The organism is Micromonospora sp. WMMC250 (genome assembly GCF_027460215.1).
In the GTDB taxonomy this organism is placed as follows: domain Bacteria; phylum Actinomycetota; class Actinomycetes; order Mycobacteriales; family Micromonosporaceae; genus Micromonospora; species Micromonospora taraxaci.
This window is the reverse complement of sequence record NZ_JAPZBJ010000002.1, coordinates 807,402-862,527: the sequence shown is the minus strand read 5'-3', so window position 1 is coordinate 862,527 and position 55,126 is coordinate 807,402. Positions and strand designations below refer to the sequence as shown.

57 protein-coding genes (2 of these 57 only partly in view) are annotated in these 55,126 nt (G+C 71.5%); 23 read left to right on the top strand and 34 right to left on the bottom strand.

All coding sequences use genetic code 11. From position 1 onward, the window contains the following. From O3438_RS03335 to O3438_RS03325, 3 genes are all read right to left on the bottom strand, one after another. Window positions 1-523: the 5' portion of a peptidylprolyl isomerase gene (locus O3438_RS03335; protein ID WP_269678518.1), read on the bottom strand. 329 nt of this gene lie to the left of the window's left edge; the window shows 523 of its 852 coding nt (coding positions 1-523); the start codon lies at window positions 521-523; its stop codon lies beyond the left edge, outside the window. Between the two features lie 70 nt (window positions 524-593). Continuing rightward, window positions 594-1,802: a D-alanyl-D-alanine carboxypeptidase family protein gene (locus O3438_RS03330; RefSeq protein WP_269678517.1), complete on the bottom strand. Its 1,209-nt coding sequence runs from the start codon at window positions 1,800-1,802 to the stop codon at window positions 594-596. Between the two features lie 10 nt (window positions 1,803-1,812). Beyond that, window positions 1,813-2,568, bottom strand: coding sequence for a MerR family transcriptional regulator (locus O3438_RS03325; protein WP_269678516.1), 756 nt, complete (start codon window positions 2,566-2,568; stop codon window positions 1,813-1,815). A gap of 166 nt (window positions 2,569-2,734) precedes the next feature. Between O3438_RS03325 and O3438_RS03320 the strand changes: the two genes are divergently transcribed. Then, entirely contained in the window at window positions 2,735-5,017 is a 2,283-nt protein-coding gene (locus O3438_RS03320; RefSeq protein ID WP_269678515.1) for an excinuclease ABC subunit UvrA, read from the top strand. Between the two features lie 55 nt (window positions 5,018-5,072). On the opposite strand, the gene O3438_RS03315 is transcribed toward O3438_RS03320, so the two are convergent. Then, entirely contained in the window at window positions 5,073-5,492 is a 420-nt protein-coding gene (locus O3438_RS03315; RefSeq protein ID WP_269678514.1) for a protein-tyrosine phosphatase family protein, read from the bottom strand. A 466-nt stretch (window positions 5,493-5,958) separates the two neighbouring features. On the opposite strand from O3438_RS03315, the gene O3438_RS03310 reads away from it, so the two are divergent. Together O3438_RS03310 and O3438_RS03305 are read left to right on the top strand one after the other, a co-directional pair. Then, window positions 5,959-7,203 carry an IS256 family transposase gene (locus tag O3438_RS03310; RefSeq protein ID WP_269678513.1) on the top strand — a complete coding sequence of 415 codons (1,245 nt, stop codon included), beginning with the start codon at window positions 5,959-5,961 and terminating at the stop codon, window positions 7,201-7,203. A gap of 468 nt (window positions 7,204-7,671) precedes the next feature. Continuing rightward, on the top strand, window positions 7,672-8,823 hold the full coding sequence (locus O3438_RS03305; RefSeq protein ID WP_269678512.1) for a DDE-type integrase/transposase/recombinase: 1,152 nt from the start codon (window positions 7,672-7,674) through the stop codon (window positions 8,821-8,823). 361 nt (window positions 8,824-9,184) lie between these two features. On the opposite strand, the gene O3438_RS03300 is transcribed toward O3438_RS03305, so the two are convergent. The 4 genes from O3438_RS03300 to O3438_RS03285 all read right to left on the bottom strand — a co-directional run bounded on the left by O3438_RS03300 (window position 9,185) and on the right by O3438_RS03285 (window position 13,078). Further along, entirely contained in the window at window positions 9,185-9,748 is a 564-nt protein-coding gene (locus tag O3438_RS03300; RefSeq protein ID WP_269678511.1) for a hypothetical protein, read from the bottom strand. Between the two features lie 662 nt (window positions 9,749-10,410). Continuing rightward, window positions 10,411-11,055 carry a response regulator transcription factor gene (locus O3438_RS03295; protein WP_269678510.1) on the bottom strand — a complete coding sequence of 215 codons (645 nt, stop codon included), beginning with the start codon at window positions 11,053-11,055 and terminating at the stop codon, window positions 10,411-10,413. After that, a complete protein-coding gene (locus O3438_RS03290; protein ID WP_269678509.1) occupies window positions 11,046-12,203 on the bottom strand; it encodes a sensor histidine kinase in 1,158 nt (385 codons plus the stop codon). The genes O3438_RS03295 and O3438_RS03290 overlap by 10 nt, the downstream gene beginning before the upstream one ends. A 92-nt stretch (window positions 12,204-12,295) precedes the next feature. Further along, complete coding sequence (locus O3438_RS03285; RefSeq protein WP_269678508.1) at window positions 12,296-13,078, bottom strand: DedA family protein; 783 nt, start codon at window positions 13,076-13,078, stop codon at window positions 12,296-12,298. Window positions 13,079-13,160: 82 nt separating this feature from the next. On the opposite strand from O3438_RS03285, the gene O3438_RS03280 reads away from it, so the two are divergent. Continuing rightward, complete coding sequence (locus O3438_RS03280) at window positions 13,161-13,877, top strand: carbon-nitrogen hydrolase family protein (RefSeq protein WP_269683553.1); 717 nt, start codon at window positions 13,161-13,163, stop codon at window positions 13,875-13,877. A gap of 3 nt (window positions 13,878-13,880) precedes the next feature. On the opposite strand, the gene O3438_RS03275 is transcribed toward O3438_RS03280, so the two are convergent. Further along, complete coding sequence (locus tag O3438_RS03275; RefSeq protein WP_269678507.1) at window positions 13,881-14,276, bottom strand: VOC family protein; 396 nt, start codon at window positions 14,274-14,276, stop codon at window positions 13,881-13,883. Then, window positions 14,273-15,028: an arsenate reductase/protein-tyrosine-phosphatase family protein gene (locus O3438_RS03270; RefSeq protein WP_269678506.1), complete on the bottom strand. Its 756-nt coding sequence runs from the start codon at window positions 15,026-15,028 to the stop codon at window positions 14,273-14,275. Before O3438_RS03270 ends, O3438_RS03275 begins: the two co-directional genes overlap by 4 nt. Before the next feature lie 107 nt (window positions 15,029-15,135). Here O3438_RS03270 and O3438_RS03265 point away from each other — a divergent pair, with 107 nt between their 5' ends. Continuing rightward, window positions 15,136-15,642, top strand: a complete 507-nt coding sequence (locus tag O3438_RS03265) for a DinB family protein (protein WP_269678505.1) — start codon at window positions 15,136-15,138, stop codon at window positions 15,640-15,642. A 10-nt stretch (window positions 15,643-15,652) separates the two neighbouring features. On the opposite strand, the gene O3438_RS03260 is transcribed toward O3438_RS03265, so the two are convergent. From O3438_RS03260 to O3438_RS03230, 7 genes are all read right to left on the bottom strand, one after another. Beyond that, window positions 15,653-16,528, bottom strand: a complete 876-nt coding sequence (locus tag O3438_RS03260; protein ID WP_269678504.1) for an alpha/beta fold hydrolase — start codon at window positions 16,526-16,528, stop codon at window positions 15,653-15,655. Between the two features lie 89 nt (window positions 16,529-16,617). Beyond that, window positions 16,618-17,259, bottom strand: a complete 642-nt coding sequence (locus tag O3438_RS03255) for a histidine phosphatase family protein (protein ID WP_088989902.1) — start codon at window positions 17,257-17,259, stop codon at window positions 16,618-16,620. Window positions 17,260-17,292: 33 nt separating this feature from the next. After that, window positions 17,293-18,747, bottom strand: coding sequence for a serine/threonine-protein kinase (locus O3438_RS03250; protein ID WP_269678503.1), 1,455 nt, complete (start codon window positions 18,745-18,747; stop codon window positions 17,293-17,295). 97 nt (window positions 18,748-18,844) lie between these two features. Continuing rightward, the gene (locus O3438_RS03245; RefSeq protein ID WP_269678502.1) at window positions 18,845-19,048 is read right to left on the bottom strand and encodes a hypothetical protein; all 204 of its coding nucleotides are present in this window, start codon (window positions 19,046-19,048) and stop codon (window positions 18,845-18,847) included. Window positions 19,049-19,050: 2 nt separating this feature from the next. Beyond that, on the bottom strand, window positions 19,051-20,094 hold the full coding sequence (locus O3438_RS03240; RefSeq protein ID WP_269678501.1) for a LacI family DNA-binding transcriptional regulator: 1,044 nt from the start codon (window positions 20,092-20,094) through the stop codon (window positions 19,051-19,053). A gap of 121 nt (window positions 20,095-20,215) precedes the next feature. Beyond that, the gene (locus O3438_RS03235; RefSeq protein ID WP_442929699.1) at window positions 20,216-21,097 is read right to left on the bottom strand and encodes a helix-turn-helix domain-containing protein; all 882 of its coding nucleotides are present in this window, start codon (window positions 21,095-21,097) and stop codon (window positions 20,216-20,218) included. Between the two features lie 146 nt (window positions 21,098-21,243). After that, the gene (locus O3438_RS03230) at window positions 21,244-21,483 is read right to left on the bottom strand and encodes a DUF397 domain-containing protein (RefSeq protein WP_074309213.1); all 240 of its coding nucleotides are present in this window, start codon (window positions 21,481-21,483) and stop codon (window positions 21,244-21,246) included. 263 nt (window positions 21,484-21,746) lie between these two features. On the opposite strand from O3438_RS03230, the gene O3438_RS03225 reads away from it, so the two are divergent. Beyond that, on the top strand, window positions 21,747-22,388 hold the full coding sequence (locus O3438_RS03225) for a GGDEF domain-containing protein (RefSeq protein ID WP_088991721.1): 642 nt from the start codon (window positions 21,747-21,749) through the stop codon (window positions 22,386-22,388). A gap of 4 nt (window positions 22,389-22,392) precedes the next feature. Here O3438_RS03225 and rox read toward each other — a convergent pair whose 3' ends face one another. Further along, window positions 22,393-23,823, bottom strand: a complete 1,431-nt coding sequence (gene rox / locus O3438_RS03220) for a rifampin monooxygenase (protein ID WP_269678499.1) — start codon at window positions 23,821-23,823, stop codon at window positions 22,393-22,395. A gap of 164 nt (window positions 23,824-23,987) precedes the next feature. Then, window positions 23,988-24,995, bottom strand: coding sequence for a phosphotransferase enzyme family protein (locus tag O3438_RS03215; protein ID WP_269678498.1), 1,008 nt, complete (start codon window positions 24,993-24,995; stop codon window positions 23,988-23,990). A gap of 119 nt (window positions 24,996-25,114) precedes the next feature. Here O3438_RS03215 and O3438_RS03210 point away from each other — a divergent pair, with 119 nt between their 5' ends. Continuing rightward, window positions 25,115-25,765 carry a flavodoxin family protein gene (locus tag O3438_RS03210; protein WP_269678497.1) on the top strand — a complete coding sequence of 217 codons (651 nt, stop codon included), beginning with the start codon at window positions 25,115-25,117 and terminating at the stop codon, window positions 25,763-25,765. 263 nt (window positions 25,766-26,028) lie between these two features. Here O3438_RS03210 and O3438_RS03205 read toward each other — a convergent pair whose 3' ends face one another. Beyond that, window positions 26,029-26,520 carry a type II toxin-antitoxin system PemK/MazF family toxin gene (locus tag O3438_RS03205; RefSeq protein ID WP_088989909.1) on the bottom strand — a complete coding sequence of 164 codons (492 nt, stop codon included), beginning with the start codon at window positions 26,518-26,520 and terminating at the stop codon, window positions 26,029-26,031. Window positions 26,521-26,570: 50 nt separating this feature from the next. Here O3438_RS03205 and O3438_RS03200 point away from each other — a divergent pair, with 50 nt between their 5' ends. Next, the gene (locus tag O3438_RS03200) at window positions 26,571-27,086 is read left to right on the top strand and encodes an NUDIX hydrolase (RefSeq protein WP_269678496.1); all 516 of its coding nucleotides are present in this window, start codon (window positions 26,571-26,573) and stop codon (window positions 27,084-27,086) included. Between the two features lie 26 nt (window positions 27,087-27,112). Next, window positions 27,113-28,354: a hypothetical protein gene (locus tag O3438_RS03195; protein WP_269678495.1), complete on the top strand. Its 1,242-nt coding sequence runs from the start codon at window positions 27,113-27,115 to the stop codon at window positions 28,352-28,354. Here O3438_RS03195 and O3438_RS03190 read toward each other — a convergent pair whose 3' ends face one another. Then, window positions 28,355-29,119, bottom strand: coding sequence for an SDR family oxidoreductase (locus O3438_RS03190; protein ID WP_269678494.1), 765 nt, complete (start codon window positions 29,117-29,119; stop codon window positions 28,355-28,357). A 71-nt stretch (window positions 29,120-29,190) separates the two neighbouring features. Here O3438_RS03190 and O3438_RS03185 point away from each other — a divergent pair, with 71 nt between their 5' ends. After that, on the top strand, window positions 29,191-29,829 hold the full coding sequence (locus tag O3438_RS03185) for a TetR/AcrR family transcriptional regulator (protein ID WP_269678493.1): 639 nt from the start codon (window positions 29,191-29,193) through the stop codon (window positions 29,827-29,829). A gap of 102 nt (window positions 29,830-29,931) precedes the next feature. Here O3438_RS03185 and O3438_RS03180 read toward each other — a convergent pair whose 3' ends face one another. From O3438_RS03180 to O3438_RS03155, 6 genes are all read right to left on the bottom strand, one after another. Next, the gene (locus tag O3438_RS03180; protein WP_269678492.1) at window positions 29,932-31,134 is read right to left on the bottom strand and encodes an FUSC family protein; all 1,203 of its coding nucleotides are present in this window, start codon (window positions 31,132-31,134) and stop codon (window positions 29,932-29,934) included. A 177-nt stretch (window positions 31,135-31,311) separates the two neighbouring features. Continuing rightward, window positions 31,312-31,905, bottom strand: coding sequence for a DUF2267 domain-containing protein (locus O3438_RS03175; RefSeq protein WP_269678491.1), 594 nt, complete (start codon window positions 31,903-31,905; stop codon window positions 31,312-31,314). A 42-nt stretch (window positions 31,906-31,947) separates the two neighbouring features. Then, complete coding sequence (locus O3438_RS03170) at window positions 31,948-32,346, bottom strand: NUDIX hydrolase (protein WP_269678490.1); 399 nt, start codon at window positions 32,344-32,346, stop codon at window positions 31,948-31,950. Between the two features lie 55 nt (window positions 32,347-32,401). Further along, entirely contained in the window at window positions 32,402-33,757 is a 1,356-nt protein-coding gene (locus tag O3438_RS03165; RefSeq protein ID WP_442929554.1) for an MGH1-like glycoside hydrolase domain-containing protein, read from the bottom strand. Next, a complete protein-coding gene (locus O3438_RS03160) occupies window positions 33,754-34,575 on the bottom strand; it encodes a sugar phosphate isomerase/epimerase family protein (RefSeq protein ID WP_269678489.1) in 822 nt (273 codons plus the stop codon). The genes O3438_RS03165 and O3438_RS03160 overlap by 4 nt, the downstream gene beginning before the upstream one ends. Continuing rightward, window positions 34,576-35,613 carry a zinc-dependent alcohol dehydrogenase gene (locus tag O3438_RS03155; RefSeq protein WP_269678488.1) on the bottom strand — a complete coding sequence of 346 codons (1,038 nt, stop codon included), beginning with the start codon at window positions 35,611-35,613 and terminating at the stop codon, window positions 34,576-34,578. It abuts the gene before it with no gap. A gap of 115 nt (window positions 35,614-35,728) precedes the next feature. Here O3438_RS03155 and O3438_RS03150 point away from each other — a divergent pair, with 115 nt between their 5' ends. From O3438_RS03150 to O3438_RS03135, 4 genes are read left to right on the top strand one after another with little or no spacing between them, the layout of a single operon-like run. Beyond that, complete coding sequence (locus O3438_RS03150; protein WP_269678487.1) at window positions 35,729-37,123, top strand: ABC transporter substrate-binding protein; 1,395 nt, start codon at window positions 35,729-35,731, stop codon at window positions 37,121-37,123. Next, on the top strand, window positions 37,120-38,076 hold the full coding sequence (locus tag O3438_RS03145; RefSeq protein ID WP_269678486.1) for a carbohydrate ABC transporter permease: 957 nt from the start codon (window positions 37,120-37,122) through the stop codon (window positions 38,074-38,076). The genes O3438_RS03150 and O3438_RS03145 overlap by 4 nt, the downstream gene beginning before the upstream one ends. Further along, on the top strand, window positions 38,076-38,942 hold the full coding sequence (locus tag O3438_RS03140) for a carbohydrate ABC transporter permease (protein WP_269678485.1): 867 nt from the start codon (window positions 38,076-38,078) through the stop codon (window positions 38,940-38,942). The genes O3438_RS03145 and O3438_RS03140 overlap by 1 nt, the downstream gene beginning before the upstream one ends. A gap of 54 nt (window positions 38,943-38,996) precedes the next feature. Further along, window positions 38,997-39,602, top strand: a complete 606-nt coding sequence (locus O3438_RS03135) for a class I SAM-dependent methyltransferase (RefSeq protein ID WP_269678484.1) — start codon at window positions 38,997-38,999, stop codon at window positions 39,600-39,602. 126 nt (window positions 39,603-39,728) lie between these two features. Here the strand turns inward: O3438_RS03135 and eccB are convergent, their stop codons facing one another. Beyond that, a complete protein-coding gene (eccB, locus tag O3438_RS03130; protein WP_269678483.1) occupies window positions 39,729-41,105 on the bottom strand; it encodes a type VII secretion protein EccB in 1,377 nt (458 codons plus the stop codon). A gap of 130 nt (window positions 41,106-41,235) precedes the next feature. On the opposite strand from eccB, the gene O3438_RS03125 reads away from it, so the two are divergent. Together O3438_RS03125 and O3438_RS03120 are read left to right on the top strand one after the other, a co-directional pair. Next, entirely contained in the window at window positions 41,236-41,955 is a 720-nt protein-coding gene (locus O3438_RS03125) for a spermidine synthase (RefSeq protein WP_269678482.1), read from the top strand. Window positions 41,956-42,071: 116 nt separating this feature from the next. Continuing rightward, window positions 42,072-42,248, top strand: a complete 177-nt coding sequence (locus tag O3438_RS03120; protein WP_167524848.1) for a hypothetical protein — start codon at window positions 42,072-42,074, stop codon at window positions 42,246-42,248. A 4-nt stretch (window positions 42,249-42,252) separates the two neighbouring features. On the opposite strand, the gene O3438_RS03115 is transcribed toward O3438_RS03120, so the two are convergent. After that, on the bottom strand, window positions 42,253-44,055 hold the full coding sequence (locus tag O3438_RS03115) for an acyl-CoA dehydrogenase (protein ID WP_269678481.1): 1,803 nt from the start codon (window positions 44,053-44,055) through the stop codon (window positions 42,253-42,255). 153 nt (window positions 44,056-44,208) lie between these two features. Here O3438_RS03115 and O3438_RS03110 point away from each other — a divergent pair, with 153 nt between their 5' ends. The 4 genes from O3438_RS03110 to O3438_RS03095 all read left to right on the top strand — a co-directional run bounded on the left by O3438_RS03110 (window position 44,209) and on the right by O3438_RS03095 (window position 46,941). Beyond that, window positions 44,209-44,625: an MmcQ/YjbR family DNA-binding protein gene (locus O3438_RS03110; RefSeq protein ID WP_269678480.1), complete on the top strand. Its 417-nt coding sequence runs from the start codon at window positions 44,209-44,211 to the stop codon at window positions 44,623-44,625. Window positions 44,626-44,757: 132 nt separating this feature from the next. Further along, a complete protein-coding gene (locus O3438_RS03105) occupies window positions 44,758-45,795 on the top strand; it encodes an L-dopachrome tautomerase-related protein (RefSeq protein ID WP_269678479.1) in 1,038 nt (345 codons plus the stop codon). Window positions 45,796-45,823: 28 nt separating this feature from the next. Further along, complete coding sequence (locus O3438_RS03100) at window positions 45,824-46,204, top strand: VOC family protein (protein WP_269678478.1); 381 nt, start codon at window positions 45,824-45,826, stop codon at window positions 46,202-46,204. 41 nt (window positions 46,205-46,245) lie between these two features. Beyond that, on the top strand, window positions 46,246-46,941 hold the full coding sequence (locus tag O3438_RS03095) for an alpha/beta fold hydrolase (protein ID WP_269678477.1): 696 nt from the start codon (window positions 46,246-46,248) through the stop codon (window positions 46,939-46,941). A gap of 47 nt (window positions 46,942-46,988) precedes the next feature. Here O3438_RS03095 and O3438_RS03090 read toward each other — a convergent pair whose 3' ends face one another. The 3 genes from O3438_RS03090 to O3438_RS03080 form a co-directional block, all read right to left on the bottom strand. Further along, a complete protein-coding gene (locus tag O3438_RS03090; protein WP_269678476.1) occupies window positions 46,989-48,254 on the bottom strand; it encodes an MFS transporter in 1,266 nt (421 codons plus the stop codon). Continuing rightward, window positions 48,251-48,844 (bottom strand): ArsR/SmtB family transcription factor, encoded by a 594-nt coding sequence (locus O3438_RS03085; protein ID WP_269678475.1) that lies wholly within the window; start codon window positions 48,842-48,844, stop codon window positions 48,251-48,253. The genes O3438_RS03090 and O3438_RS03085 overlap by 4 nt, the downstream gene beginning before the upstream one ends. A gap of 64 nt (window positions 48,845-48,908) precedes the next feature. Then, entirely contained in the window at window positions 48,909-50,588 is a 1,680-nt protein-coding gene (locus tag O3438_RS03080) for an LLM class flavin-dependent oxidoreductase (protein WP_269678474.1), read from the bottom strand. Window positions 50,589-50,702: 114 nt separating this feature from the next. Between O3438_RS03080 and O3438_RS03075 the strand changes: the two genes are divergently transcribed. Beyond that, window positions 50,703-51,278, top strand: a complete 576-nt coding sequence (locus tag O3438_RS03075; protein WP_269678473.1) for a MarR family winged helix-turn-helix transcriptional regulator — start codon at window positions 50,703-50,705, stop codon at window positions 51,276-51,278. 65 nt (window positions 51,279-51,343) lie between these two features. Here the strand turns inward: O3438_RS03075 and O3438_RS03070 are convergent, their stop codons facing one another. After that, complete coding sequence (locus O3438_RS03070; protein ID WP_269678472.1) at window positions 51,344-52,855, bottom strand: phosphoesterase; 1,512 nt, start codon at window positions 52,853-52,855, stop codon at window positions 51,344-51,346. Window positions 52,856-52,980: 125 nt separating this feature from the next. Next, entirely contained in the window at window positions 52,981-53,640 is a 660-nt protein-coding gene (locus O3438_RS03065; RefSeq protein ID WP_269678471.1) for a hypothetical protein, read from the bottom strand. 432 nt (window positions 53,641-54,072) lie between these two features. Here O3438_RS03065 and O3438_RS03060 point away from each other — a divergent pair, with 432 nt between their 5' ends. Continuing rightward, window positions 54,073-55,035, top strand: a complete 963-nt coding sequence (locus tag O3438_RS03060) for a helix-turn-helix transcriptional regulator (RefSeq protein ID WP_269678470.1) — start codon at window positions 54,073-54,075, stop codon at window positions 55,033-55,035. Between the two features lie 47 nt (window positions 55,036-55,082). Beyond that, window positions 55,083-55,126, top strand: the start of a protein-coding gene (locus O3438_RS03055) for a DUF6624 domain-containing protein (protein ID WP_269678469.1). 610 nt of this gene lie beyond the right edge of the window; only the first 44 of its 654 coding nucleotides appear in the window; it begins with the start codon at window positions 55,083-55,085; its stop codon lies off the right edge, out of view.

The window sequence follows — 55,126 nt, the reverse complement described above, 5'->3', positions numbered from 1 at the left end:
ATCCCGGGCCGCCCTCGCCGGTGCCCGACGGGTCGCCGCACTGCAACACGCTCAGCGTCGGGTACGCCGTGAGCCGGTGGCACGACGTGCGGTCGTAGAAACGCTTGCCGACCAGGTGCAGGAAGCTCTGCACGGTGCACGGCGCGGCGGCCCGGTCCAGGGTCAGCCCGATCGGCCCGTGGTTGGTCGCGAGGGTCACCCGGACCGTGCCCCGGGACGGGGTGCGTCGCGGGTCGGGCGGCAGCGGCACCGGTCGGGCTGCGGGCTCGTCCGGCGTCTCGGTGTACGCGCACGGGCCGTGCGTGGTGCGCGGCGGTCGAGCGGCGGCGTCGATGCGTTGTGCAGCGGACGCGGCCGACGCGCCGGACGCGTTCGCCGCGTCTGCCGACGGGCCGGGCGCGGCGACAGCGGCGGCGGACGCGCCGACGACCAGCGCTCCGGCGAGCACGGTCACCCCCGCGAGGCGGGTCAGGGCGCGGCGGGGTGCCGCCACGCGGGGGCGCGGTGGGAGTTCACTCGACACAGGGATCCTCCTGGACTCGTGGTGCCACAAAGACCGGAGTCTATGGAGGGCAGCGCCGGATGTCGATTCGTCAGGGCAGCCGACGGCGACGCCGCCACAGCAGCCCGCCCATCAACGCCAGCACGCCCGCCCCGCTGACAGCGGTCACCGACCACAGCCATCCCGAGCCGCTGTGGCCCGGCCCGCTGGCCGCCGCCGGCCGGGGCGCACCGGGCGCCGCCAGCGCCGACGGTGCCGCCGACGGCGTAGCGGTCAGCTCACCCGGCTCGACCAGCCGGCCGACCGAGGCGTCCCGGGGCACTGTGAACCCCCAGTCGAGCAGGGCGGCACCCTGCTCCCAGCCACGCTTCGGCGCCGACTCGGCGCCGAGCAGGGTCACCACCAGCCGCCGCCCTCCCCGTTCCGCCGCCCCCACGTAGGTGTGCCGGGCCAGATCGGTGAACCCGGTCTTGCCGCCGAGCGCACCCGGGTACCGGTAGATGAGCTGGTTCTCGTTCTGGATGTCGAAACCCTTGGTGCGTTGCGCCGGCTGGGCCGGAATCGACGTCTGCTCGGTCAACGCGTACCGGCGGAACGTCGGCTGGGCGAAGCAGGCGCGGGCGATCAACGCCAGGTCGTACGCGCTGGTGAACTGGCCCGCCCCGTCGAGGCCGGACGGGGTGACGGCGTGCGTCTGGAGCGCGCCGAGGTGGTGCGCGTGCTCGTTCATGGCGCGTACGCCGGCGGCGCTGTCCGCGCCGCCACCGAGACGTGCGAGGGCGTTGGCGGCCTCGTTGCCGGAGTTGAGCAGCAACCCGAGCCAGATGGTCTCGATGGTGTACCGGCCTCCCGCGACCAGGCCCACGGCCGAGGATCCGGGTTCGATGTCCATGTCCTCGTCGGTGACGGTGACCGTCTCCTTCGGGTCCAGCCGGGGCAGCATGGTGGCCGCCAGCAGGAGCTTCTGCACGCTGGCGGGTGTGCCGTACTCGTGGGGCCCGCAACCGCCGAGCACCTGGCCGCTGTCCAGGTCGGCGACCAGCCACGACGTGGCGCTGACCCCCGGTGGCGCGGGAGCGCCGGCCGGCACCACCAGGCCGGCGGTGTTCAGCCCGACGCCGCCGACGACCCGCTGCGCGGGCACGGCGGGCGGGGGCGAGGGCCGGGGTGGACGGGACATCGCCGGCACCGGCACCCGGGGGCATCGCACAGTGGGCACGGCGGAGGCTCCCGCCGCGTCGACCGGCGCGGGAGCGAGCAGGAGGGCGGACGTCGTGGCCGCCAGCAGCGCAGCTCTCATGTGCCCGACCCTAGTCACGACGATCGCTTCGCGGGATGGGATGCGGGTCAACCCGAGCGGTCAGGTAGTCGTGCAAGGCGACGCTGCCGCGCAGCCTGCGCAGGCTGCGGGCGTGCAACTCCTGCTCACGCCGGGCCAGCTCGGCACGGACCCGCTGCGGGCTGCCGGTGGTCCGCAGTTCACCCAGCACCGCCTCGATGATCTCGAACGGGTACGCGCCCCGGCGGAGCAGCGCGATGACCTGCGCGGCGCGTAGCTCCGTCTCGTCGTACACCCGGTAGTTGGTGCCCGGGGCGCGTCCCGGCCGCAGCAGCCCGCGGTCCTCCCACAGCCGAAGCTGCGAGGTCCGGACCCCGACCACTGCGGCGACCTCGCCGATGCGGACGTCGCGGCGCGGCGCGGGCCGGGCCTGCGACGGGCTGGCCAACACGGTCTCGAAGGCACCGAGCACCCGGCGGATCTCCGCGCGTTCCCGGTCCAGCTCGGCATGCCCGCCGTCGAGCGCCGCCAGGGCCGCCGGCAGGTCACCCGAGTGCACCGCCGCCATGATCTCCCGGGTACGGATCCAGCCGTGCCCCTCGGCCAGTCGGCGCGCCACGGTGAGCGCCCGCGCGTGCGCGGTCGTGAAGATCCGGTATCCGCTGGCGGTGCGGCCCACCGGCGGCAGCACCCCCTGCTCGACGTAGTTGCGCACCTGCTGCACCGAGATCCCGACGGTGGCGGCGAGGTCGACGGCGCGCAGCCGTTCGACGGGTCCGGAGGTCACGACGGCAACCGTACCGGTTACCACGTGATTTGAGACTTTCCGGAGCAGTTCGCGGCGGCCTGCTCGGCAGGCTCGGCAAAAGTCTCTACGTGGGGATGAATGAGACAATGGAAGCCGTCAGCACCGGCGGGGCAGGAGTCCCGCCACGAATCCGTGAAGGGTCCGCATGTCGCAGCCAGCATGGTCCGCCGCCGACAGCCACGACATGATCGAGGTACGCGGAGCGCGGGAGAACAACCTCGCCAGCGTCTCGGTCGACATCCCCAAGCGCCGGTTGACGGTCTTCACCGGCGTCTCCGGCTCCGGCAAGTCGTCGCTGGTCTTCGGCACCATCGCCGCCGAGTCCCAGCGCATGATCAACGAGACCTACAGTGCGTTCCTCCAGTCGTTCATGCCGAACCTCAACCGGCCGGACGTCGACTCGCTGCGCAACCTCAGCGCGGCCATCGTCGTCGACCAGGAACGGATGGGCGTCAACTCCCGCTCCACCGTCGGCACCGCCACCGACGCGTACGCGATGCTGCGGATCCTGTTCAGTCGGCTCGGTCAACCGTCGGTGGGTGGCGCCGGGGCGTTCAGCTTCAACCTGCCCGAGGGCATGTGCCTCACCTGCGAAGGGCTCGGCCGGGTCTCCGACCTCGACGTCAACGAACTGGTCGACGTCGAACGCTCCCTCAACGACGGCGCGATCACCGCCCCCAACTTCGCCGTCGGCTCCTGGTACTGGCAGACCATCGTCGGCTCCGGCCTGTTCGACCCCGACGTCAAACTCCAGGACTTCACCCCGCAGCAGTGGGAGGACTTCCTCCACAAGCCGGCCACGAAGATCAAGGTGGGTAGCAACACCTGGACGTACGAAGGTCTGGCGGTCAAGGTCAAGCGGCTCCTCCTGGCCAAGGACCGCGAGTCGATGCAACCGCACATCCGCGCCTTCGTCGACCGGGCGGTCACCTTCACCAGCTGCGGCGACTGCGGCGGCACCCGACTCAACGCGGCAGCCCTGTCGTCGCGCATCGCCGGGCGGAACATCGCCGAGTGCTCGGCCATGCAGATCAGCGACCTGGCCGCGTTCGTCCGGGGCGTCGACGACCCGGGAGCGGCGCCGCTCGTCGCCAACCTGCGGGATCTGTTGGAGTCCCTGGTCGAGATCGGGCTGGGCTACCTCAGCCTGGACCGCGAGTCGGCGACCCTCTCCGGCGGCGAGGCGCAACGGGTGAAGATGGTCCGGCACCTCGGCTCCAGCCTCTCCGACGTCACGTACGTCTTCGACGAGCCCACCGTCGGCCTGCACCCGCACGACATCGCCCGGATGAACGACCTGCTGCTGCGGTTGCGCGACAAGGGCAACACGGTGCTGGTGGTCGAGCACAAACCGGAGACCATCGCGATCGCCGACCACGTGGTCGACCTCGGCCCCGGGGCCGGCACCGACGGCGGGCGGATCTGCTTCACCGGCGACGTCGCCGCGCTACGCCGCTCCGACACCCTGACCGGCCGGCACCTGGACCACCGGGTCACGCTGCGCGCCGACGTACGCCGACCCACCGGGCACCTTCCCATCCGCCAGGCCGACCTGCACAACCTGCGCGACGTGGACGTGGACATCCCGCTCGGTGTGCTCACCGTGGTCACCGGCGTAGCCGGCTCCGGCAAGAGCTCGCTCATCCACGGGTCGCTGCGCGGCCGTCAGGGCGTCGTGATCGTGGACCAGTCCCCGATCCGCGGCTCCCGGCGCAGCAACCCGGCCACCTACAGCGGGTTGCTCGACCCGATCCGCACCGCGTTCGCCAAGGCCAACGGGGTCAAGGCCGCCCTGTTCAGCGCCAACTCCGAGGGCGCCTGCCCGGCCTGCAAGGGGATCGGGCTGATCTACACCGACCTGGCGATGATGGCCGGCGTGGCGAGCGTCTGCGAACGGTGCGAGGGCCGACGCTTCACCGACGAGGTGCTCACGTACACGCTGCGCGGCAAGAACATCAGCGAGGTGCTGGCCATGTCGGTCACCGAGGCGCACGCGTTCTTCCCGCACCCCATCCTCAACCGGCTGGTCGACGTCGGGCTGGGCTACCTCAGCCTCGGTCAGCCGTTGACCACCCTGTCCGGCGGCGAGCGTCAACGGCTCAAGCTCGCCATCCACCTGGCCGAGAAGACCACCACGTACGTCCTGGACGAGCCCACCACCGGCCTACACCTGGCCGACGTGGACCAACTCCTGGCCCTGCTCGACCGGATGGTCGACGCCGGCAACACGGTGATCGTCATCGAGCACCACCAGGCGGTCATGGCGCACGCGGACTGGATCGTCGACCTCGGCCCGGGCGCCGGACACGACGGCGGCCAGATCGTCTTCACCGGCACACCCGCCGACCTGGTCGCCCACGGCGACACCCTCACGGCCACCCACCTCCGCGAGTACGTCACCGCGTCCGCAGCGGTCGACAGGGGGTGACGCCCGCGGTTCGGGGCTTGGCGCGCGGCCGGCCAGGGCGTGTGGAGGTTGCGGCTCAGGCGACGCGGCGTAGCCAACGCCGCTGCCAGGGGGTCTCCACCGCCTTCGGGTGGTAGCCCGCCCGAACCCACGGCACCGCCCGCTCGACCGGCAGACCGTCGAGGATCGCCAACGCGGCCAGCGCCGTTCCGGTGCGGCCCACCCCACCCCGGCAGGCCACCTCGACGCGTTCGCCGTCGTGCGCCCGCCGCAGCGCCTCCCGCAGGGCGTCGAGGGCGTCAGCGCGATCCAGCGGAACCCAGAAATCGGGCCACCGGATCCGCCGATGCGGCCAGGCCGGCACCGGCCCAGGTGCCAACAGCACGGCGAAGTCGGCAGGCGAGGTCTCCGCAGCAACACGGCGTCCGCGCACCGCAACCCCACTGGGGAGTACGAGTAAGCCCGGCTGCTCCGACCACGGCTGCGCGTCTGTCATCCGGACATTGTGCCGCCGCTCTCCGAGCACAGACAGCGCCGCCCCCGGCCTTGTGGGCCGGGGGCGGCGCTGGTGTCGGTGTGCAGGTCGCCTCTCGGCGAGTGGCACGACGCGGCTCCAGCCGAACGGTATTCCGCGAGGGCAATTTAGGTGAGGCCCGGGGACACTGAGTCACACCGACACCCTCCACAACCAGCCCACCCCCGACCTTGTTCCCGGCGTCCCGCTTGCCGCTTGCCGCTTGCCGCTTGCCGTCGCACGACGCCGCGGGACGGCGCAGGCCCGCCAGGCGGCGTGGGCCACCGCGGCCGCGGTCCGCCGCACGGCGCGGTCCGCCGCACGGCGCGGGGTTGCGTCCACGGGAGTGGTGTACGACTTGCCCGTGATGGGCGTGTTGTGTAGATGAGAGACGGCCATCGCGTCGATCCTTCAAGACGACCAAGTCAGAGAAGGAAGAGAGGACGCGATGGCCGCATCTGAGAGTGTGAACCCTGTTGACCTGCTGCGCGAGCAGATCGAGGGCGCGTCGCCGGACGTGTTGCAGGCGATGATCAAGACGTTCGCGCAGGCGGTGATGTCCGCCGAAGCCGACGTGATCTGCGGTGCCGGCTATGGGCAGCGCAGCGACGAGCGGGTCAACTCCCGCAATGGATACCGGGTGCGGGAGTGGGACACCCGTGCCGGAACGATCGACCTGGCGGTGCCGAAACTGCGGCAGGGCAGCTACTTCCCGGATTGGTTGCTGACGCACCGCCGGCGAGCCGAGCAAGCTCTCGTCTCGGTGGTGGCTACCTCCTATCTGCTCGGCGTCTCGACTCGTCGGGTGGAGAAACTGGTCGAGCAACTCGGCGTCCGGCAGCTGTCCAAGTCGCAGGTGTCAGAGATGGCGGCGCACCTCGACGCGCAGGTCGAGGCGTTTCGCAACCGGCCTCTGGACGCCGCGCACTACACCTTCGTGTGGATGGACGCGTTGACGATGAAGGTCCGCGAGCACGGGCGCACGGTCAACGTCCACGCCTTGGTCGCTGTCGGCGTCAACGCCGATGGACAACGTGAAGTCCTCGGTCTGGACGTCGCCTCCGACGAGGACGGCGCCGGATGGCTGGCGTTCCTACGATCGCTGACCGCCCGGGGCCTGTCCGGCGTTCAACTGGTCATCTCCGACGCTCACCGCGGCCTCGTCGCCGCGATCGGCGCCGCCCTGCCCGGAGCAGCCTGGCAACGCTGCCGCACCCACTACCTGCGCAACCTGCTCACGAAGGTCCCGAAGTCGGCCCAGCCGTGGATCGCCACCCTTGTTCGGACGATCTTCGACCAGCCCGACGCCGACGCTGTCCGCGCCCAGTTCGACCGGGTCGTCGCCACGATCGAGGCGAAGTTCCCGGCCGCGGCCGAGCACCTCGCTGACGCCCGCGACGACCTCTTGGCCTTCACCGGCTTCCCGCGTGAGATCTGGCGCCAGATCTGGTCGAACAACCCGCAGGAACGGCTAAACAAGGAGATCCGCCGACGCACCGACGTCGTCGGGATCTTCCCGAACCGGGCGGCGATCATCCGCCTCGTCGGCGCCGTCCTGGCCGAGCAGACCGACGAGTGGACCGAAGGACGCCGCTACATGGGCCTGGAACTCCTCGCCAAAGCCCGCCTCGTCATCATCGAGCCGGACCAACACGACACCGACCACGCCGATCCCAGCCCGATCGCCGCCTAACATCAAACCGGATCCCGCGATGGCCGTCTCTTACACCACCAGCGCGGACGTGACCCGGCGCGGTCCGCCGCACAGCGCGGTCCGCCGCACAGCGCGGTCCGCCGCACAGCGCGGTCCGCCGCACAGCAGCAAGCCTCAGCCGCCGGCGCGGGCACCACGGATTGGCTGCCTGCTTGTCGTGTCTGACCATGGGATGCGCACACGACCAGGAACCCGAACCGTCTGACCGCCACCGTTCAACCGCACCGCCATCCCGCCCCGGGCCGGGCCGGGCCAAAGCGCACTTCCGCGCGCCGCCAGGGCTCCGAATCGCGAGATCTTGGACATTTTCCGTTCTCGCGCTGAACTCTTCAGTCCCATGACCTCTGTCGCAGTTCATGTCCCGGTAGGCGTGTCACAAGATCAGCGGGTTGGGTGGGGGTGTGTAGGGCGGTTTGATTGCTGGGCATGGCGACTCGGCGTCAGGTCATGAGCGCGTTGGATGCCCTGCTGGCGGCAGGGGTGAAGATCGGTAATGTTCAGCAGTGGTGCCGGGAGAACGGGGTTAATCCGCGTACGTTCTACCGACATCGGGCACGGGTCGAGGCCGAGGGTGTGTGGCGGCCTCGATCGAGCCGGCCGCATCACAGCCCGGGCCAGACGCCGCCGGAGTTGGATGCCTGGATCTGCAAGCTGCGCGCCGAGTTGGGCGTCGACAACGGCGCGGACCACATCCATGACGAACTGATGCGCGTGCACGCCGAGATCCGTCCTGGCTGGTCGGTGCCGTCACGGTCCACGATCAACCGGGTGCTGTCCCGCCACGACCTGCTGCAGCGCAATCCGGCCAAGAAGCCGCGGTGTTCCTGGCGCCGGTTCGCCTACGCCCGCCCCCGCGACTGCTACCAGATCGACGCGACGATGGTCGCGCTCGCCAACGGCCGTCTCGTCGCGGTGTTCGACGTCCTGGACGACTGCACCCGCATGCTGGTGGCCTGCCACGCCGCCCTCGCCGAAACCGCTACCGCCGCTATCACCGCCATCAACCAGGCGGTCACTGACCACGGCGCACCCGCGATCGTCCTGTCCGACAACGGAGCGGCATTCACCAGCCGACACCGGCACGACAACGCCGGACCATCACGCTTCGCCCAAACCCTGCACCACCACGGCACCCGCCTGATCCACTCCAGCCCTTACCACCCACAGACCTGCGGGAAGGTCGAACGCCACCACCAGACCCTCAAAAAATGGCTCGCCGCTCAACCCCACCAACCCCGCACCCTGACGCAGCTGCAACACCTACTCAACACCTACCGCGACTACTACAACCACCGCCGCCACAGCGCCCTACCCGCCCGGGCAACCCCCCACCACACCTGGCACACCGCCACACACCACGGCAGCCCTCAAGCCCTACCCATCCAAACCGACGCCACCATCCACCGACCCCGCGTCTCCGACACCGGCACCATCCGCGTTGCTCACGCTCGCATCGGCATCGGCTGCGCCTGGCGCGGCCACACCCTCACCGCCATCCGCGACCACCACCACATCACCGTCTACGCCCCCGACGGCACCCCCATCGGCCACACCACCACCAGCGACAGCAAGTACACCCGACTCACCCCCACCCCATGACACACCTCCCGGGACATGCCATTGACACACCTCCCGGGACATGACAGTTCTCGCGCTGAACGGAAACTGTCCAAGATCTCGGAGTGCATGTGCCGTCACGGCGCCTGCGCGGCGGTGGCGGTGCTCGGTGGTGGCGGTGTTCGGTGGTGTGGCGGTGTTCGGCGGTGGCGATGCTCGCTCGCTGGTGCCGGTGTTCGGTGGTGTGGCGGTGTTCGGCGGTGGCGATGCTCGCTCGCTGGTGCCGGTGCCACCGCCTTCGCGGGGTGACGGTGTTCGGTGGTGACGGTGTTCGGTGGTGGATATGCCGCTGGCCGGCACCCCGTTCTGGGGGTGCCGGCCAGCGGTCGGTGCTTGGTGGGGGTCAGCTGTTCCAGTACTGGGCGACCAGGTCGGTAGCCTGCTGCTCCCACTGGGCGTACGCGTCCGGGTAGGCCGAGACCTGCACGGTCTGCGCGGCATCCGTCAGCGGCATGTCCTGCCACCCGTCGACCTGCTTGAGGCCCTTGAGGAACGCGGTGGTCGAGTAGGCCGGGTCGGTGATCTGCTCCGGCGTGCCCCAACCACTGGACGGGCGCTGCTGGAACAGACCCAACGAGTCGTGGTCGTTGGCGTCACCGAGGTGACCCAGGTTCTCCAACTTCGACTCCTGCAAGCTCGTCGCGATCGAGATCACCGCGGCCCGCTCGGGCAGACCGGCCTTCTTCGTGGCGGCGATGATCGCCTTGACGTTGGCGGTCTGCTCGCCGTTGAGGGTGATGTGCGACTGGTCGCCCTGCGGCTTCGGCGCCGCCTGTGCGGCGGCGGCAACGGGCTTGGCGTCCACGGTCGGGGTGGCGGCGTGGGCGGCGACCGGACCGGCGAACACACCACCGGCGAACGCCAGACCAGCAACAGACAGCACACTCTTACGCATGATCGTGTTCATGGGGGAAGCTCCTTCGGGGGTAAAGACACCCGCCCAGAGGGCGCGGGCGTGAGCACCTCGTCCGGCGCTGCAACAAAAGCCTTGAGGGATCATCGGCGGCCTGCGAACGGGGGAGGGCTCGCGGCGCCGGGTCCGTATGTAACGACCCGGGGGGCGGGGTCATTCCCGGGGGGTGGCCCATCTGCTGGCACCCGGTGGAGCGGGGAACCGGTCGGGCCGGGGTCCCTGCGTAACGACCCGGCGGCCCAGGTCATTCCGGGGCCGGCCCATCCGCTGACACCCGGTGAAGCCGGGTGACGGTGAGGCCGGGGCCCCCGTGTAACGACCCGGCGGCCGGGGTCATTCCCGGGGGCGGACCATCACGCCGACAGGGCCGTGGTCCTGCGATCGTCAGGGTGTGTAACGACCCCGACCCGGCCATCATTCCGGCCAGCATGTGCCCCCGACCACACACCAATACCACCCAAAAGGAACAAAACCCACGGTCACACCCTGACCCCAGGCGCCAAACCGCCCACGTCGACGGGGCAGACCACCCCAGCCCACGCATGATCCACACGACTTCGCCGACGTCGCGGTATCCGTGAGGGCTTGATACCGCGACTTCACCGCAACGGAGTCGATCACGTCCGCGAGGGGGAGGAGGTTTGGGGTAAATTGCGTCAGCTGCCCAGATAGCGCAGGACCGCGAGGATCCGCCGGCTGTAGCCGGTCGTGTGGGCGAGATCGAGTTTGTCGAAGATGGCGTTGACGTGCTTTTCGACAGCACTCTGCGACACGTGCAGCCGCTGGGCGACGGCGAGGTTCGTGTGGCCCTGCGCCATCTCGTGCAGCACGTCCCGTTCGCGCGGTGTCAGCCGACCGAGCGGGTCGGGCCGCCCCGAGCCGGCCACCACCTGCCGGACCACCTCCGGGTCGAGGGCGGTGCCTCCGGCGGCGACCCGGTCGAGTGCGTCGAGGAAGTCGTCCACCTGGGCGACCCGGTCCTTGAGCAGGTAGCCGACCCCCTCAGGACGGTCCGCGAGCAGCCGGCCGGCGTACCGCCGTTCCACGTACTGCGAGAGCACCAGGACGCCGGTGTCGGGCCACCGGCGACGGATCTCCAACGCCGCCCGCAGGCCGTCATCGGTGTGGGTGGGCGGCATCCGGACATCCGTGACGACCACATCGGGCCGGGTTCGTCCGACCGTCTCGACGAGTTCGTCGGCGGTCCCGACCCCCGCGAGCACCTCGTGGTCCTCCTCGGCGAGGAGTCGCGTCAGGCCTTCCCGGAGCAGCGTCGAGTCTTCGGCGAGGACTAGCCGCACGGCAGCTCCGCCAGCAGTGTCGTCGGACCGCCAGCAGGGCTGGTCACTCGCAGCCGGCCGTCAAGTGCGGCGACCCGTCGGGCCAGCCCGGACAGCCCGCGCCCTGTTGGTTCCGCCCCGCCGACGCCGTCGTCGTGCACGCGCATCCGGATCCACCCGTCCTGTGCCTCGAAGTCGACAGTGACGAGGGTAGCGGCGGCGTGTTTCGCGGCGTTCGTGAGCGCCTCGCAGGCCACGAAGTAGAGCACCGTCTCGATCTGCCGCTCGGGGCGGACCGGCAGCTCGTAGCGGATCCGCACCGGCACCTCGGATCCGCGAGCCGCGATGGCGAGGACCTCGCCCAGATCGTTGCTGTCCAATGCCGACGGGTAGACCCGCCACGCCACCTCGCGCAACTCCTCGACGGCCCGCTGTACGTCCTCGTGTGCCTGCACGATCAGCGCGTGCGTACGGCCGGCGTCGCGGGCCCGGCGGGCCCGGCCGAGCAGCATGCCGAGGGCGATCAGCCGTTGCTGCAGGCCGTCGTGCAGGTCGCGTTCGATGCGCTGCCGTTCGGCGTCGACGGCGGCGATGACCCCGGCCCGACTGGTGGTCAACTCCTGGACCCGTCGCGTCAGCTCCGCCCGGGTTCCCGGGCTGAGCAGTCGTCGCGCCAGCCGGACGTCGAGCGCCGCGATACTGGCGAAGGCTTGAACGTTGAGCAGTAGCAGGACCACACCGACGCCGACCTGGGCCATTGCGTCGAGGAGGGTCAACTCTCCGCGCACCGCCGCGCGCAGCACGATCCAGGCCAGCACCACGCCGACACCCAGCAGGGTGTACGCCAGCACGCCGAGCGTTCCGGTCAGCAGTCGCGCGGCGAGGTAGCCGATCTGCCGTCGGGTCACCACATCGTCTGTCGTGGGCAACTCGTCGGCGGCGAGCAGTCCGCCGAGGCGGCGACGTTCCGTGTGCACCAGTCGCCCCGCGTACCTCTTGGTCAGGTCGGCGACCCGACGGCGGGCCGCCGGCTTCATCGCGACCAGGCCGAACGCGGCGGCCGCGACGGCGAGGAGGGCGAACCCGACACCGGCCGTCGCGACGCCGACGGCGACGCCGACCGGAAGCCGGAGGACAGCCCACCATCTGCCGGTTCGCCGCTCCCCCACCACCTCGTCCGCCTTTCACACCGAGCCCTGACGCACCAGTCGACGGGTGCCACGTGGGGTGGCGCAGCGCAGAGGCCACCAGAGAGGGTCGCCTAGCGGTCGTCCGAACCCCACGACCCGCTGCGGTAGAGCGTTCCGCGACCGGCCGGGTCGGGCACACCGTTCAGCGTGTTCGGCTCGGGTTCGGTCGGTTCGGGGTTCTGCGCGGCGCGGCGGGCTCGCAGCACACGGGACCCGACGAACCAGGCGGCCGCCGCCGCACAAACAACGATCACCACCTTCTGGAGCATGCCGGCGTAGCCCTCGACGAGGTGCCAGTTGTCGCCGAGCAGGTAGCCGGCGAGGACGAACGTGGTGTTCCAGATCAGGCTGCCCAGCGTGGTGTAGATCAGGAACGTGCTGACCGGCATCCGTTCCACGCCCGCCGGAATGGAGATCAGGCTACGGAAGATCGGGATCATCCGGCCGAAGAAGACGGCCTTCACACCGTGGCGCAGGAACCACGCCTCGGTCCGGTCCACGTCGCTGAGCTTCACCAGCGGAAGCCGGGACACGATGGCGCGCATCCGGTCGCGCCCCAACGACGCGCCGATCAGGTAGAGCGCGAGCGCACCCACCACCGAGCCCAGCGTGGTCCAGAAAATCGCACCGACCAGGCTCATCCGTCCCTGCGCGGCGACGAACCCGGCCAACGGCAGGATCACCTCGCTGGGGATCGGCGGGAAGAGGTTCTCCAGCGCCACCGCCAGGCCGGCACCGGGGCCGCCGAGCCGTTCCACCAGGTCAGTGACATAACCGACGATCCCGCCCTGCGGCGGTTCCGCTGCGGCGGTGGGGGTTCCGGTGGCGAGCAGGGCGTGGGACGTTCGAATCATGCCCCCACGGTACGAAGCGATCCTGAGAGTCGACCATGAGGCCGACCCCCCGACCGCACGGGTCGACCACATCGGTAAGGGTGTGGAAAACCGCACCCCGCTGCGTCTCGCGGTGGCGCAGCCGGCGTGCGTACCCCTGGATGTCGCGGAGAACGCGCTGGCGCACGCCGCCGCGGTCCGCGCGGCGCGCGCCCGGGTGGTGGTCTTTCCGGAGCTGTCGCTGACGGGGTACGAGTTGGACGCGCCGGTCGTGTCGGTCGACGACCCGCGGTTGACGCCGCTGGTCGAGGCGTGCGCCGAGACGGGCGCGGTGGCCCTGGCCGGTGCGCCGGTCGCGGGCGACCACATCGCGATGCTGGCGGTGACCGGGGGTGGTGCGACGGTGGCGTACCGGAAGATGTGGTTGGGCGGCGCGGAGTCCCGCCGCTTCCGCCCGGGCGACGTTCCAGTGGTGCTCGATGTGGACGGTTGGCGGGTGGGGTTGGCCATCTGCAAGGACACCGGGGTCGCCGCGCACGCGGCGCGGACGGCGGCGCTCGGGGTCGACGTGTACGCGGCGGGTGTGCTGGAGTCGGCCGAGGACTCGGCGGTGATCGACGAGCGGGCCGGCCGGATCACGGCCGCGCACCGTGTCTGGGTGGCGGTGGCGAGCTTCGCCGGGTCGACAGGTGGCGGCTACACCGAGGCGGCGGGGCGGTCGGGGCTCTGGACACCGCAGGGCGAGGTGTACGCCCGCGCGGGCGCCGAGCCGGACGAGGTGATCAGCGTGCTGGCGACGCCGGGCATCGACGGCGTCTGAACGTTAGGCGCGGACGGGCTCGAACAGCTCAACAGGGTTGCCCGCTGGGTCGTCCATGACGATCTGCCTGCCGCCGGGGCCGCTGACGACGTCGCTGCGGAACACGACACCGGCTGCTCGGAGCCGGGCCGCCTCGGTGTCGATGTCGGCGACGATCAGGTGGATGCGATTCCAGCCACCGGGGTGCGGACGGCGCCCGTCGGGCATGGCGCGGCCGGCGGAGCTGTCCGGGCCGGACAGCAGCAGCCGCAGGTTGCCGCGCCTCACGTCGGCGAACGCGGGCAGGAACGTGGTGATCGGAGTGAACCCGAGGTGGGTGGTGTAGAAGTCGAGCGCGGCGGCAACGTCGTCGACGAGGTAACGCACGCTGACGGTGCCGTCATCGGCAGGGCTGGTCATGATGCCTTCTCCTGGCGGTGAGTGAGTGTGTGCAGCAGGAAATCGATGCGCTGGGAGAGTGCGTCGGCGACGTGCTCGAAGGCGGGCGGCCCGCCGGGCTCGGCGGCGGGGTCCGCGATGCTCCAGTGCACCGGCCGCGGATGACCCGGAAACTCGGGGCAGACTTCCTTCACCCGGTCGCAGAGAGTGATCACGACGTCGAATCGCTGACCACTGAACTCGTCAAGGTGTTTGGGCCGGGCCGTTGTCAGATCGATCCCACGCGCGGCCATGACGCCGACCGCGTGCGGATGAATCGGCTTCGGTGTGCTCCCGGCGCTGAACGCCCGCACAGCCCCGCCGGTGCGGTCGCGCAGCAGCGCTTCGGCCATCTGCGACCGCGAGCTGTTGGCCGTGCACAGGAACAACACCCGCCCGGCTGCCGGGGCGGCAGGCGCGGGTCCGGTGAGTCGCAACCCGGGGTGCAGGGCGTCACCCACATCGGACAGCAGGCCACGGCAACGGGCAAGGTCGAGCGAGTAGTAGGTGTCACGGCCGTCGGCACTGCTGCGCCGCGCGGTCACCAGCTCGGCCTTGCGCAGCTTGCCCAGGTGATAGGAGACGAGATTCTGTGGCTGGCCGAGAAGTGCGGTCAGCTCGCGCACAGCGAGGTCGCCGCCAGCCAGCTCACCGAGCAGCCGCCATCGCACCGGGTGCCCGGCGGCCGTCACGAACCTGGGCGGCGTCATGGTGCCTGGTGTCTCCGAGACCACGCCCCCGAGATTACATCAAATTGGATTGATGCAATACCGTGTTGGCGGGTCGGGCTGCTGGGCGGTCGGTGTTTGCGAGCCGACGATGACCTTGGAATGCTTCGCTGATGACTTCCTTGCCGGGGACCTTCGCACCCGACGTCATCGCCCTGCCGGAGCAGGCGCAGTTCGAGGCGTTCATCGACGAACACCGCAGGGCACTCAACGGCTACCTGGACGGGCTGACCGAGGAACAGGCGCGCCGATCGTTGGTGCCGTCCCGGACCACGCTGCTGGGCCTGGTGAAGCACGCCGCCTTCGTGGAGAAGGTCTGGTTCGACGAGGCCGTCACGTGCCGCTCACGCGCCGAGATCGGCATCCCACCCACGCCGGGCGACTCGTTCCTCCTCGACGACAACGACACCATCGCCAGCATCCGGCAGGCACACCGGGAGGCGTGCGAGGCGTCCCGCCGCGCCACGGCCGCCCTGGGCCTGGACGACCTCCTGCGCGGCCACCGCAGTGGTCCGCAGCCGCTGCGGTGGGTGTACCTGCACGTGCTGCGCGAGCTTGCCCAGCACTGCGGGCACGCGGAGATCCTGCGGGAGCAGATCCTGAGCGAGCAGCGCGGGTGACACAGCCCGGTCAGCCGGCGTCCAACACCTCCCGCAACCGGGCCGCGAACTCCTCCGGCTTGCCCGCGTAGCCGTGCTCTCCGCCGAGGAAGCCGCCGTGGTGACTGGGGAACACCACGGCCTGCTGGCCGAGCAGGGCCGCCAGGCCGAGGGCCGTCCGCGCGGTGTACGTCCCGGCCGACTCCTCCCCCACCGCGACGACGATCCGGGTCGGCGCCGCGGCGAGCCGGCCCGCGTCGGGCCGGTAGTCGCTGATCGCCCACGAGTTCTTCGACAGCAGCGGGTCGTCGCGGGTGCCGTCGTCATCGGTCGACATGCCGAACATCGCCGGGTCGGGCGTGGGCTGGGCGAAGTAGGCGTCGGTGAACTCGCCCTGCCAGGAGGTCATCGCGATGAACGCGGCCATGCCGGCGCCGGAGCCCTTCGCCTGGTACGCGTCGTAGAACCCGGCCCGGGCGCGTTCGGCGGCGTCGGCGTCGGGGAGCACGGCGTTGATCGGGGGTTCGTGCGCCACCAACGTCACGACGTCTCCGGGGTACGCGGCGACGAGTTCGAGTGCGGTCACCGCGCCGCCGCTGCTGGCGAACAGATCGACCGGGCCGGCACCGAGCGCCTCGACCAGCAGGTGCAGGTCGGCCGCCTGCTGCTGCGGCGTGTGGTCGATCCGGCCGTCCGTGCGGACGCTACGGCCGAGGCCACGCGGGTCGTAGGTGACGACGGTGCGGTCGGTGAAGAGCGGCGCGAGCGAGGAGAAGCCCTCCGCCGCCATCGGCTGGCCGATCATCAGCAGCACGGGGCGTCCGCCCGCCGGGGGCAGCGGGCCTCGGACGTCGTAGACCAGGTCGACGCCGGGTATCGCGAGGGTGTGCGTCTGCGTTGTCGTCATCCGGTGAGACTACGACCGGCGGGAGCAGGTGAACGGCCACGCCGTGCCGGCGACGCCAATCGGACGGCCGTCGGTCGTCGACGAACGGGTCACGCCCGGGCCCACCCGCCGGAGTCGGCGAAACGACGGAGCGTCCAGCGGGCCGGCGGCCAACCCCCCGGGTCGTGGTCGGTCGTCCACTCGGTGATCGAGGCCGGGGGCACGTCCAGGTCGAAGGCCCGGAAGACCGGCTGCGCGGCGAGCGCGTGGAACGCGCCCTCGACGGTCTCGCTGTGACCGACCAGGATCACCGTGGAACCCCGGTGCCGGTGGGCGATCTCCATGATCGCTCGACTGACACGGACCACCAGTTCGGCCCAGCTCTCGTTGCCCTCCTCGAACGGCCGGAACACACCCCCGCCGGCCACCGCGTGTTCGGTGCGGAAGCGGGCGGTCGGAAGGCCGTCGGCGTACGGGGGTGTGTGCCAGGTGCACAGGCCGCAGTCGGCCACCGGCCGGACGCCGAACGCGGTGGCGATCGGTTGCGCTGTCTCGACGGCCCTCCGCAGCACGGACGAGTAGACCGCCACGGGTCGGTCGGCGGCGACCTCGCCGGTGAGCCGCTTGGCGAGATCGTTCGCCTGCTCGTGACCGAGGGCGGTGAGGCCCCGGCAACCACGTGGTCCGCCTACGATTCCCTCGAGCTGGTGGAGCGACTCACCGTGTCGCACGAAGATCAGACGTGTCCGCATCGGGACATCATGCCAGCGGCATAGACGCAGGTATCAGTCGTCCGTACGGCCGGTGAAGATGCTGCTGGTCCGCGCGAGCAGATTGTCCAGCTGGTCGCCCGTCCGCGCTGGTAGCCGGTCGCGCTCCACCAACTCGGCGATGTGTTCCCGCAGCTCGGCGACGCGCTTGGTCCGGTCCCGGGTGTGGCGGCTCAGATCGGCGAGTTCGTCGCGCAGGTCTTCGGCGGTCTTGCGGTCGATGTCACCGCGGGCCAACGCGCCGGCGAGGATGCTGGCGAACTCGCCGGTCACCTCGCGGAAGCTGACCGGCACCTGCTGCCCACTGGTCGGGGGCGCGGTGGTGGCCGATGGTGACGGCGAGGGTGGCGGCTTCGGTGTCGGCGACTGCGTCGTGGGTCTGGGCGCCGGCGCCGAGGCCGAGGGTGCACCGGCGACGTCGGCGGGGTCGCGGGTGCCCGAGCTGGCGAACTGGCCCTCGCTGATGAGCGCGCCGACACCGATGAGCACGGCGAGGCCGGCTGCGACCAGCACGGCGAGGGGTCGGCGCGATCGGCGGCGGGCCGACACGGCGGGCACCGGGGCGGGGCGGGCAGCCGAGCGGTCGATCAGGGTTGGCGGGTGGGCTGTCGGCCTGACGCGCAGCATCTCGGTGGGCGGCTCGACCGGCTGGCCCGCGCCGAAGCGACGGGACAGGTGCGCGGCGCTCGGCCGGTCGGCCGGATTGGCCGCCAGGCAGGCGACGGTCAGCTCGGCGACGTCGGCGGGGAGGCCGGGCACCCGCAGCGGCGGCACCGGAGTGCCGCGCCGGTGCACCTCCAGAGCGTCCTCCCAGCTCTGCACGGGCAGGGGAGCCTGGCCGGTGAGGGTGCGGTAGAGCAGCGCGCCGAGGGCGTACACGTCGCTGGCCGGGTCGGGCGGGCCAGCTCTCAACCGCTCCGGGGCGAAGTAGGCGGGTGTGCCCATCAGCGGTTCGCCGGACTGGCCGTCGAGCCCGCCGAGCGCGGCGATGCCGAAGTCGAGCACCTTGGCCCCGGTGTCGGTGAGCATGACGTTGCCGGGCTTGACGTCGCGGTGCACGACGCCGATGCGGTGCGCGGCAGCCAGCGCGGCGGCGATCTGCCCGGCCACCCGCACCGCCTCCGGCCAGGGCATCGGGCCGTTGCGTAGCCGGTCGGCCAGGTTGTGGCCCTCGACCAGTTCCATCACCAGGTACGGGACCACAGCGCCGCTGGCCAGGGTCGCCTCGGCGTAGTCGTACACCTGCGTGACGTGGGGGTGGGTCAGCCGGGCGGCCGCGCGGGCCTCGCGTTGGATCGTGGCCCGCAGTTGCGGGTCGGTGGCGAACTGCCCGGCGAGGACCTTGATCGCAACCGGTCGGCCGAGCACGTCGTCGTCGGCCCGCCACACCTCGGACATGCCGCCGAGACCGATCCGCTCGTGCAGTACGTAGCGGTCGTGGAGACGGAGAGTGGGCGAGAAAGGCGACATGGCTTCACCATTCTGCCTGGCCGAGCCCCCCTCGACCACCCTCCGTGCCCGAGCCCACACTGTTCGTCCCGTGCGTGCCCGAATGAGTGCGAAGGGGTCAGGAGCAGCGCGGGGTGGCCGGCAGGGGTCGCGGCTGGATGCGGTCGGCGAGCCGACGCAGGGCGACGGCGGCAGCCTGCCGAGTCGGGTCGAGTGGGGCCCGGCGGACCCGCTCGACCTGGACCGGGGCGTCCGGTCGGGCCGAGTTGACGTGTCGGTTCATCGCGTCGAGGGCGGTGATGTATCCGGTGGGAAGTTCCATGGTCAACTCCTCGGGACAGGTCCGGTGGAGTCCCGGACGATGAGTGAGGTCGGCAGCAACACGTGACCGTCCGCCGTGTTCGCGGGCGGGTCGAGCAGCAGTTCGGCGGCGATGCGCCCCTTCTCCTCGGCCGGCTGCCGGACGGTGGTGAGGCCGGCCGCGGCGGCCTCGGGAACGTCGTCGAAACCGGTCACCGAGACGGGTGGACGGTCACCGGCCGGCCGGGCGGCCAGGGCGTCCAGCACACCGAGTGCGAGGACGTCGGAGCCGGCCAGCACGGCGGTCGGGGGGTCGGGTTGGTCGAACAGTCCGGCGACGGCCGCGGCGGCGGCCTGGCGACTGTTGCCCGGAGCGTTGACCACTGTCAGCTCGGCCCAGTCGACGCCGACCTCGGCGAACGCGTCGGCGAAACCGGTGAGCCGGCCCCGGGTGGTGGGGTGTGGAACCTGCTCCACCCCGGCCACTGTGAGCGGGCCGGTCGGGGCGTCCGATAGCACCGAGTCGGCGAGCAGCGCCACGCGGCGGTGACCGAGGCTCGCCACGTGCGCGGCGGCGCCGTATGCGGCGGCCCGTTCGTCGATACCGACGTACCGCTCGTCGGGGCCGGCGTCGTCCCGGGCTGCTGTGCTGACGAACGGCAGCCCTCGTGCGCGGATCACGTCCAGCGCCCATTCCTCGTCGGCGACGCAGTAGACGCAGAACCCGTCGACGGCCGCGTTCTCGACCGCCCGCCGGGCGTCGGTGACCGCCGTGGGCAGCGGCACCAACAACATGCTGGTGCTGTGCCGCTCGGCCGCCTCGCCGACCCCGGCGAGGAAGCGGACGGCGAACGGGTCGGTGAAGGCGTACGACAACTGTGAGGTGAACAGCACGCCGATCGACCCGACGAAGCCGCGGCGCAGGGAACGCGCGGTCGGGTTGGGACCGGGGTAGCCGAGTTGGCGTGCGGCGTCCAGGATTCTCCCGCGCAGGCTGGCGGAGAGCTGGTCGGGGCGACTGTAGGCGTTGGACACGGTGCTGCGGGAGACGCCGACGGCGTCGGCCACGGCTTGCAGTGTTGGCTTCACCGGCACCTCTCTGGATCGATTCAGTCTGTATCGATCCAGAGATTAGCCCGACCAGTTGGCGTCGGTCAATACCATGCGTTCGGAGTCGCCCGCGCCGCGATCAGGCCGGGTAGAGGTCGTCCAACAGACGGCCGAGGATGTCCGGGGTACGCTCCGGCGGCTCGGCCTCGACGCAGAGCCGCTCCATGGCCACCGCGTAGTAGTCCAGGTCGTCACGCTTGTCGAGGTAGAGGGCGCTGGTGAGCTGCTCGATGTAGACGATGTCGGGCAACTCCTGGTCGCCGAAGCGCAGGATGGTGAAGGCGCCCCCGGCGGCGGCGTGGCCGCCGGCGGCGAACGGGATGACCTGGAGCCGGATGTTGGGCGACTTGGTCGCCTCGATGAGTGCGGTCAGCTGGCCGCGCATGACGGCGGGGCCGCCGATCGGACGCCGTAGCGCGGCCTCGTCCACCACGGCCCAGAGCTGCGGCGGATTGTCCCGGTGGAGCAACTGCTGCCGCTGCATACGCAGGGCGACCCGTCGGTCGATCTCGGCCGGATCGGCCGCGCCGTGCCCGAGCAGCACGACCGCCCGGGCATAGTCCCCGGTCTGCAACAGACCGGGCACGAACTGCACCTCGTAGCTACGGATCAACGCGGCAGCCGCCTCCAGGCCCAGGTACGACTGGAACCAGGTCGGCAGCACGTCACCGTAGCGGTGCCACCAGCCGGGGCTGTTGGCGTCCCGGGCGAGTTTCAGCAGCGCCTCGCGCTCGTGCTCCTCGGTGACCCCGTAGAGGGTCAACAGGTCGGAGACGTCGCGCTCCTTGAAGCCGACCCGACCCAGCTCCATCCGGCTGATCTTCGATTCAGAGGAACGGATCTCCCAGCCGGCACCCTCGCGGGTCACCCCACTGGTCTCCCGCAGCCGACGCAACTGGGCACCGAGCAGCATGCGCAGCACGGTCGGCCCGGTTGTCGGGCCACCCTCGGCGGGAACCATCGTCACGTGCGGACCTCCGGACACCGACCCACGCGGCCGGGTACCTGGCCCGGCCGACGTGTAAGCATGCCATGGACCGACAGTGAGGTGAACTCCTCCGCGCCGGTGATTCAGTCCCGTCGCCGGGACGACCCCACCCGGGACGGTCAGTTGATCAGATGGTCGAAGTCCCCGTCCCGCGCGCCGAGAACGAAAGCGGCGATCTCGTCCACTGTGTAGATCAGCGCCGGCCCCTCCGGGTGCCGCGAGTTGCGAACCGCGATGCCCGCTCCCCCGGGCAGTTCGGCGAGTTCGACGCAGTTGCCGCTGGGGTTGCTTCGGCGGCTCTTCTGCCAGCTCAGTGGGGGCAACTGATGGATCGGTACGCCATTGGGTGGCTGCTGCATGGAGGCGTCTTTCTGCTCACGAGCCCGCCGGTGGCCGTGGGAGGAGCGGTGACGGCGAGGGGGTGCGGTATCGACATCGGACGGTTCTGCACGTGCATCTGCTATTGCATATGCACCGGACGGCGAGCATGATAACGCACATGATCGGTGTGCATCCGTTCACGTTGAGTCACACCACAGGGGCAACCAGCAGGTAAAACTGGCCCGACGCGGCGCACCGCGTCGACCGAAGGGGTAAGGCGGTCGCGGCGATGGGAGGGTTCGTGCCGGATCCGATGAGTGTCGCCTCCGGCATCTGCGCGGCCGGCGCGCTTCTCTCTTCCTGGCAACTACGCCGCCGGGCGGTGCGCGCCGAGGCCGAGATCGAGCACCTCCAGGCCGAGCTCGCCGCCGAACGCCACGCCGCCAGCCACGACGCCCTCACCGGGCTGCCCAACCGACGCGCCTTCTACCGCCTGGCTGCCGCCCTGCTCACCGACGCGGCCGGCCAGCCGTTGATCGCCGTGGTGCTGGATCTCGACGACTTCAAGCAGATCAACGACCGGTACGGGCACGCCGCCGGCGACCAGGTGCTGATCAGTGTTGCCGAACGGCTCGCCGGCTTCGCCGGGGACAATCTCGTCGCCCGCCTCGGCGGGGACGAGTTCGCCGGATTGCTCGCCAGCCCGACCGTCGACCGGCGTTGGATCGAGCACTCCACCCGCCGTCTCGCCGAGACCGTCGCCGCGCCGATCCGACTGAGCGGGTGCAGCGTCCGGGTCACCGCCTCCGTCGGGCTCGCCCCGGTGACCGGCCCGGCCCAGCTCACCGAGGCGCTCAGCCGCGCCGACGCCGCCATGTACCAGGCGAAGAGCCTCGGCGGCGCCCGCTCACCCCGGCAACTGGTCGACAGCACCGAGCGCTGACGGTTCACCCGACGGGCGCACCGAACCATCTGGGCAACAGGCCGAGCAGGTCCGTCTGATCGTCGCCCACCCACGCCACGTGGCCGTCCGGCCGCAGCAGCACGGCGGGCACGTCCAGCTCGTCGCTGACGTCGACGACGTGGTCGACCCGATCCGCCCACCCGGTGACGGAGAGCCGGCCGGTCTGGTCGAGCAGCAGACCTCGGCCACCACGCATCAGCTCGTAGAGGCGACCGTTGTGCTTCAGCCGTACGTCGCGCAGGTGCCGACCGAGCAGCTCGTGGCCCGGACCGACGTCGTACCGGACCCCGATCGCGGTGATCTTCTCGATCAGGAAGCGGTTGACCTCCTCGAAGTCCAGCAGCTCCGACAACAGGTGGCGCACCGCCCGGGGCCCCGGCTCCGGCGACAGCAACACCATCTGCGCGCGGGTGTTGGTCAGCACGTCGGCAGCCACCGGGTGCCGCTCGGCGTGGTAGCTGTCCAACAGCCCTTCCGGCGCCCAGCCGTTCACCGCGGCGGCCAGTTTCCAGCCGAGGTTGAACGCGTCCTGGATGCCCAGGTTGAGCCCCTGCCCACCGGTCGGTGGGTGGATGTGCGCAGCGTCGCCGGCCAGGAACACGCGGCCGGTCCGGTAGCGCTCGGCAAGCCGGGTGGCGTCGCCGAAGCGGGACAGCCAGCGTGGTGAGTGGACGCCGAAGTCGGTGCCCGCGTACACCCGGAGTTGCTCTTTGAACTCCTCGATGGTCGGCGGGACGGACCGGTCCTCGGCCACCCCCTCGGCGGGGACGAGGACGCGGTAGACCCCGTCGCCGAGCGGTCCGAGACCGAAGCGAAGGTGGGTCTTGCGGACCTCGGCCACCACGTCGGCGACCGTTTGCGGCGCCACGCCCACCTCCATCTCGCCGAGCAGTGACTCGACCTCGCTGGGCTCGCCGGGAAAGCCGACGCCGAGCAGTTTGCGGACGGTGCTGCGACCGCCGTCGCAGCCGACGAGGTACCGCGATCGCACCCGCGTGCCGTCGTCGAGTTCCACCGTCACCCCGTGCTCGTCCTGGCTGAGGCCGGTCAGTTCGCAGCCCCGCCGGATCTCGACGCCGACCTCGCCGGCGTGCTCGGCCAGCAGCCGGTCGGTGGTGGTCTGCGGAATGCCGAGGACGTAGGCGTGTGCGGTGTCCAGCCCGCCCGGCGACGGTTTGGGAATGGCGGCGAAGAAGCCACCGACCGGGTGCTGCTGGCCGAGCGCGAGGAACCGCTCCAGCAGACCGCGCTGGTCCATCACCTCGATGCTGCGCGCGTGCAGGCCGAGAGAGCGGACGAACGGGGTCGGCTCCCTGTCCTTCTCCACCACGAGCACCTGCACGTCGTGCAGTCGCAGCTCGGCGGCCAGCATCAGGCCGGTCGGTCCACCGCCGGCAATAATCACATCGATCATGAAATCCCCCGATTTTCCCAGGTTTGGGCTTCGGCAGGAGATTCTGCAACACACCCCGGGTCTTGCGGCAAGGCCCGGGGTGCGATATATGTTGGAGGTGGCAAGGAGTGCGTGACCTCCTTGTCCTTCTTGTTTTCCGGCCCTCGGACGGACGCGGTCCCCGCTCAGCTCCGCCGGTCGAGGTCGCGCAACGCCATGTCGGCGAGAGTGACCAGACCGACGTCGGACACCAACCCCCGCACGATCCGCGCCGCACGATCACGGTCGGTCGCCTCGGCGTCCGGATCCAACGCCTGCCGGGTCCAGTCGGACAGGTCGTCCAGCGCGCGGACCGCGAGGAACCAGGCCAGACGGGCCCTGTCGATGTGGACCGGGCCGTACCCGTCGAGGGCGGCCTCCTGCGCAGAGGCGCTGACCGGGGCGAACGCGAGCACCCCGCCGACGACGAACATCAGGTCACACTCGGGCGGCGCGAGCACCGCGTCGTCCCAGTCGACCAACCAGACCTGCCCGTCCGCGCCGAGCAGCAGGTTTCCCAGGTGCGGGTCGCCGTGGCAGACCACGTCCGGGCCGAGGCGGGCCCGGCGGTCGACGGCGAGACGTTCGACGCCCCTGACCAGAACGTCCATGCGGTCGGCCACCGCGGACCACTCCCGGGCCAGCTCCGCGGCGAGCGGCCCGGCCGGGTCGCGCAGCCGCTCGGCCACCGCGCGGGTCGAGGCCACGATCGAGGGGTACGCCGCGCCGCCCGCCGGCAACAGTCGCCGCAACTCCCCGGTCACCGGCACCGCGTGCACGGCCGCCAGCACCTCGCCGTACGCGCGCCAGTGCGCGTCGGTCATCGGGCCGTCGAGGGCCCGCTGGTCGGAGACCCACGGCACCACCGAGAGGCGACACCCGTCGTGGTCGACGGCCAGCCCACCGTCCCGGGTCCGCAGCGGCGCGGCGATCCCCGGCACCCCCTGATCGGCCAGGTACGCCGTGACGACCAGACCGGCGGCGGTGCCACCGCCGCTCAGTTTGACCGCGTACCGCCCACCGTCGAGAGTTGTGGCCAGCCACAGGCGGGCGTGCTGGTCCGCCCCGTGGGTCACCGGCTCCAGCGCGGAGATGTTGAGGCCGAAGTCTGCCCGGACCTGCTCGGCCACCCGCCGCGGGACGTCCTCGATCATCGGGTCACCATGCCACCGACCGGCGGACCCGCCCAGCGCATTAATCGTGCGGAGGTGTCCCGGGACGGCGTCGGGGTATGCGGAAAGGCAACCTCACTCGACGGCCGAAGGGAATCGACGTGGCGAGCATCCGCGCCCTCGTACTCAACTGCACCCTCAAGCCGTCGCCCGCGCCGTCCAGTGCCGAGCAACTCGGCCGGGAGGTGCTCGCCGAGTTGGCCGCGCAGGGCGTGGAGGGCGAACTGATCCGGGTCGTCGACCACGACGTGCGCTTCGGGGTGTCCACCGACGAGGGCGACGGCGACGGATGGCCGGCGATCCGCGCCAAGCTGCTGGCGGCCCAGGTGCTCGTCATCGCCACACCGATCTGGCTCGGCCAGCCGTCGAGCGTCTGCAAGATGGTCCTCGAACGGCTCGACGCCGAACTCTCCGAGACCGACGACGAGGGCCGGCTCCTGACCTACGGCAAGGTCGCCGGTGTGGCCGTCGTCGGCAACGAGGACGGCGCGCACCACACGATCGGCCAGGTGCAGCAGGCACTCAACGAGGTCGGGTTCACCCTCGCGGCCGCCGCCGCCACCTACTGGGTCGGCGAGGCGCTGCACACTGTGGACTACCGCGACGCCGGCCCGAAACCGGACACCACCGGCCGCACCACCAAGGCACTGGCGCTCAACAGCGCACACCTCGCCCGACTGCTCGGCGAGCAGCCGTACCCGCCGCCGGACGCGCGCAGCGCCGCGGTCGGCCCGAGTCGCGAAGCTGCCTGACCGACCGCAGCCGCCGCCCGGCCTGACCCGTGGCACCTATCTGTTGCCCTGTAGAGCTGCCCCATCGGTGGGGCAGCTCTGTGCTCAGCCCGGCGCCCGGCGCCCGGCCAACGCCAGCCCCGCCCTGCCCCCGGCCCCGCCCTGCCCCCCGCCCCGCCCCTGCCCCACATCTGGGGCAGCTCTACAGGGCGCGCGGTCAGCCTCGCTCCCCGACCGGTGCGCGGATCAGCTGCCAGCCGCTTCGCCAGCGGCCAGCGCGAGGCTCAACGCCAGCCGTAGCCGGCGCGCAGCGCCTGCCCGACCCGGTCGAACCGAGGCCGGTCCAGTACGGCGCCCTCGCGGCGGATGCTGTCCTCGCGCATGGTGAGCACCCGGTCCAACCGAACCCAGCTCGGCCGGTTGTCCCGGTCCCACTCGCCCGGCCCGAGCGCGAACCAGTGGCGCTGCCCGTCGCGCTCACTCTGGCTGGACAACATCAGCCCGAACAGCGTCCGGCTGTGCCGCCCGACGACCAGCACCGGCCGGTCCTTGCCCTGCCGGGGGTCGTCCTCGTACGGCACCCACGTCCAGACGATCTCACCCGGGTCGGCCTGCCCGTCGCGCTCCGGGGCGTAGGTCAGCTCCCGGCGCTGCAACGCGCTCACCTGACGGCGGCGCGCCACCTGTGCGGGGGCGGGCCCGCTGCGTCGGGGCGACGGGATCACCGCGCCCACCCGGGAGATGCGAGCCGCGACATTCCTCAACAGACCAGCCACGGCGGGCAGCCTACCCGCCGCGCGAGCGGCCGGTGCGAGAGACTGGCCCGATGAACGAGGTGCCCCGCGACCTGCCGATCCTGGAGCGACGCGCGGTGCGGGTGGTGGTCACGGACAGCACCGACCGGGTGTTGCTGTTCCACACCCGCGACCCCGACCATCCCCGGCTGGGCACCTGGTGGGAACTGCCGGGCGGTGGCATGGATCCCGGGGAGACCTATCGCGACACCGCCGTACGGGAGCTGCGCGAGGAGACCGGCATCGTGGTCGCCGCCGACCAGGTCGGTTCGCCGACCTGGCGTCGCCGGGCTACTTTCCTGCACCGCCAGGTACGGCACGTGCAGGACGAGGTGGTCGTCACCGTACGGCTGGGGGGCCCCGGTCCCGACGTGGACGAGACACACCGGCTCGACTACGAGCGGGAGGACTACTTCGGGTTCCGCTGGTGGCCGCTGCACGAGGTGGTCGCCAGCACGCTGCGGTTCTATCCCGGGCACCTTCCCCGGCTGATCACCCCCTTCCTCGACGGCGAGGAGATCGACGAGCCGTTCGAGCTGTGGTCGTGAACCGGGCCGGCGGGCAGAGTGGGGGCATGACGACTGATCTGCACGGGCCGCTGTCCGCGTACGCCGCACGGTTGCACGCCACGGCGGGCGACGCGCACCACGTCGCCTCTCCGCTCGGCGCCTGGCTACTGCTCGCGGTCTGCGCCGCGACTGCCGCCGACGACGACCCGGCCGCCGAGGATCTGGCCCGCGCTCTGGGCACCGACCTGGCCGGTGCCGCCGAGGCCGCCCGCGCGCTGCTGGATTCGCCGCACCCGCTGGTCAGGTCCGCCACCGCGCTCTGGCAACGGTCGGGGCGGAGCGACGTCGGGGCGGGCGGGTGGCGGGCCGCGCTGCCCCGGAGCACCGAGGTCGGCGTGCTGCCCGATCAGGCCGGCCTGGACGCGTGGGCGCGTGCGCACACCGACGGTCTGATCGAGACGTTTCCGTTGACGGTCGACCCGGACGTGGTCTTCGCCCTGGCCAGCGCGCTGGCCACCCGGGTGTCCTGGGCGACCCCGTTCGACGTGGCCGACGCCCGCGACCTCGGTGCCGGCAGCCCCTGGGCGGGACAGCTTCGGCGGGCGCTGCGCAGCCCGAGCCACGGCCACCGGTGCGCCATCGTGTCGACCACGCGCGCCGGTGACGTGATCGTGCACGCCGCCCCGGCCCAGACGACCGACGGAGCGGGGCTGGTGGTCCTCTCGGTGGCCGCCGCGCCGCAGGTGTCGCCGGCCGAGGTGCTGGCCGTCGCGTACGACCTCGGTGCCGGCGCGGCCGACAGCGCGCCGCCGGCGGGCGCCCGCTCGCTGTTCGACCTGCCCCTCGGCAACGCTCCGCTCTGGACGGTGCGCGAGGAGCGGGTGCGGACCCAGGCCCGCGACGGCCGCGAGGAGCGGCACCACGCCGTACTCCCCTGCTGGTCGGCCCGTAGCGACCACGACCTGGTTGCTCCGACGCTCGGCTTCCCGGCCGCGACCGCGACGCTGGCGAAGGCGCTGGCGACCCCTGTGGAGGGCTTCGAGGCCCGGCAGTCGGCGGTGGCCCGCTTCGACAGGTACGGCTTCGAGGCGGCGGCGGTGACCGGCATGTTCGCGCGGACCAGCCTGCCGCCCGAGGGCGTCGCACGCACGGCCGAGCTGCGCTTCGGCCACCCGTACGCGGTGGTGGCCGTCGCCACGGACACCCGGGTCGGCGGTGTCACCGGGCCGTGGCACGGGCTGCCGGTCTTCTCCGCCTGGATCAGCGAGCCGGACGACCTATCCAAGGCGGACGCCGCCGAGCGGTGATCAGAAGCGTGGCCCGAGGAACAGGCCGCCGCTCGCGTCGATGACCTGGCCGGTGACCCAGCGGGCGGCGTCGGAGGCGAGGAAGGCGACCACCTCGGCGACGTCGTCGGGTGCTCCCAACCGGTTCAGGGCTGTCGTCGCGGCGATGAGGTCGGCGAGGCCCGGCGCTTCGAAGGTCGGCCCGTTGGTCGCCGTGCGGGTGGCGCCGGGGGCGACCGCGTTGACGGTGATCCCCCGGACCCCGACCTGGTTGGCCAAGGTCATGCTCATCGTCTCGACCGCGCCCTTCGTCATGGCGAAGGACGTCTGCGTGGTGTTGGCCATCCGGGTCGCCACCGACGAGATCGTGATGATGCGTCCACCGTCGCGCAGCAGAGGCAACGCTCGCTGGCAGATGAAGTACGGCGCTCGCACGTTCACCGCGAAGAGGTGGTCGAACTGCGCCCGCGTCGTGACGCCGAGCGGGCCGGCCGGTGCGGTGGCCGCGTTGTTGACGAGGATGTCGAGTGGACGCCCGGCCAGGGCGGTCTCCACTGCCGCGAAGAGGGTCTCGACGTCGTCGTCCACGCCCAGTTCCGCGCCTACGGCGAGCGCGGTTCCGCCGGCGCGCTCGATCTCACCGACCGTCGCCATCGCACCGTCCTCGTCGGTGCCGAAGTGGACGATGACCATCGCGCCGCTCGCCGCCAGGCGGACCGCGATCGCCTGGCCGACGCCGCGCGACGCGCCGGTCACCAGAGCCGTTGTGCCGGTCAGATCGCCCATGTCAACCACCTCACGAATACGTTAGTCGCTACCAATCTGGTAGTGACTACCACTGAGGTAGTGTCTATCACATGCCCGATCAGCAGTCGACCCTGCGCGCTCACCGCCGAGCCGAGACGCAACGCGCGATCCAGGCGCACGCGGTGCGACTGTTCACCGAACGCGGGTACGACGCCACCACCGTGAACGACGTCGCCGAGGCCGCTGGGGTGTCCCCGATGACCGTCTATCGGCACTTCCCCACGAAGGAGGACCTCGTCCTCATCGACCAGCACGCCCAACTCGTCGCGGACCGGATCGCCGCGTCACCCGCCACCCAGCCCCTGGTACGACGCATCGGCGGCGCGCTGATCGAATCGACGACGACACTGACCGGCGGCCACGGCGGAAGCGGTCTCTCCGCGAGCGGGCAGTTCCTGCTCGCCCGACTCCGGCTCATGATCTCGACGCCGGCCCTGCGGGCCAAGCACCTGGACAACACGTACGCGCTCCAGCAGGCCATCGTCACCGCGCTCGGGGACGACACCACCGATCCCGACGCCGCGTTCCACGCCCACGCGGCGGCGAGCGCCTGCCTGGCCGTCATGCACACGGCGCTCGTGCGGTGGGCCGAGGACGACGGACGAAGCGAGCTGCCCGACCTGATCGCGAGGGCCCTCACCGCCGCCTTCGGCGACGACACCCTCACGGACCGGCCGGGCACGCGCTGAGCCGCCGGCCGGGCACGCGCTGAGCCGCCGGCCGGGCACGCGCTGAGCCGCCGGCCGGGCACGCGCTGAGCCGCCAGCCTCACCCGCCCGGAGCCGCCGGCCTCACGCGCCCGGGTGCAGAGAGGCTTCGCCGTCCTGCACCGCCCTGCGCACCTCGTCGTTAGCTGACGTCGCGTCGTACCCGATCGCACGGAGGAGGTCGCTGGCAGCGGTACGCAGCTGGGTCACCACGGCGTCGCCGAACTCGTCGACGCCCTGGGCGCGGGCACGGCCCGCCCGGAAGACGGCGTCGCGTACCGCCCGGTGGGTCCTCTCGGTCGGACGGCCGGCGCGATGCTCGCGGCGCAGCAGTTCGACCGCGTCGGCGAGCCGTCCGACGCTGGCGGACAGCTCTGGGGGAATACGCTCGCGGTACTGCAGTGCCATCGCCGATCGGCGGGCGACCCCACGGCTGTGTTCGATGACGCGTTCGACCTGCTGACTCGCCCGCGCGAACCGCTCCACATCCTGCCGGCGCAACCACCGGGCAGGGGCCAGGCCCACCACCTCTTCGGCACCGCTGAGCGCCTGGTGCATCCGGTCCAACGCGGGACCCATGTCGCGAAGGAGATCGAGGGCGCGAATCGCCCGCGGCTGGTCCCCCGTCGTCAGTGCGCCGGACACCTCCCGGAGCTGACCGGCGAGCCGCTGGTAGATCGGCGCCGCGTCCCGGTCGAGGATCCGCATCGGGTTCAACGGCACCAGCAACGCGACCACCACGAGGCCCACCGCGCCGCCGACCATCGCCTCGACGATCCGCGGCCATTCGAGGTCGTTCTGTGCCGGGGCGAGGGTCGCGAGCAGCACCGCCGTACCGCCGGCCTGGCCGACGGCAGCACCGCTGCGCCCGAACAGCACGAGCGTCGCGAGGACGGCAAACCCGACGACGAATCCGGTCTGCCAGAACCCGGTGCCCAGAAAGCTCAACAGGAGGTCGGTGGTGGCGATGCCGAGGCCGACACCGAGCAGCAGTTCGATGGTCCGGTGGGCGCGTTGGCCCAGCGCGGCGACGATCGTGCCCACCGCGGCGGAGGGGGCGAAGATCGGTGCGGGGTTGCCCAGCAGGTCGTGCCCGATCGACCAGGCCAGTGCCGCGGCCAGCCCGGCCTGTACCGAGATGACCAGGGCGGCCTCCAACTGGTTGAGCCGTAGTCGGCCCGCCCGGCCGCCGCGACTGCCGATCTGCGCGACGGCCGTCTTGACGCGTTTCACCGCACCACGCCGGGCGCGGCTGATGCCGTGTCGGCGGCGATCGTCAGGATCCACCGAGCACTCGTACCACGCCGAAACCCGGTCAGTCCGGCCAATCACGACACCGGCGCCCTTCCCCGGGTGGGTGATCGACTCAGGTTCCAGGAAGGTGGGGTGTCCTGCTCACGACGATGCGGCGGTTTCAAGGAACACGAGTTGATCAGGCCGAGCTCGACCGCACACGGGCCGCCGTCAGGGCCCGTACCGCCTGGGTGCCGGCCCGCCGTCGTCGCGCGGCAGTCGCGCCACCATCTCCCGGAACTCCCGTACGGTCATCGTCTCGCGCAACGTCGCGAAGACGGCTCCGGTTCCGGCCCGGGCGGCCGCCGGATCCACCCCGGCACGCTGTTCCACCAGGCGGAGAAACTCCGCCGGCCCGGCGTTCGTTCGCGGTGGACCCGCACCGCTGCCACCGACGTGCAGACTCACCCCGGTGTTCAACCCATCCGGGCCGTCGACCCCAGGCCCACCCCGGGCAGGGCCACTGGTCCCGGCTGCCTCCGGGACCGGACCACCCGCCCCGTCCGGGACCGGACCACCGGCCCCAGCCAGGGCAGGACCGTCAGGCACATCCGGAACCGGGCCGCCGGGGCCGGCCGGGCCGGTCAGATAACCGCCCACGTTGTTCGGAAGGTGGGTCACGAGGTCGTCGGGCGCGCCACCGGTCACCCGTTCGGCCATCGTCTGGAGGACGGCGCGGGCGAGCGCGGCGGCCTGCTCGGTCGGCAGGCCGGACCGACGGGACACCGCGTCGATGAAGTACGGAAAGCCGTCGCCGTCGGTCACGTCCGGGCGGTTACCCCCGGCCGGCGTCGACAAACTGCGCCCTCAGCGCAGCAGGTCCCCCGCCAGGAGGTGGTCGAAGATGATCTGGTCGACGGCCGAGGTGCGGTGCCGGTCGGCGTACCCCAGCCAGGCCATCTCGGCGATCTCGCTCGCCGGCTGCAACTGTCCCCGATATCCGGCGCGGTAGCAGGTCATGCGTACGGTGATGCCGGCCGCGTGACTGTGCGCCTGAGCGGTGAAGGTGCCGATGTGCACCGCTCCGCGCACGTCCACGTCGACGCTCAACTCCTCCTGGACCTCCCGGCGCAGGGTCTCCAGGTCGGTCTCGCCCGGCTCGCGCTTGCCGCCGGGCAGATACCAGACGTCCTTGCCCTCCGACCGGGTGCTCAGCACCCGTCCGTCCTCGATGAGGATCCAGGCCACCTTGTCGATCTCGCGCACGATGTTCCTTCCGGCCGGCGGACCGGGCACGCTACCACCCGTAGCCGGAGCGGACTCACTCCCTCAGCAGGTCGAGCACCAGCGCTGCGGTCCAGCTGAACGCCGGTGAGCCCAGTCCGACGCCGGTGTCCGGATGGAAGTACTCGTGGCAGCCGGCCCCGGCGACCAGACCGATCATCGAGTGGCGCAGGCCGGCGGCCAGCTCCGGGTGCCCGTGCGTGAGCAGCCCGCGCCGGACCAGCCAACCGATGTTCAGCCAGCTCGGCCCCCGCCAGTAGCGCAGCGGCTCGAAGTCCGGCGCGGTGCGGTCGTAGGTGGGCAACGGCCGCTCCATGTGCCGGGCCACCCCGAAGCGTGCCGACCGGGCCTCGACCACCAGCGCGTCGACCTGTCGGGTCGGCAGGTCGGGCAGGACCAGTGGGGTAAGCCCGAGCACGGTACGGGCGCCGATCAGCCGGCCGGTACGCAGGTCGCGGGGTTGGAACGTACCCGTGGTCGGGTCGTAGAGCCGTCGTACCAGGGCTTCGGTGATCCGGGCCGCGCGGGCCCGGTGCGGCCCGGGGTCGTGCCCGAGGAGCGCGGCGATCTCGGCGAGCGCGTGCTCGGCGGACCCGAAGGCCGCGTTGAACAGCGGACACTCGACCAGGAACGGATGGTCGTCGGCGAGGTGGCGGTCGGCGTAGCCGTGCTCGCGGTAGGCGGCGACGATCGCCAGGTAGCGCGCGTAGTCCAGGTCCGTGGGGCGGTGCGCGGCGTCGGCGTGCGCGGTGTCGTGTCGGCGGTACGCGCGCATCACCGCCGCCTCGGCCGGCACCGCGGCCATCGGAGCGTCCCAGGCGGGGCTGTTGTCCAACCCGGACTCCCACGGGTGCACGACGCAGACGAGTCCGTCACCGGCAACGTCACGCCGGTCGGCCAGGTAGCGCTGCTGGGCGACGAGGGCGGGATAGAGGCGGCGTAGCGCGGCCAGGCCGGCCGCCTCGGGTGCCCGCCGGTACGCCAGCAGCGCGGCGAGCGCGTGCACCGGCGGCTGGACGAGCCCTGACGTGTCCACGGCAGGGGTGCCCTGTGCCTTCGCGCTGCGCCACATCTCCGGGCCCGGGAAGTACGCGCCGACGCGCAGCGTCGGGTTGAACACGATGTGCGGCACCCTCCCGTCGGCCCACTGGGCCCGGAACAGGCTCGCCAACTCCCTCCAGGCCCGTTCGGGGCGGACCTGGGCGAGCCCGATCGCGATGAACGCTGAGTCCCAGCTCCACTGGTGCGGGTAGAGGGTGCGCGACGGCACCGTGTGGTCGTGTTCCCAGTTGGCGTCGAGCGTGTCGACAGCGAGACGGCGCAGCGCGGCCGGTTCGGCGGGGCCGCCGGTGCGGGTGGGGGCGGCGCGTGTCGCCCCGGCGTCGGCGGTCACGCGGCGGCCCGCCGGGGCAGCGCGTGCCGCAGCACCGTGGCGGCCTCCTGAAGGGCCCGGACCGGGTCGCCGCGCAGTCGGCACTCCAGTGCGAGCCAACCCCGGTAGTCCAGCTCCAGCAGGGTCCGTACCAACGCCGGCCAGTCCAGGTGCCCCGCGCCCGGCTGGTGGCGGTTGGAGTCGCTGACCTGTACGTGCCCGAGGTAGGGCGCGGCGGCGCGCAGGGCGCGGTGCACGTCGTCCTCCTCGATGTTCATGTGAAACGTGTCGGCGACCACCCGGACCGAGGGCAGGGCGAGTGCGGCGCAGAGCGCCACCGCCTCGTCGAGACGGTTGACCATGTGGTCCTCGTACCGGTTGAGGGGTTCCAGGAAGAGGGTGACGCCCTCGGCCTGGGCGTGCTCACCCAGTTCGCCGAGGGCGTCGAGGAGGACCTGCCGGTCGCCGGCGGGCGGGCGGGGCGGCTCGAACGGCGGTAGCCGCCGGGAGAACATCCCCCAGGATGCCGGTGTCATCACCCCGACACCGCCCAGCTCGCCGATCACCGAGAGTTGGGAGCGCAGGTTGCGGACGGCGTCGGCGGAACGATCACTGTCGAAGTCGCCGATGAAGTGGTCCATCTCGACGCAGACGGTGGGCATCACCACGCCGGCGGCGCGGGCCCGACGCAGTTCCGGCAGCCGGCGGGCGAACGCGAGGTCACCGCGTCCGCGTAGTTCGATGCCCTGGTAGCCGAGGGCGGTCGCGAGGGCGTACTTCTGGATCAGGTTGGTGCCCGGCAGGAGTTGTTCCTGGCAGGCCAGCGCGATGGTGGTCATCTAGAACCTCAGCACCACTTGGAGGACGTCACCGGCGCCGCGGTCGAGCAGCGCGAGGGCGTCGGCGACGGCGCTGGCGTCGACGATGTGGCTGACCAGCGGCAACGGATCGACGCTGCGGTCGGCCACCAGGTCCATGAAGGTCTGCGCGACCCGGTCCCCGGTCCACCGCCCGGCCATGCTCGGCGCGGGGGTGGGCCCGGAGACCTGGGCGGCCACCAACTGGATGCGGTTGTGGTGGAACTCCTCGCCGAGGCCGAGCGCGTCGGCCTGGCCCTGGTAGAAACCGGCGGCGACGACCCGTCCGGCGTGTGCGGTGGATCGGATCGCCTCGTGCAACGCCGGGTACGCTCCGGACAACTCCAGGCAGACGTCCGCGCCCCGGCCGTCGGTGGCCCGGCGCAGCGCGGCGGCGGCGGATTCGACACGGGCGTCCACTGTGGATGAGGCACCGTATCGCGCGGCGTGGTCCAGCCGGTCGGCCACCGGGTCGACGGCCACCACCCGGGCCCCGGAGAGCACCGCGAGTCGGGTGGCGAGCAGGCCGATGACGCCCTGCCCGAAGACTCCTACCCAGTCGCCGAGGTGCAGGTCGCCGGCGAGCACGGCGGTCAGGGCGATGGCGCCGGGCCGGGCGAAGACCGCGGCGAGCGGGTCCAGCCCGGCGGGGAGCGGACGGACCGCCTCGGCGGCGAGCACGGCCTCGGCCCGGTGCCCCCAGATGCCCCAGACCAGTTGCCCCGGGTGCCGGTCGGTGACCTCCGGCGCCACCTCGACGACCTCGCCGACCTCCTCGTAGCCGAAGCCGATCAGCGGGTAGGGCACCGGCGTCTGTCGGGGGACGAACATCCGGGCGGCGTCGTCCCAGTCCTTGCTGAGCCGGGGATTGCTGCCCCGGTAGAGGGTCAGCTCGGTGCCGGCGGAGATGCCCGAGTAGCAGGTGCGCACACGAACCTGGCCGGGGCCGAGCGGATCCGGGGGGCAGGGCTCGAGGCTGATCCGTCGAGGCCCGGCGAGAGAGACAACCCAATTGACCATGAGTCACATCCCGGTAGCACTGGGCTCCAGGATAGCAAAAAATCGCCATATGTCTTGTCATTGATCAATCGAAGGCGTTGAATCCGTCATGTACCCTTCGAGAGGAGTGCCACCGATGTCAGCACCTCCGAGGCGGATACTCGCCACCACAGTGATCCTGGCACTGACCACGTCCACCCTGCTGGCCTGCGGCGACGACACGTCGGACAGCAACAGCAAGAAGATCACCGTCTGGAGCCTGGAGGACGTCGCCGACCGGGTGACCGCCACCAAGGCGATCATCGCGGACTTCACCGCGAAGACCGGGATCCAGGTAGACCTCGTGACCGTCAACGAGGACCAGTTCCCCTCCCTGATCGCCGCCAACGCCGCCGCCGGCGACCTGCCCGACGTGGTCGGGTCGGTCTCCCTCGCCGGCATCCGTACGCTCGCCGGCAACGAGCTGCTGCACACCTCGGCGAACGCGGAGGTCGTCGACCGGCTGGGCCGGCAGACGTTCTCACCGCGAGCGCTGGAGCTCACGTCCGACAACGGCACACAGCTCTCCGTGCCCAGCGACGGGTGGGGGCAACTGCTCGTCTACCGCAAGGACCTGTTCGCCGCCGCCAACCTGCCCGCCCCCGACACGTACGAGCGGATCACCGCCGCCGCGGCGGCGCTGAACACCGGTGGCGTCGCCGGGATCACCGCGGCGACCGCCCCCAGCGACGTGTTCACCCAACAGACCTTCGAGCACCTGGCGCTGGCCAACGACTGTCAGCTCACCGACGACTCCGGGAAGATCACCCTGGACTCGCCCCAGTGCGTCGAGGCGTTCCGCTTCTACGGCGACCTGATCCGCACCAGCTCGGTGAAGGGCGCGCAGGACGTGGACACCACCCGGGCCACCTACTTCGCCGGCAAGGCCGCCATGGTGATCTGGTCGCCGTTCATCCTCGATGAGCTGGCCGGGCTGCGTAACGACGCCAAGCCGACCTGCCCGCAGTGCCAGGCCGACCCGGGTTTCCTCGCGAAGAACAGCGGGTTCGTCACCGCGATCAAGGGCCCGAACGGCACCGAGCCGGCCCAGTACGGAGAGATCAGCTCCTGGGCCGTGCTGGACGGCGCGGTGACCGAACCGGCGACGTCCTTCGTGGAGTACATGCTCGGCGACGGCTACCCGCGTTGGTTCGGCATGTCCCCCGAGGGCCGCTTCCCGGTCCGCAAGGGCACCCCGGCCGAGCCGGAGGCGTTCCTGACCGCCTGGAACACCAGCCAGGCAGGCGTGGACGCGAAGAGGCCCCTCGCCGACGTGTACGGCGACGAGGTGTTGGCCACGCTGCGCCGCAGCCCGGACACCTTCGGCCGGTGGGGGCTCAGCCAGGGGCAGGGCAAGCTGGTCGGCGCGATGCTCGGGGAGTTGCCGGTGCCCAAGGTGCTGGGCGACCTCGTCTCCGGCAAGTCCGACGCGGCAGCCACCGCCAACCGCGCCAAGAAGGACGTGGACGCGATCAAGGCCGGCGTCAATTGACCACGACCGCGCCCGGCCCCGGCCGCTCCCCCACCCGGGAGCGGCCGGGGCGGACCCGCCGCCGACCGATGACCCTGCGCCGCCGCGAGTCCCGTGCCGGGCTCGGGCTGGTCGCACCGACACTGCTCGTCACGATCGCCGTGATCGGCATCCCGATCGTGTGGACGGTGGTGCTCGCCTTCCAGCGGGTCCGGCTCGCCACCCTGCGCAAGACCGGCCTGTTCGGCGAGTTCACCATGGACAACATCGACCGGGTGCTGCACACCCCCGGGTTCGCCGACACGCTCTGGACCACTGTGGTCTACAGCATCGGCGGCACCGTCGGGTCGATAGCGCTCGGCCTGGTCGCCGCGCTGGTGGTCCGTCGGCCGTTCCGGGGCCGCACCCTGGTCCGGGCGTCCATGCTGCTGCCGTACGTGGCGCCGGTGGTCGCGGTGACCTTCGTCTGGCAGGTGATGCTCGACCCGCAGCTCGGCATCGTCAACGCGTGGGGTCAGCGGCTGCTCGGCTGGGACGCCCCGGTGCCGTTCCTGTCCCAGGAGTCGACAGCGCTGACCACCGTGATCGTGTTCGAGGCGTGGCGGTACTTCCCGTTCGCCTTTCTGTTCCTGCTGGCCCGACTCCAGGCGGTGCCCGGTGAGTTGGAGGAGGCCGCCCGCGTCGACGGGGCCACCCCCACCCAACGCTTCCGACACATCCTGCTGCCGCAACTGCTGTCGGTGATCGCCCTGCTGGGCGTCCTGCGCTTCATCATGACGTTCAACAAGTTCGACGACGTCTACCTGCTCACCGGCGGCGCGGCGGGCACCGAGGTGGTCAGCGTGCGGGTGTACGAGTTCCTCACCGCCCGTACCGACATCGGGGCGGCGGCCGCGCAGGCGGTCGTTCTGGCCGTGGTGCTCATCGTGTTCGTGCTGATCTACCTGCGCTTCTTCGGACGGAGGGTGAGCTGATGGACCGGGACGTCATCGAGACGGTGAGCCTGCGCTGGCTGCGCCGCCTGGTGATCGCCGCGTTCCTGGTGGTCACCGTCTTCCCCTTCTACTACATGCTGGTGCTCTCGGTGCGTCCCATCGAGCGTCTGCTGCTCGACCCGGGCGCACTCGTGGTCGGCTTCGGTGAGCTGACCGTCGCCACGTACGCCGAGGTCCTCAGGGCCACCGACGACGGCGGCCAGGGATTCCTGACCTTCATTCGCAACAGCGGGCTGGTCGCGGTCGCGGCTACCGTGCTCACCCTGCTGGTGGCTATCCCCGGCGCGTATGCGGTGGCCCGGCTGCGGTTCTTCGGCCGACGGCAGGTCGATTTCCTGTTCCTCGCGGTCTACCTGTTCCCGTCGATCGTCATCGCGATCCCCCTGTTCGTGGTCTTCACCCAGGCCGGGCTGCGCGGCTCCCTGTTCGGTCTGGTGCTGGTCTACATCTCGCAGACGTTGCCGGTGTCGGTCTACATGTTGAAGAACTACTTCGAGACGATCCCGGTCAGTCTGGAGGAGTCCGCCGCCATCGACGGGGCCGGTCGGCTGGGCATCATCCGGCGGGTCAGCCTGCCCCTCGCCGCACCATCGATCATGGCGGTCGCCCTGTACGACTTCATGATCGCCTGGAACGAGTTCCTCTTCGCCCTGCTGTTCCTTGTCGACAAGCCCAACCGGTGGACGGTGTCGTTGGGGTTGTCCCTGCTCGCCGACGGGGTGGAGGTCCCCAAGACCGTGCTGATGGCCGGGTCGGTCGTCCTCACGGTGCCCATCGTGATCCTCTTCTTCGCCAGCGAGCGACTACTCACCGAGGGGCTGACCAGCGGCGCGGAGAAGGGATGATCGTCTCGCCCGGGTCAGGCGCCGCTCCCCCACCGGCCCGGTTACGGTGGCCACATGGCCAACCCGACCCGCTGGGCGACCGACACCGGCCCCGAGCACTCACAGTGGTATATCGACCGGTTCCGCAAGCTGGCCGCCGAGGGAGCGGACCTGGCCGGCGAGGCCCGCCTGGTCGACACCCTGGTGGAGCCCGGCTCCCGGATCCTCGACGCCGGCAGCGGCACCGGCCGGGTCGGTGCCGCGCTGGCGGAGCGTGGGCACACGGTGGTGGGGGTCGACGCCGACCCGGCGCTGGTGGCGGCGGCCCGAGCCGACTATCCGGGCCCGACGTGGCTGGTCGCCGACCTCGCCGAGCTGGATCTGCCCGCGCTGGGTGAGTCGGAGCCCTTCGACGCCGCGGTGCTGGCCGGCAACGTCCTCGCCTTCGTCGCCGTCGGCACCGAACCGGAGGTGCTGCGCCGCGTCGCCGGGCACCTGCGACCGGACGGGGTGCTGACAGTGGGCTTCGGCACCGAACGGGGCTACCCGCTGACCGCGTTCGACGCCGACGCGGTGGCGGCCGGGCTGCGCGTGGAGCACCGCTTCGCGACCTGGGACCTGCGCCCGTGGCGCGACGACGCCCCGTTCGCGGTCACCATCCTGCGCCGTCCGGCCGACTGAGCCCCCTCCCGCACGTCGTTGTCCGGCCGGTGATCAAGAGGTTCGCGTCGGGCTCGCCCCACAATCTGACGCAAACCTCTTGATCACCGCCGTCTTGGCGGCGCGGCGCTGGAGGGCTTCGGAGGGTCAGTCTCCGGCGGCGACAGCCCGGGCGGCGGCCGGGTCCAGGGTCGCGCCGGCCGGCACCAGGCTGACCAGACCGGCCGGCAACCGCAACGGACGGACATCGCCGTAGCCGAGCATCGGCAGCACCTCACGGTCGGCCAGCACGTACCGCCGGCCCAGGTCGGTGACCACGGAGACCGCGCCGCCGGTCGCGCCGGGCGCCGCGGCGGCCTCGACGACCGCGCCGCGGCCCGGCTCGACCAGCACATGGTCGGCCAGCACCGCGTCACCGGCCGGCGCGGTCCGCGGAGAAGCCGCCAGGTCCCGCAGCGGTACGCCCCACCGCACCTCACCCACCCCGCCGTCGTCGGCGACGCGGGTGCAGAGCGCCCCGTCGCCGCCGGCCGCCAGCCGGGGCGGGGTCGGCGGCGGGGCGTCCTGGCCGGTCGGCGCGAGGTCGGGCACCGTCGGCAGCGCGGCGAACTGGCCCAGGGTCAGCGGCACCGGCGCGCCCTGCCCGGTGCGGGCCAACAACAACCCCGCCTGCAACTCGGTGATGCCGGCCAGACCGGCGTCGAGGGCCACCGCGTACTGCCGGCCGCCGCCGGAGTTGCTCACCAGGTAGACGGTGCCGACGGCGGTGCCCGGCACCCCGGTGGCGGGCCGGCCCAGCTCCGGCAGGTCGAGCGGGGCGAGGTCGGTGCCGGCCGGCAGCGAGTTGAGCAGGGCGGGTGCCACCGGCACGGCCTGCGCCCGGGTGGTGGCGAGCGCCGCCAGGACCCTGCTCGCATCGCGGACCAGGTAGCGCCGTTGGTGCCAGACCAGGTGCAGCCCGCCGTCGGGGTGGCGCAGCAGCAGTGCCTCGTCCCCCAGCGGTCGACCGCCGTCGGGTTCGGTGCCGATCAGCAGCGCGGAGCGGGGCGCCTCGCCGGCCGGGGCGGTCGAGCAGACCGTCCACGCCGCGGTGGCCAGCCGTCCGGGAGCGGGCAGCGAGTCGGGCGCGTCGGCGATGCCCAGCGGCAGACCACGCGGCACGCCGTCGATGGTGCGTCGGGAGACGAGGACGGTCTTCGACCGGTCCGCGCCGACGATGAGCAGCGCGGAGGCGTAGTTGAGCACCGGGTGCAGCTTCTGCTCGCGGTAGACGAACCGGGCGCCGGACTCCTTCTCCACGATCACCGCGCCCGGGTCGCGCCAGCCCTTGCCGCCGCCGGCGAACAGGCCGTAGAGCGCGAAACCGCCCAGCAGGATCGCCGCGACCAGGACGCTGGCCAGACCGGCGCCGGCCAGCCGCCGAAACGGTGACTGCGCGGGGTCGGTCTCCCGCATGACCAGGGCGGCGACCGCCCGTTGGACGCTGAACTGGTAGGAGTGCAGCTGGTCCTGCCGCGACGGCATGAGGTCCCTTCCGGTGGATCGGCCGGGCACAGGATATGCGCTGCGTCGATGTCCTGCGGACCCTGCGTGGCCGCCCGTGGCAGGGCAACCGGTACCATCCGTGGACGAATCCGGCGGCGAGAGGGCACCCGTGGGCGCGCGTTTCGAGGAGCTGGCCTGGCGGGAGACTCCGATCGGCGCGATCAGCCTGCGCCGACGCCGGGACCCGGCACTGCAGGTCGAGGTGTACGAGGTCAAGCTCGACGACGAATATCTGATGTCCAGCCTCTTCCCGGTCGCGGAGATCGAGCTGGCCCGGTTGGGTCTCGCCGAGGTGGCCGGTGAGTCGGTCGACGTGGTGGTCGGCGGTCTCGGCCTGGGATACACCGCCTGCGCGGCGCTGGGTGATCCCCGGGTGCGTTCGCTGCTGGTGGTGGAGGCCATCGAGGACGTGATCGACTGGCACCGGCGAGGGCTGCTGCCGTTCGCGGCAGGGCTCGCCGAGGACCCGCGGACCCGGTTCGTGCAGGCCGACTTCTTCGCGGCGGTCGCCGGTGACGTCGGCTTCGACTCCGAGGTGCCCGGGAGACGGTTCGACGCGGTCCTGCTCGACGTCGACCACTCCCCGCGCAACGTCCTGCACCCCAGTCACGCCGCGTTCTACCCGCCGGCCGGCCTGCGCCGCCTGGCCGCCCGGCTGCGCCCGGAGGGGGTCTTCGCGCTCTGGTCGGACGACCCGCCGGACGCCGAGTTCACCGAGGCGCTCGGCGAGGTGTTCGCGAGCGTACGGGCGCACGTCGTGCCGTTCGCCAACCCGCTGACCGGCGGCGAGTCGGCCAACACCGTCTACGTGGCGCGTACCGGCCCCTGACCTGCTCGGCGCAGCGGGGCCGGAACCCGAGTCGATCAATCGGCATGGTGTCGGCCGGACGGGGAACGTTGGGACGGGCCGGCCGCACCAGGCGCGGCCGGTTTCGGGAGGTCGAGATGCGTGCGCTGCTCTGGGTCGTCGGCGTTGTCGCCGGTGTGCTGATCCTGCTCGGGTTGATCCTCGAGGCGGTCCGCTGGCTGATCATCATCGGTGTGATCGCGCTGGTGATCGTGATCGTCTGGGGGGTCGTGAAGGGGCGGCAGGCGGTGCAGCACCAGGGCCGACGACGCTGACCCGTCAGAACCAGTCCGGCCGCATGTCGAGCGTGGTGCGGTCCCGGCTGTCCAGCAGGTCGAACTGCGGCCCGGTACGGGGCAGCTCGACCGCGTAGAAGTAGCGGGCCGCCTGTCGCTTGCCGGCGTGGAACGCGTCGCCGGCACCCTCCGGCGGCAGGGCCAGCACCTGCTCCAGCCACATCCACGCGATCACCACGTGCCCGACGGCCTCCAGGTAGGCGCTGGCGTTGGCCAGCGCGAGCACCGGGTCACCGTCGGCCCACAGCCGAGCGGTGACCGAGGTGACCCGGTCGACCGTCTCGGCCAGCCGGTCGGCCAGATCGGCCGCCTCGCCACCGGCCTTGCGGGCGCGCTCGACGGCGTCCTCGATCGTCGTGGTCAACAGAGTGAGACCGGCGCCGCCCTGCATGGTCATCTTGCGCCCCAGCAGATCCAGCGCCTGGATGCCGTGCGTGCCCTCGTGGATCGGGTTGAGCCGGTTGTCCCGGTAGTGCTGCTCCACGTCGTGGTCCCGGGTGTAGCCGGCACCCCCGAGCACCTGGATCGCCAGGTCGTTGGCGGTCAGGCACCACTGCGACGGCCAGCTCTTGGTGATCGGGGTGAGCACGTCCAGCAGCAGGTGGGCACGCTCGCGGTCCGCCTCGGCGGGTGCGGTCCTCTGCTCGTCGAGCAGCCGCGCGCAGTAGAGCACCAGCGCCAGTGCCCCCTCCACGTAGCTCTTCTGCGCCAGCAGCATGCGGCGTACGTCGGGGTGGTCGATGATCGGCACCTGCGGCGTGGCCGGGTCCTTCGCACCGACCGGTCGGCCCTGCGGCCGCTCCTTGGCGTACGCCAGGCTCTTGAGGTAGCCGGTGTAACCGAGCGCGGTGGCGCCCGCCCCGACCCCGATCCGGGCCTCGTTCATCATGTGGAACATCTGCGCCAGACCCTGGTGCGGTGCCCCGACCAGCTGACCGACCGCGCCGGCCCGGCCGCCCGGGGTGTGCCCGCCGTCGCCGAAGCTGAGCAGGGTGTTCGTGGTGCCCCGGAAACCCATCTTGTGGTTGAGCCCGACCAGCGCCACGTCGTTGCGTTCCCCGAGCGACCCGTCCGCGCCGACCAGGACCTTGGGCACGATGAACAGCGAGATGCCCTTCACCCCGGGCGGCGCGCCGGGGATCCGCGCCAGGACCAGGTGCACGATGTTCTCGGCCAGCTCGTGGTCACCACCGGAGATCCACATCTTGGTGCCGAACAGTCGGTAGGAGCCGTCGGCCTGTGGTTCGGCGCGGGTGGTGATGTCGGCCAGCGAGCTGCCGGCGTGCGGCTCGGACAGGCACATGGTGCCGAAGAACCGGCCGTCCAGCATCGGCCGGACGTAGGTGTCCACCTGCTCGGCGCTCCCGTGCGCCAGCAGCAGGTTGGCGTTGCCCAGGGTCAGGAACGGGTACGCCGAGGTGGCCACGTTGGCCGCCTGGAACCAGGCGAAGCAGGCCGCCGCGACCGCGTGCGGCAGTTGCAGGCCGCCGACCGAGGCGTCCAGCCCGGCGCTGAGCAGGCCCGTCTCGGCGAAACTGTCCAGCGCGGCGCGAACCTGCGGGATCAGCCGCACCCGCTGCCCGTCGACTGTGGGCTCGGCGAGGTCGGCTGCCCGGTTGTGCGGGGCGAACTGTTCGGTGGCCACCCGTTCGGCGAGGTCCAGTGCGTCGTCGAACGTCTCCCGGGAGTGCTCCGCGTAGCGGGGACGCTCGACGAGCTGCGACACCCGCAGCCAGTCGTGCAGCAGGAAGTCGAGGTCGCGGCGGGAGAGCAGGGTGGACGGCACGGAACTCCTCAGCGGGGCGCGGGGTGGGACTGCCGGGACGACGGCCCACTGTCGCCCCGGCCCATCCTGACGGATCGTGGGAGCGGGCACCACCGGCGCCGGCGGCGTCGGACGAGCGGGATCTGTCACACCAGGCGGCTAGGGTCGCTGTCCGTGACCGAACCCGGAGATGTCCCGCCCGAGGTCCTCGACCGGCTACGCCCGATCTGTCTCGGCCTGCCGGAGACGTACGAGGAGCCTGCCTGGGTGGGCATCCGCTGGCGGATCCGCAAGCGCACCGTCGCCCACGTGTTCACCGTCGACCCCGCCCGTCAGGTGGTGCACGCGCGGGCCGCCGAGCTCGACCGACCCGCCTGCCTGCTGACCTTCCGCTCACCGCTCGACGAGATCGCCGGGCTGCTGAGCGGCGGTCACCCCTTCTACAAGCCGGACTGGAGTCCGACGGTGATGGGTATGGTCCTGGACGGAGGCGCCGACTGGGTCGAGATCGCGGAGTTGCTCTCCGAGAGCTACCGCATGCTCGCCCCGAAGCGGCTCGCCGCACTGGTCGGCCCACCGGCCCCGACCTGAGCGGGCGGCGGCATCGGGTGACCAGGCGGTTTCGCCCGGCATGCTCCGGGGATACCGCGCTGGGTGGCCGAGGTCAGTCGGGCTCCCCGCTGGAGTGCCGACGACGCCGCAGGGCGGGTGAGGAGCGGGCCGATGTCCACCCTGCCCACCCGGGAGGACCCCCGGCTGACCCCGATCCTCAGCGAGGGTCGGGTGTGCACGGGGGTGACGACTCTGCGAGGACGGGTCTTCCTGAGCTACCCGTCGGCGGACGGGCCCGGCGTCCAGGTGGTGGAGGCCCTCCCGGACGGCCGCCGCAACCCGTACCCGGACGCCGCGTGGAACCGGACGAACCAGCCACCGGACGGCACGTTCGTGCACGTCAACGGGTTGCGCGCCGGCCCGGACGGTCGGCTCTGGATCATCGACTCGGGCACACCGCAGATCGGCGGGAAACAGGTGCCGGGAGGCGCCCGGCTGATCGCGGTCGACCCACACCACGACCGGGTGGACCGCGTCTACCACCTCGGCGAGGCGCTGCACCCCACCAGCTACGTCGACGATGTCCGTTTCAACGGGGCGATCGCGTACCTCAGCGACGCGGGGATGCCCGGCCTTGTCGTGCTCGACCTCGAATCGGGTCGGCTTCGGCGCGTGCTGGACGGACACCCGAGCACCGTGGGCGGTCCGGTGGTCGCCGACGGGCGGGTGCTGCGCGATCCGGACGGCGTCGAGGCGCGCCTGCACGTCGACCAGCTCGAGGTGTCGCCCGACGGTCGCTGGCTCTACTACCAACCGGCCTCCGGTGGGATGTCCCGGATCGACACCCGCTGGTTGGACGACCCGACGGTGTCGGCCGACGGGATCGCCCGACGGGTCGAACGGTGGTGCGACACTCCCAGCACCGGCGGCACGGCGATCGACAACACCGGGACCATCTACCTCAGCGACCTGGAGCACAGGCGCATCCTCACCGTCGCTCCGGACGGCAGCGTGCGTACCCTCGTCGCCGACCCTCGGCTGGTCTGGGTGGACGCGATGTGGCTCGACGCCGAGGCCCGGCTCTGGATGCCGGCGGCCCAGTTGCACCTGACCGCCGGGTTCAACGACGGACGGTCCGCTGTCGACTACCCGGTGCACGTCTACCGGATGCCGGTCGCTGCCGGTCCGCCCCTCCTGGACCACTCCTGAGCTGACGGGCGCCGATAGGCTGCCTCGCATGCATCGAAGTCGCGTCTACGCCCTGCTGATCGACGCCCCCGCGGCGGAGGCCACCCGGGCTGCGGAGTTCTGGTCCGCCGCGCTCGGCGTCAGCACCCGGACCCATCCGGCGGAGCCGCAGTTCGTCGGCCTGCACGAGGCGCTGCCAGGGCTGGTCGCCGCGGTGCAGGCAGTCGACGACGAACCCCGCTTCCACCTCGACATCGAGACCGACGACGTGCCGGCCGAGACCGCGCGGTTGATCGGCCTGGGCGCCACCGAGGTGTCCCGGTGGCTCGAGTGTCGGATCCTGCGGGCGCCCGGCGGTCACCTGCTCTGCGTCTTGCCGGTGGAGAGCCCGCCGGAGCTCTTCGCGGCCGAGGCCCGCACCTGGTCCTGACGGCGTCCGGGCTGTCGGTGGGTGCCGCTAGGGTCCCGCCCATGGCTGAATTCGTGTTGGTGGCGGGGGCGTGGCTGGGGGCTTCGGCATGGGACGACGTGGTCGCGCCACTCCGGGCGGCCGGTCACGGCGCCCACGCGTTGACCCTGTGCGGTCTCGGTGACAGGCGGGGCATGCCCGCTGGTCAGCAGACCCACGTGCAGGACATCGTCGACGAGGTCGAGCGTCGCGACCTGCGCGACGTGGTGCTGGTCGGGCACAGCTACTCCGGCATCCCGGTGGGTCAGGCCGCCGAGCGCATCGGTGACCGGTTGACCACTGTGGTCTTCGTCGACGCGGAGGTGCCTGTCGACGGCGGGTCGTTCGCCTCCGGTTGGTGGCAGGGCCAGGAGGCGTTCGAAGCGCAGCTCACCGAGAACGGGGGTTACTGGCCACCGATCGGCGCGGCCGACCTCGACGGTCAGGGGCTCGCCGACGAGCAGGTCGCCCGCTTGGTCGAGGGCTCCGTGCCGCACCCGGGCGCCACGCTGACCGAACCGGCCGTGCTGACGCGGCCGCTGGGTGAGCTTCCGGCGACGTACATCAAGTGCCTGCTCGACGGGCCTGAGCCCAACGACACCGTGGCCACGCTGCTGGGCAGCGACACCTGGCGACTGGTCACGATGGACACCGGGCACTGGCCGATGTTCTCGCAGCCCACCGAGCTGGCCCGGATCCTGGCGGCGCAGGCTGACTGACTGGGTCGGGCGCCGTGAGTGACGCCGTGGTGCGAGCACCGACGGGGTCACGCAGTCTGGTCGTCCAGGGTTCTGATGTGGCGCACCGGCGACGCGAGCAGCCAGAGCACGGCGAGCACGCCACCCAGCCCGGCGATGGCCAGGGTGGGTCGCAGCCCGATGGTGGTGCCCAGCGCGCCACCGACCAACGCGCCGATCGGTCGGACGCCGTAGTTGACGGCGCTGTACGCCCCGGCCCGGCGTCCTCGCGCCTCGTCGGGTGTCACGGCGGTGAGCAGGGCGTTCAGGTTGACGTCCATCAACATCACACCGATGCTGGAGACCAGCTCGATGGCCGCCAGCATGGCCACCTTCGTCCAGGTGGGGCCCGTCACCAGTGCGGTCAGTGCCAGCGGTGCGGGAAAGAGCACCGCGCCGATCATGGCGGTACGCCCCAACCCGATGGTGCGGGAGATCCGTGGGGCGAGCCCCGCGCCGGCCAGGCCGCCGAGCGCGCCGAACCCGAGGGCGACACCGATCGCGCCGGCCGACAGGCCGAGGTCCCGGCTGGCGTAGAGCACCAGGAGCGCCCCGGCGATGAACGTGAAGAAGTTGACGGTACTGGTGCAGCCGAGGGCTGCCCGCAGCACCGGGTGCCGCAGCACCAGGACGAGCCCTTCGCGGACCAGACCGAGAGTGGACGTGTGGCGCGGCGGCGGAGGCTGCTCCGTCACCGGGATGCGGCGGAGCAGCAACGCCGAGCCGAGGAACGACACCGCGTCGACGAAGATCGCGACCGGCGCGCTGAGCGCCTGGACCAGCCCGCCGCCGACGGCTGGGCCGGCGATGAAGGACAGCGATCGGCTCATGCTGAGCTTGCTGTTCGCGTCCACGTACGCCGATCGCGGCACCAGGGCGACGAAGAAGGCCTGACGCGCCATGGCGAACAGCACCGCCCCGAAGCCGGTGAGCAGTGCCACCAGGTAGAGCTGGGCGAGGGTGATCGCGTCGAACAGGTACGCCACCGGCAGGCTGAGCAGCACCGCTGCGCGGACCAGGTCCGCGATGATCAGAAGCCGGCGCTTGTGGGTGCGCTGGTCAACCCACGCGCCGAGGAACAGGCCCAGCAGGTTGGGTAGCCAGATCAGCGCGGTGAGGACGCTGACCTGCACGGGCGTCGCGGTAAGCAGGGAGACCGCGATCAGCGGCAGCGCCAGTTCGCTGATCCGGTCGCCGAACTGGGAGATCGTCTCGCCGGCCCAGAAGGTGCGGAACCGTCGGTCGCGGTGCAGAGGCGGCGAGGGGTCGGTGACAGCGGCGGTGGTGGCGGTCATGACGTGGCCTGGTCGTCGCCGGACTCGGGCAGGAGGTAACGCAGCATCCGGACGCTTCGCGCGCCGTCCGGGGCCGACTCCTCCTTGCGCCGCACGTACGGAGCGAGCAGTTCCTCGATCGACTCCTCCAACTGCCGTAGCTCGTCGGCGGTGGCCACGAATCGGGTGTCGGCGACACCGGCCAGCCCGCGCCACTCGGCGTCGAGTCGGGGTTCGTCGCGCAGCAGCCACTGCTGGGGCACCTCGGCCCGCCGGGCGAACATCTCACCGCGCAGTTGCCGGCCGGCGGCCTGCCCCTCGGCGTCGTCGGGCAGGACGAAGCGGAAGCCACGGGCTGCTGCCTGCCACCAGCGTTCCCGCTTGCTGGTGGCGCCGTCCCAGTCGGTGACCAGGCCGAACGTCGCGAGGTGCCGCAGGTGCCAGCTGACCACCGACGGTGTGGCGCCGACGTGCGGTGAGAGCCCGGTCGCGGTGGTCGGGCCCTCCCGCTGGAGGTGTTCGAGGATGGCCAGCCGGACGGGGTGGGCCAACGCCCGCAGCGCCTGCGGCTCGTTGATCTCGAAGTCGCCGAACGGATTCTTGAGAGACATGTTTCGAAAGTACTCTCTCAGGTTTACCCCGGCAACCCCCTCCGCGCGCGACCGACCACGACGATCAGGCGATGCCCAACCGGGCCAGCGGCTCGACCAGCTCACGCTCCTCGTAGCTGAGGTGCGACAGCAGGGCGTCGGTCAGCAGGTCCACCGCCGCCCGCAGGTCGGCGAGCCCGTCCGGCGACCCGACGTACGCCACCAGGGCCCGGTCGACACCCTCCAACACGTCGTGGATGACGTGGTGCTCCTGCTCCAACCGGTCCACGACCGGGCCCAGCCGCGGGTCCTGCGCCCGCAGCCGAGGGAAGAACGACTGGTCCTCGATCGTGTGGTGGGTGGTGACGATGCGGCAGTACGACTCGCAGTAGACGCCCAGCGTCCACCGGTTCTGCCGCATGGTCATGGTGTTGATGTGCGACCGGGCCGCGCCGGCGTCGATCTCACCGGCCGCGACCTGTTCGATCAGGTCGTGGATCTGGGCCAGCTCGGCACGCAGCCCGTCGTGGATCTGCACCAGATGCGCACCGGTGGCCTGCTCCTGCGGGGTGTAGGTGCGATCCGGGTCGGGCGCCGGCCCGGTCGGTCGGGTCGACTCGTCCCAGACCTGCTGGTCGCTACGCCGTACGCCGTCGTCGGGGGTCGGCACCACCGCGAACGCGCCGCCGGTCACTGTCGCGCGGCTCGGCCGCGCCGCGGGGGCGGCAAACGGCTCCGCCGCCACGCCCCGACCGTCAGCCGCCGCGCCGCCGTCGCCCACTGCCGCACCCCGGTCGCGTCCGGCCGTGCCAGGATCGCGTGGGGCCGCGCCAGGAGCGCGTTCGGCCGCGTCCCGGGGGTGCTCGGGCACGCCCCGGTCGCGTTCGGCCGCGACCACCTCGCGGACGGCCGGGGCGACCTCCCCCGCAAAGCGGCGCAGGTCGTCGGGGTCGTCGCCGGCCAGGATGAAGGCGCTCACGCCCTCACCCAGGGCCAGCTCGGCCAACTCCCGCACCCACTGCTCGGTGGGCCCGTGCAACGGGCCACGACCGACGGCCGAGAACTGGCCGGCGATGTTGAGCAGCCGGCGCACGTCCCGGGGGGACCGGCCGGCCTCCTGCGCGGCGTCGTCGATGATCGCGTTGCCCTTGGTGAGGTCACCCGGCTGGAGGTAGCCCAGCGTGGGCAACCAACCATCGGCCCGCCGTCCGGTGAGCTGGAGCATCCGGGGCTTGTACGCCCCGAGCCAGATCGGCACCCGGTGCGCCGGAGCCGGACCGCGCTTGGCGCCCCGCACCCGGTGGAACTCGCCGTCGACACGAACACCGCCGCGGGTCTCGGTGTCCCACATCTGCCGGATGATCTCGATGGCTTCCTCCAGCGCGCGTACGCCCTGGCCGGGGGTCAGCCGTCGGCCACCCATCGCCTCGATGGCGTCCCAGAACGCTCCCGCGCCGAGGCCGAGGGTGATCCGACCGTCGCTGAGCAGGTCCAGGCTGGCCACGCTGCGGGCGAGCACCGCCGGTGGGCGCAGCGGCAGGTTCGTCACGTTCGCCGCCAGGTGCACCCGGTTGGTGCGGGCCGCCACGAAGCTGAGCAACGTCCAGGTGTCGAGGAACGCCGGTTGGTACGGGTGGTCCTGGAAGGTGACGAGGTCCAGACCGACCTGCTCGGTCAGCACCGCGAGGCCGACAGTGCGGTCCGGATCGCCGGCGCTAGGGGTGACGAAGAATCCGAAGACCAGGTCATGGCCGTAGTCGCTCATCTGCGAGCCTCCCGATTCACACGACGCGTCGGACGATGCGCCACGACCCAGACCTTATGCCAGCCAGAACATCTTCTGCCAACAAGGTCTGCGTCACTGCGCTATTGTCGAGTCATGACGGGTGCCACCCACCGGCCGGACCGGCCCGATCCGCTCGACGACGACCTGGGCTGGATGCTCGGGATCGTCTTCCGTGGCTACGTCCGGGCAGCCGACCACGCGCTCACCGACTTCCCCGGCGGTCCCCGCGGCTACCAGGTGCTCACCGCCGCGATCAACGGCCCAGCCCGCAACCAGGGGGCGATCGCCGAGGAACTCGGCCTCGATCGCACCGTCCTGACGTACCTCATCGACGACCTGGAACGGCCCGGGTTCGTCGCGCGTCGGGCGGACCCGGCAGACCGACGCAACCGGTTGGTCGACGTCACCGACGCCGGCCGCGCGGCCTGGGAGAAGCGGCGCTCCGCGCTACGGCAGGTCGAGTCGCACCTGCTGGGTGCGCTCACGCCGGCCGACGCGGCGACGCTGCGGGCACTGCTCCAACGGGTCGCCTGCTCGGCCCAGGCGGCGGACCCACTGCGTGACCTGTGCGAGGTGGTGGCGCAGGTGCAGCCGACGACGGATCGACCCGACGCCGCCTCCGGCCGGGTCAGGTCGACTCCGACGCCCCGAGCCCGCCGCCGCGCCTGACACCCGTCGGATACGGGTGGGTGCCGCTCGAGGGTCGACCGTCGAGCGGCACCGCTACCGCATTCTCAGCGCACGTGCACGAACACCGGGTTCGAGTAGAACCACAGGTCGTCCCACGGGCTCTCCAGCCCGTCGGCGAGCGGCTCGGCCTCGTCCGTGCTGGTGCCGCGAACCCGCGCGTAGGTGTCGGCCTCGACGTTGCGCAGGGTGTGCCGGATGACGTAGCTGTCGCCGTGCCGACGCCAGTCCCGCGGGCCGAACCGGGCCGCTACCTTGGTGGTGGGGTTGGTGTCGGCGTCCAGGCTGGCGCTCGGGCCGGTGATCTGGCCGACGATCAGGTCGACCCGGCGGACCTCGGGGCGGTCCCCGTTCGCGTTCACTCCGCCCAGCGGACGGAAGGTGATCTCGATCTCGACGTCGGTACGGCTCCGACGGCTGACCGTGATGGTCTGGCCCACCTCGGCGGTCTTGCCCTGGGACGTGGCGGTGACGTCAAGGCTGCGGATCAGGTCACCGGTGGTGACCCAGATCCGGCCGTTACGCAGACCGTCCATGATGTCCCCGTAGTCCTGACGGGCGTGCACGTACGTCTTGCTGTACTCGCCCGGCCAGAAGTCGGAGCCACCACGGGTCCAGTGCACGTGCGAGTCCGACGTCGCGGTGATCCACCAGCGCCGGCCCTCGCCGAGCAGCGAATCCCACAGCCCGCCGACCCGCGCGGTCATCTGGTCGAAGCCGCCGTAGGTCGGGTGGTTGCCGTACCCGCCACGCTTGCCGCCGTTGAGGGGGCCGGCCTGGTGGCCGGGCGCGCCCTCGAAGCCGATGTAGACGTCCGGCGCGGCGTTGTTGCCGTTGCGGAACTCGCGCGGGGTGTCCTGGCCGTAGACGCCCAGACCGGGTGCCGACCGGGACGCGTGGTGGGCGATCACCAGCGGCTTGTGGGGCATGCCCCGGGCCACCTTGAGGAACTCCACCATCTTCGCCTCGGTGTCCCGGGCCGGGTCGGTGGGGAACGCGTCGTACTTGGCGAACCGGCTCTCCAGCTCGAAGAGCTGCTTCGCCTCGTCGTCGTGGCGCGGGATCATCAGCGTGTGGTGGTCCAGCGACGGCGCGTCGAACTCCATCCCCCAGAACTGGAGCACCTCGGGGACCAGCTTGCGCGACCGCAGCAGGTCCGGGTACGCCTGCTCGATGTTCACCTTCGAGTGGGTCGGTCCGCCGTGGTCGGTGCACATCGCCCAGGTCAGGCCGAAGTTCTTCGCCATGATGGCGTTGGTGACGATCGGGTAGACCGCGTCCGCGCCCTTATGGAAGACGATCGGTGACTTCGTGGTGTCGAACTCGCCGCTGTACTCGGAGTGGATGTGGTGATCGCCGGCACGCCACGCCCGGTTCTTGGTGTTGCCCCGGCCGTCCTTGTCGTCGTCACCCGGCCTGCGGTCCTCGTCGGCCCACGCCGCGCTGGCACCGACCAGGGGGCTGGCCGCAGCCAGTGTCGCGCCGACGCCCGCGTACTTGACCAGCTTGCGCCGTGACAACTGCGCCTGCTCGGTCTCTTCGGCTTGCTTGTCTCTCACGTGAGAGCCTCTCCTCGATCAAGCGATTGCTCTTTCGATCAAGGAGCCTTGAAGAGCGGGGTTAACGCCCGCCGTACGGGATGCGTGTCCACGATGAACACCCTGCCCAGTCAGGGTGCCAGCCGTCAGATCCGGGCGCGGGGCAGCCAGCCGAGGAACCGGTGCCGCACCCGGGGCAGCGGCAGCGTGGGCAGGTCCTGGGCTGCGGCGACGAGGCAGGAGCCGAGGTAGACCGCGAGGGCGGCGCGCGCTCCACCGAACTCGGCGAGCAGTTGGCTCTGCTTCGTGGCGCAGGGCCACTCCCGACCGCATCCGGTGCAGGTCCAGCTCGGCGGGCTGGGAAGGTGCTCCGGCAGTTTCACCCGGCGGTACCGGCCGACGACGCTGTTGTCCGAACGCACGTCGCGTCGCCGCGGCGCGGGCCCCGCGTTGCGGTGCGTGGGGCGGGCAGCGGGAAGGTAGCGCCCGACGGTGCCGAGGAGCACTCCGACGCGGATGAGCGCGTCCGGCCCGACGTGCTGGGCCAGCAACGCGGTCATCAGGTAGTGCCCCAGAAGGTCGAAGGCGTCGCGGTGGAGACGCAGTTCGCGGCACAGGTCGACGAAGTCCGGCGTGGTCAACGGCACCCGGTCGTCGAGCGCGCGGCGCAGCACCTCGCGCAGAGCGCCGCCGAGGCGCTGCACCGCGTCGCCCTCGCCCAGCCCCAGGCTGTCCTCGTCGGCAACCCGGGCCAGCGCTTCGGCCACCGCCAGTCGAACGACGCGTTCAGGGTCAGTACTGTCCAACGCTCATCCCTCCGTGGGCCCGACCCACGGGCGTGGACCCATTCGTCTGGCCACCGCCCGGGGTGATCGTGAATAACATTTCGTTGTCGGCCGCACGGGTGGCTAGGACAGCAGGCGTAGAACGACGTCAGGCGTTAGTCGGAAAGCGAAGTCGGCCTACCGACACGCGGCAGCGAATCGCGGGACGCCGCAGCCGCGGTTGTCGTATGGTGATATTCCCATCGACAGATATTGCATCCCCTTAGCCGCCCTACGGTCTGGTCATTTCCGACTCCCCGACCGGTCGCTGCCGTCCCGCTCGCGACGTCTCACCCACCGCACCGCCGGCCACGACGTGCCGGGTCACCGCCGAACACCCCGGCACGTCCCGATCCCGCCACCGGCACCGTTTCGTCCACCGGCGGCACCCGCACCGGACGGAGGCAGCAGCGGATGACGTCAACACCAGTGCACACACACCAGTTCGACAGCCACGACCCGGTGGCCATCCACCAGTTCCTGTCCGCGACGTACGACCCGAAACTGCGTGTCCAGAGCAGGAACGGTTACCAACTCAGCCATCACCGCGTCGACGCCGGTCCGTTCGCCATCGCGACCACGCGCCAGAACGGCCATCTGGACATCGACGCCAGCACACTCCGCGGTCTCGTCATCGGCCGCACCCGCACCGCGCGGGTCGATCGCGCCTGCCACGGACCGGCCGACCGTTTCGGGCCCGGTGACGTCTTTCTCGTCACCAGGCCGGAGGAGCCGTGCCGCGTCCAGTGGCATCCCGGCGAAGTGGAACTCTGCGTGCTGGACCTGTCGGTCCTGGCGCAGGTGGCCACCACCGCGCCGACCCGGCGGCCCGGTCCGATCCGATTCACCGACCTGGGCCCCGCCAGCGCGGCACTCGCCCGCCAGTGGCACAACACCACCAGCTTCGTCAGTGGCGTGGTGCTGAACAGCCCGGCCGCCGGAACGCAACCGCTGGTGATCGGCAACGCCGCGCGCATGCTCGCCGCGGCGGCGCTCACCGTCTTTCCCAACACCGCCTTCACCGAGCCCACCATCGGTGACCGGCACGACGCCAGCACCACCACGCTGCGGCGGGCCATCGCCTTTCTGGAGGAGCACGCAGACCAGGACATCAGCGCAGCCGACATCGCCGCCGCGGCCCGGGTCTCCCTGCGGGCGGTGCAACTCGCCTTCCGCCGCCACCTCGGCACCACGCCGACGGCGTACCTACGGCGAATCCGCCTCGACCGGGCACACCATGACCTGGTGCGGGCCGATCCGCACCAGGAGACCGTCTCGGCGATCGCCAGTCGGTGGGGCTTCGCCAGCCACAGCAGGTTCACGGCCCGCTACCACGCGAGCTACGGCGTACCGCCGCGCGAGACGCTGCACGCCTGAGGACTGGCCTCTTGTGAGCCGACCACTGCCGGACGACAATCGTCGACGTGAGGGTCCCCCCGCAGGTCACGTTGCCGCTGGTCACACTGAT

Excerpts from the sequence above, each read along its gene's own strand:
- O3438_RS03330 (WP_269678517.1), bottom strand. The coding sequence starts at position 1,802 with ATGAGAGCTGCGCTGCTGGCGGCCACGACGTCCGCCCTCCTGCTCGCT.
- O3438_RS03320 (WP_269678515.1), top strand. The coding sequence starts at position 2,735 with ATGTCGCAGCCAGCATGGTCCGCCGCCGACAGCCACGACATGATCGAG.
- O3438_RS03315 (WP_269678514.1), bottom strand. The coding sequence starts at position 5,492 with ATGACAGACGCGCAGCCGTGGTCGGAGCAGCCGGGCTTACTCGTACTC.
- O3438_RS03310 (WP_269678513.1), top strand. The coding sequence starts at position 5,959 with ATGGCCGCATCTGAGAGTGTGAACCCTGTTGACCTGCTGCGCGAGCAG.
- O3438_RS03305 (WP_269678512.1), top strand. The coding sequence starts at position 7,672 with ATGAGCGCGTTGGATGCCCTGCTGGCGGCAGGGGTGAAGATCGGTAAT.
- O3438_RS03300 (WP_269678511.1), bottom strand. The coding sequence starts at position 9,748 with ATGAACACGATCATGCGTAAGAGTGTGCTGTCTGTTGCTGGTCTGGCG.
- O3438_RS03285 (WP_269678508.1), bottom strand. The coding sequence starts at position 13,078 with ATGATTCGAACGTCCCACGCCCTGCTCGCCACCGGAACCCCCACCGCC.
- O3438_RS03275 (WP_269678507.1), bottom strand. The coding sequence starts at position 14,276 with ATGACCAGCCCTGCCGATGACGGCACCGTCAGCGTGCGTTACCTCGTC.
- O3438_RS03265 (WP_269678505.1), top strand. The coding sequence starts at position 15,136 with ATGACTTCCTTGCCGGGGACCTTCGCACCCGACGTCATCGCCCTGCCG.
- O3438_RS03260 (WP_269678504.1), bottom strand. The coding sequence starts at position 16,528 with ATGACGACAACGCAGACGCACACCCTCGCGATACCCGGCGTCGACCTG.
- O3438_RS03255 (WP_088989902.1), bottom strand. The coding sequence starts at position 17,259 with ATGCGGACACGTCTGATCTTCGTGCGACACGGTGAGTCGCTCCACCAG.
- O3438_RS03250 (WP_269678503.1), bottom strand. The coding sequence starts at position 18,747 with ATGTCGCCTTTCTCGCCCACTCTCCGTCTCCACGACCGCTACGTACTG.
- O3438_RS03245 (WP_269678502.1), bottom strand. The coding sequence starts at position 19,048 with ATGGAACTTCCCACCGGATACATCACCGCCCTCGACGCGATGAACCGA.
- O3438_RS03235 (WP_442929699.1), bottom strand. The coding sequence starts at position 21,097 with ATGGTTCCCGCCGAGGGTGGCCCGACAACCGGGCCGACCGTGCTGCGC.
- O3438_RS03230 (WP_074309213.1), bottom strand. The coding sequence starts at position 21,483 with ATGCAGCAGCCACCCAATGGCGTACCGATCCATCAGTTGCCCCCACTG.
- rox (WP_269678499.1), bottom strand. The coding sequence starts at position 23,823 with ATGATCGATGTGATTATTGCCGGCGGTGGACCGACCGGCCTGATGCTG.
- O3438_RS03215 (WP_269678498.1), bottom strand. The coding sequence starts at position 24,995 with ATGATCGAGGACGTCCCGCGGCGGGTGGCCGAGCAGGTCCGGGCAGAC.
- O3438_RS03200 (WP_269678496.1), top strand. The coding sequence starts at position 26,571 with ATGAACGAGGTGCCCCGCGACCTGCCGATCCTGGAGCGACGCGCGGTG.
- O3438_RS03195 (WP_269678495.1), top strand. The coding sequence starts at position 27,113 with ATGACGACTGATCTGCACGGGCCGCTGTCCGCGTACGCCGCACGGTTG.
- O3438_RS03190 (WP_269678494.1), bottom strand. The coding sequence starts at position 29,119 with ATGGGCGATCTGACCGGCACAACGGCTCTGGTGACCGGCGCGTCGCGC.
- O3438_RS03185 (WP_269678493.1), top strand. The coding sequence starts at position 29,191 with ATGCCCGATCAGCAGTCGACCCTGCGCGCTCACCGCCGAGCCGAGACG.
- O3438_RS03160 (WP_269678489.1), bottom strand. The coding sequence starts at position 34,575 with ATGACCACCATCGCGCTGGCCTGCCAGGAACAACTCCTGCCGGGCACC.
- O3438_RS03155 (WP_269678488.1), bottom strand. The coding sequence starts at position 35,613 with ATGGTCAATTGGGTTGTCTCTCTCGCCGGGCCTCGACGGATCAGCCTC.
- O3438_RS03150 (WP_269678487.1), top strand. The coding sequence starts at position 35,729 with ATGTCAGCACCTCCGAGGCGGATACTCGCCACCACAGTGATCCTGGCA.
- O3438_RS03140 (WP_269678485.1), top strand. The coding sequence starts at position 38,076 with ATGGACCGGGACGTCATCGAGACGGTGAGCCTGCGCTGGCTGCGCCGC.
- O3438_RS03135 (WP_269678484.1), top strand. The coding sequence starts at position 38,997 with ATGGCCAACCCGACCCGCTGGGCGACCGACACCGGCCCCGAGCACTCA.
- eccB (WP_269678483.1), bottom strand. The coding sequence starts at position 41,105 with ATGCCGTCGCGGCAGGACCAGCTGCACTCCTACCAGTTCAGCGTCCAA.
- O3438_RS03120 (WP_167524848.1), top strand. The coding sequence starts at position 42,072 with ATGCGTGCGCTGCTCTGGGTCGTCGGCGTTGTCGCCGGTGTGCTGATC.
- O3438_RS03105 (WP_269678479.1), top strand. The coding sequence starts at position 44,758 with ATGTCCACCCTGCCCACCCGGGAGGACCCCCGGCTGACCCCGATCCTC.
- O3438_RS03100 (WP_269678478.1), top strand. The coding sequence starts at position 45,824 with ATGCATCGAAGTCGCGTCTACGCCCTGCTGATCGACGCCCCCGCGGCG.
- O3438_RS03095 (WP_269678477.1), top strand. The coding sequence starts at position 46,246 with ATGGCTGAATTCGTGTTGGTGGCGGGGGCGTGGCTGGGGGCTTCGGCA.
- O3438_RS03090 (WP_269678476.1), bottom strand. The coding sequence starts at position 48,254 with ATGACCGCCACCACCGCCGCTGTCACCGACCCCTCGCCGCCTCTGCAC.
- O3438_RS03085 (WP_269678475.1), bottom strand. The coding sequence starts at position 48,844 with ATGTCTCTCAAGAATCCGTTCGGCGACTTCGAGATCAACGAGCCGCAG.
- O3438_RS03080 (WP_269678474.1), bottom strand. The coding sequence starts at position 50,588 with ATGAGCGACTACGGCCATGACCTGGTCTTCGGATTCTTCGTCACCCCT.
- O3438_RS03075 (WP_269678473.1), top strand. The coding sequence starts at position 50,703 with ATGACGGGTGCCACCCACCGGCCGGACCGGCCCGATCCGCTCGACGAC.
- O3438_RS03060 (WP_269678470.1), top strand. The coding sequence starts at position 54,073 with ATGACGTCAACACCAGTGCACACACACCAGTTCGACAGCCACGACCCG.